Annotated in this window: 52 protein-coding genes (1 of these 52 running past the window's edge); 27 read left to right on the forward strand and 25 right to left on the reverse strand. The window is 63.1% G+C overall.

Annotated features, from left to right (window positions below; all coding sequences use genetic code 11):
* The 3 genes from zapE to J7573_RS02430 all read right to left on the reverse strand — a co-directional run.
* A protein-coding gene (gene zapE, locus J7573_RS02420) for a cell division protein ZapE (RefSeq protein WP_103449208.1) crosses the window boundary here: on the reverse strand, window positions 1-660 show its 5' portion. Its footprint begins 435 nt before the window's first position; only the first 660 of its 1,095 coding nucleotides appear in the window; its start codon is at window positions 658-660; its stop codon lies beyond the left edge, outside the window.
* 85 nt (window positions 661-745) lie between these two features.
* Complete coding sequence (locus J7573_RS02425) at window positions 746-2,095, reverse strand: tryptophan--tRNA ligase (RefSeq protein ID WP_294325159.1); 1,350 nt, start codon at window positions 2,093-2,095, stop codon at window positions 746-748.
* A 25-nt stretch (window positions 2,096-2,120) separates the two neighbouring features.
* Window positions 2,121-2,756: an alpha/beta fold hydrolase gene (locus J7573_RS02430; RefSeq protein ID WP_294325161.1), complete on the reverse strand. Its 636-nt coding sequence runs from the start codon at window positions 2,754-2,756 to the stop codon at window positions 2,121-2,123.
* A 135-nt stretch (window positions 2,757-2,891) separates the two neighbouring features.
* On the opposite strand from J7573_RS02430, the gene J7573_RS02435 reads away from it, so the two are divergent.
* Window positions 2,892-3,329, forward strand: a complete 438-nt coding sequence (locus J7573_RS02435; RefSeq protein ID WP_027918018.1) for a DUF1043 family protein — start codon at window positions 2,892-2,894, stop codon at window positions 3,327-3,329.
* Between the two features lie 161 nt (window positions 3,330-3,490).
* On the opposite strand, the gene J7573_RS02440 is transcribed toward J7573_RS02435, so the two are convergent.
* The gene (locus J7573_RS02440; protein ID WP_294325165.1) at window positions 3,491-4,687 is read right to left on the reverse strand and encodes a methionine gamma-lyase; all 1,197 of its coding nucleotides are present in this window, start codon (window positions 4,685-4,687) and stop codon (window positions 3,491-3,493) included.
* A 127-nt stretch (window positions 4,688-4,814) separates the two neighbouring features.
* Here J7573_RS02440 and J7573_RS02445 point away from each other — a divergent pair, with 127 nt between their 5' ends.
* The 4 genes from J7573_RS02445 (at window position 4,815) to J7573_RS02460 (ending at window position 7,351) form a co-directional block, all read left to right on the forward strand.
* A complete protein-coding gene (locus tag J7573_RS02445; protein WP_054884646.1) occupies window positions 4,815-5,294 on the forward strand; it encodes an Lrp/AsnC family transcriptional regulator in 480 nt (159 codons plus the stop codon).
* Window positions 5,295-6,510: 1,216 nt separating this feature from the next.
* The gene (locus tag J7573_RS02450; RefSeq protein ID WP_363262949.1) at window positions 6,511-6,912 is read left to right on the forward strand and encodes an S-type pyocin; all 402 of its coding nucleotides are present in this window, start codon (window positions 6,511-6,513) and stop codon (window positions 6,910-6,912) included.
* Window positions 6,906-7,172, forward strand: a complete 267-nt coding sequence (locus J7573_RS02455) for a bacteriocin immunity protein (RefSeq protein WP_294325171.1) — start codon at window positions 6,906-6,908, stop codon at window positions 7,170-7,172. Before J7573_RS02450 ends, J7573_RS02455 begins: the two co-directional genes overlap by 7 nt.
* Window positions 7,169-7,351, forward strand: a complete 183-nt coding sequence (locus J7573_RS02460; RefSeq protein ID WP_294325174.1) for a hypothetical protein — start codon at window positions 7,169-7,171, stop codon at window positions 7,349-7,351. The genes J7573_RS02455 and J7573_RS02460 overlap by 4 nt, the downstream gene beginning before the upstream one ends.
* A gap of 115 nt (window positions 7,352-7,466) precedes the next feature.
* On the opposite strand, the gene cysN is transcribed toward J7573_RS02460, so the two are convergent.
* From cysN to J7573_RS02475, 3 genes are all read right to left on the reverse strand, one after another.
* Window positions 7,467-9,368 (reverse strand): sulfate adenylyltransferase subunit CysN, encoded by a 1,902-nt coding sequence (gene cysN, locus J7573_RS02465; protein WP_294325176.1) that lies wholly within the window; start codon window positions 9,366-9,368, stop codon window positions 7,467-7,469.
* A gap of 15 nt (window positions 9,369-9,383) precedes the next feature.
* On the reverse strand, window positions 9,384-10,301 hold the full coding sequence (gene cysD / locus J7573_RS02470; RefSeq protein ID WP_003251799.1) for a sulfate adenylyltransferase subunit CysD: 918 nt from the start codon (window positions 10,299-10,301) through the stop codon (window positions 9,384-9,386).
* 240 nt (window positions 10,302-10,541) lie between these two features.
* Entirely contained in the window at window positions 10,542-11,300 is a 759-nt protein-coding gene (locus J7573_RS02475; RefSeq protein WP_152954828.1) for a Nif3-like dinuclear metal center hexameric protein, read from the reverse strand.
* 168 nt (window positions 11,301-11,468) lie between these two features.
* Here J7573_RS02475 and algW point away from each other — a divergent pair, with 168 nt between their 5' ends.
* On the forward strand, window positions 11,469-12,629 hold the full coding sequence (gene algW, locus J7573_RS02480; RefSeq protein ID WP_294325209.1) for a Do family serine endopeptidase AlgW: 1,161 nt from the start codon (window positions 11,469-11,471) through the stop codon (window positions 12,627-12,629).
* A gap of 36 nt (window positions 12,630-12,665) precedes the next feature.
* Here the strand turns inward: algW and J7573_RS02485 are convergent, their stop codons facing one another.
* The 4 genes from J7573_RS02485 to J7573_RS02500 form a co-directional block, all read right to left on the reverse strand.
* On the reverse strand, window positions 12,666-13,430 hold the full coding sequence (locus tag J7573_RS02485; RefSeq protein WP_027918029.1) for an amino acid ABC transporter ATP-binding protein: 765 nt from the start codon (window positions 13,428-13,430) through the stop codon (window positions 12,666-12,668).
* A gap of 10 nt (window positions 13,431-13,440) precedes the next feature.
* A complete protein-coding gene (locus J7573_RS02490) occupies window positions 13,441-14,538 on the reverse strand; it encodes an amino acid ABC transporter permease (RefSeq protein ID WP_294325211.1) in 1,098 nt (365 codons plus the stop codon).
* Between the two features lie 10 nt (window positions 14,539-14,548).
* Entirely contained in the window at window positions 14,549-15,727 is a 1,179-nt protein-coding gene (locus J7573_RS02495) for an amino acid ABC transporter permease (RefSeq protein ID WP_294325213.1), read from the reverse strand.
* Window positions 15,728-15,794: 67 nt separating this feature from the next.
* Window positions 15,795-16,823, reverse strand: coding sequence for an amino acid ABC transporter substrate-binding protein (locus J7573_RS02500; RefSeq protein WP_294325215.1), 1,029 nt, complete (start codon window positions 16,821-16,823; stop codon window positions 15,795-15,797).
* 331 nt (window positions 16,824-17,154) lie between these two features.
* On the opposite strand from J7573_RS02500, the gene J7573_RS02505 reads away from it, so the two are divergent.
* Together J7573_RS02505 and rhlB are read left to right on the forward strand one after the other, a co-directional pair.
* Window positions 17,155-17,811 carry an alpha/beta fold hydrolase gene (locus J7573_RS02505; protein WP_294325217.1) on the forward strand — a complete coding sequence of 219 codons (657 nt, stop codon included), beginning with the start codon at window positions 17,155-17,157 and terminating at the stop codon, window positions 17,809-17,811.
* 101 nt (window positions 17,812-17,912) lie between these two features.
* Complete coding sequence (gene rhlB / locus J7573_RS02510; protein ID WP_294325218.1) at window positions 17,913-19,376, forward strand: ATP-dependent RNA helicase RhlB; 1,464 nt, start codon at window positions 17,913-17,915, stop codon at window positions 19,374-19,376.
* Window positions 19,377-19,506: 130 nt separating this feature from the next.
* On the opposite strand, the gene moaE is transcribed toward rhlB, so the two are convergent.
* The 5 genes from moaE to J7573_RS02535 form a co-directional block, all read right to left on the reverse strand.
* A complete protein-coding gene (moaE, locus tag J7573_RS02515) occupies window positions 19,507-19,953 on the reverse strand; it encodes a molybdopterin synthase catalytic subunit MoaE (protein ID WP_099815832.1) in 447 nt (148 codons plus the stop codon).
* Window positions 19,954-19,955: 2 nt separating this feature from the next.
* Window positions 19,956-20,201: a molybdopterin converting factor subunit 1 gene (moaD, locus tag J7573_RS02520; protein WP_294325223.1), complete on the reverse strand. Its 246-nt coding sequence runs from the start codon at window positions 20,199-20,201 to the stop codon at window positions 19,956-19,958.
* Window positions 20,201-20,671 carry a cyclic pyranopterin monophosphate synthase MoaC gene (moaC, locus tag J7573_RS02525; protein ID WP_110635704.1) on the reverse strand — a complete coding sequence of 157 codons (471 nt, stop codon included), beginning with the start codon at window positions 20,669-20,671 and terminating at the stop codon, window positions 20,201-20,203. Before moaC ends, moaD begins: the two co-directional genes overlap by 1 nt.
* Window positions 20,672-20,869: 198 nt before the next feature.
* Window positions 20,870-22,264, reverse strand: a complete 1,395-nt coding sequence (locus J7573_RS02530) for a PhoH family protein (protein WP_294325226.1) — start codon at window positions 22,262-22,264, stop codon at window positions 20,870-20,872.
* A 282-nt stretch (window positions 22,265-22,546) separates the two neighbouring features.
* Entirely contained in the window at window positions 22,547-23,674 is a 1,128-nt protein-coding gene (locus J7573_RS02535) for a polysaccharide deacetylase family protein (RefSeq protein ID WP_294325228.1), read from the reverse strand.
* A gap of 137 nt (window positions 23,675-23,811) precedes the next feature.
* Between J7573_RS02535 and yaaA the strand changes: the two genes are divergently transcribed.
* The 15 genes from yaaA to J7573_RS02610 all read left to right on the forward strand — a co-directional run bounded on the left by yaaA (window position 23,812) and on the right by J7573_RS02610 (window position 43,009).
* Window positions 23,812-24,591 (forward strand): peroxide stress protein YaaA, encoded by a 780-nt coding sequence (gene yaaA, locus J7573_RS02540; RefSeq protein ID WP_294325230.1) that lies wholly within the window; start codon window positions 23,812-23,814, stop codon window positions 24,589-24,591.
* Window positions 24,592-25,396: 805 nt separating this feature from the next.
* Window positions 25,397-26,713: a UDP-glucose/GDP-mannose dehydrogenase family protein gene (locus J7573_RS02545; RefSeq protein WP_079226607.1), complete on the forward strand. Its 1,317-nt coding sequence runs from the start codon at window positions 25,397-25,399 to the stop codon at window positions 26,711-26,713.
* A 74-nt stretch (window positions 26,714-26,787) separates the two neighbouring features.
* Window positions 26,788-28,269 carry a glycosyltransferase family 2 protein gene (locus J7573_RS02550; protein ID WP_294325233.1) on the forward strand — a complete coding sequence of 494 codons (1,482 nt, stop codon included), beginning with the start codon at window positions 26,788-26,790 and terminating at the stop codon, window positions 28,267-28,269.
* Between the two features lie 37 nt (window positions 28,270-28,306).
* On the forward strand, window positions 28,307-29,473 hold the full coding sequence (locus J7573_RS02555) for an alginate biosynthesis protein Alg44 (protein WP_294325236.1): 1,167 nt from the start codon (window positions 28,307-28,309) through the stop codon (window positions 29,471-29,473).
* 12 nt (window positions 29,474-29,485) lie between these two features.
* Entirely contained in the window at window positions 29,486-30,928 is a 1,443-nt protein-coding gene (algK, locus tag J7573_RS02560) for an alginate biosynthesis TPR repeat lipoprotein AlgK (protein ID WP_294325237.1), read from the forward strand.
* Window positions 30,925-32,403, forward strand: coding sequence for an alginate export family protein (locus J7573_RS02565; RefSeq protein WP_294325239.1), 1,479 nt, complete (start codon window positions 30,925-30,927; stop codon window positions 32,401-32,403). Before algK ends, J7573_RS02565 begins: the two co-directional genes overlap by 4 nt.
* Window positions 32,404-32,419: 16 nt before the next feature.
* Window positions 32,420-33,979 carry a mannuronan 5-epimerase AlgG gene (algG, locus tag J7573_RS02570; RefSeq protein WP_294325241.1) on the forward strand — a complete coding sequence of 520 codons (1,560 nt, stop codon included), beginning with the start codon at window positions 32,420-32,422 and terminating at the stop codon, window positions 33,977-33,979.
* A 13-nt stretch (window positions 33,980-33,992) separates the two neighbouring features.
* Complete coding sequence (locus J7573_RS02575; protein ID WP_294325243.1) at window positions 33,993-35,435, forward strand: alginate O-acetyltransferase; 1,443 nt, start codon at window positions 33,993-33,995, stop codon at window positions 35,433-35,435.
* Window positions 35,436-35,442: 7 nt separating this feature from the next.
* Window positions 35,443-36,546, forward strand: coding sequence for a mannuronate-specific alginate lyase (locus tag J7573_RS02580; RefSeq protein ID WP_294325245.1), 1,104 nt, complete (start codon window positions 35,443-35,445; stop codon window positions 36,544-36,546).
* Window positions 36,547-36,685: 139 nt separating this feature from the next.
* Window positions 36,686-38,143 carry an MBOAT family protein gene (locus J7573_RS02585; protein ID WP_294325247.1) on the forward strand — a complete coding sequence of 486 codons (1,458 nt, stop codon included), beginning with the start codon at window positions 36,686-36,688 and terminating at the stop codon, window positions 38,141-38,143.
* Between the two features lie 10 nt (window positions 38,144-38,153).
* On the forward strand, window positions 38,154-39,311 hold the full coding sequence (locus J7573_RS02590; protein WP_294325248.1) for an alginate O-acetyltransferase: 1,158 nt from the start codon (window positions 38,154-38,156) through the stop codon (window positions 39,309-39,311).
* 20 nt (window positions 39,312-39,331) lie between these two features.
* Entirely contained in the window at window positions 39,332-39,979 is a 648-nt protein-coding gene (locus J7573_RS02595; RefSeq protein WP_103449137.1) for an alginate O-acetyltransferase AlgF, read from the forward strand.
* Between the two features lie 35 nt (window positions 39,980-40,014).
* On the forward strand, window positions 40,015-41,469 hold the full coding sequence (locus J7573_RS02600; RefSeq protein WP_294325542.1) for a mannose-1-phosphate guanylyltransferase/mannose-6-phosphate isomerase: 1,455 nt from the start codon (window positions 40,015-40,017) through the stop codon (window positions 41,467-41,469).
* A 100-nt stretch (window positions 41,470-41,569) separates the two neighbouring features.
* Complete coding sequence (locus tag J7573_RS02605; protein ID WP_294325252.1) at window positions 41,570-42,034, forward strand: multidrug transporter; 465 nt, start codon at window positions 41,570-41,572, stop codon at window positions 42,032-42,034.
* A 150-nt stretch (window positions 42,035-42,184) separates the two neighbouring features.
* Window positions 42,185-43,009: an SDR family oxidoreductase gene (locus tag J7573_RS02610; RefSeq protein WP_294325253.1), complete on the forward strand. Its 825-nt coding sequence runs from the start codon at window positions 42,185-42,187 to the stop codon at window positions 43,007-43,009.
* A 130-nt stretch (window positions 43,010-43,139) separates the two neighbouring features.
* On the opposite strand, the gene J7573_RS02615 is transcribed toward J7573_RS02610, so the two are convergent.
* The 5 genes from J7573_RS02615 to J7573_RS02635 form a co-directional block, all read right to left on the reverse strand.
* Window positions 43,140-43,934 (reverse strand): SDR family oxidoreductase, encoded by a 795-nt coding sequence (locus J7573_RS02615; protein WP_294325255.1) that lies wholly within the window; start codon window positions 43,932-43,934, stop codon window positions 43,140-43,142.
* A 13-nt stretch (window positions 43,935-43,947) separates the two neighbouring features.
* Window positions 43,948-45,402 (reverse strand): efflux transporter outer membrane subunit, encoded by a 1,455-nt coding sequence (locus J7573_RS02620; protein ID WP_294325257.1) that lies wholly within the window; start codon window positions 45,400-45,402, stop codon window positions 43,948-43,950.
* Entirely contained in the window at window positions 45,399-46,460 is a 1,062-nt protein-coding gene (locus tag J7573_RS02625; protein ID WP_294325259.1) for an HlyD family secretion protein, read from the reverse strand. Before J7573_RS02625 ends, J7573_RS02620 begins: the two co-directional genes overlap by 4 nt.
* Before the next feature lie 27 nt (window positions 46,461-46,487).
* Window positions 46,488-48,029 carry an MFS transporter gene (locus tag J7573_RS02630; protein ID WP_294325261.1) on the reverse strand — a complete coding sequence of 514 codons (1,542 nt, stop codon included), beginning with the start codon at window positions 48,027-48,029 and terminating at the stop codon, window positions 46,488-46,490.
* Window positions 48,030-48,256: 227 nt separating this feature from the next.
* Entirely contained in the window at window positions 48,257-49,165 is a 909-nt protein-coding gene (locus J7573_RS02635) for a LysR family transcriptional regulator (protein WP_110635641.1), read from the reverse strand.
* A 271-nt stretch (window positions 49,166-49,436) separates the two neighbouring features.
* On the opposite strand from J7573_RS02635, the gene J7573_RS02640 reads away from it, so the two are divergent.
* The 3 genes from J7573_RS02640 to J7573_RS02650 all read left to right on the forward strand — a co-directional run bounded on the left by J7573_RS02640 (window position 49,437) and on the right by J7573_RS02650 (window position 50,783).
* Window positions 49,437-49,883 (forward strand): universal stress protein, encoded by a 447-nt coding sequence (locus J7573_RS02640; protein WP_294325263.1) that lies wholly within the window; start codon window positions 49,437-49,439, stop codon window positions 49,881-49,883.
* Window positions 49,884-49,977: 94 nt separating this feature from the next.
* The gene (locus tag J7573_RS02645) at window positions 49,978-50,304 is read left to right on the forward strand and encodes a type II toxin-antitoxin system PrlF family antitoxin (RefSeq protein WP_110635635.1); all 327 of its coding nucleotides are present in this window, start codon (window positions 49,978-49,980) and stop codon (window positions 50,302-50,304) included.
* Complete coding sequence (locus J7573_RS02650) at window positions 50,301-50,783, forward strand: type II toxin-antitoxin system YhaV family toxin (protein ID WP_294325267.1); 483 nt, start codon at window positions 50,301-50,303, stop codon at window positions 50,781-50,783. Before J7573_RS02645 ends, J7573_RS02650 begins: the two co-directional genes overlap by 4 nt.
* Window positions 50,784-50,789: 6 nt before the next feature.
* Here J7573_RS02650 and J7573_RS02655 read toward each other — a convergent pair whose 3' ends face one another.
* The 4 genes from J7573_RS02655 to J7573_RS02670 are packed head-to-tail and all read right to left on the reverse strand — an operon-like array spanning window position 50,790 to window position 55,569.
* A complete protein-coding gene (locus J7573_RS02655; protein WP_294325269.1) occupies window positions 50,790-51,650 on the reverse strand; it encodes an HlyD family secretion protein in 861 nt (286 codons plus the stop codon).
* A gap of 10 nt (window positions 51,651-51,660) precedes the next feature.
* The gene (locus tag J7573_RS02660; protein WP_008097766.1) at window positions 51,661-51,861 is read right to left on the reverse strand and encodes a DUF1656 domain-containing protein; all 201 of its coding nucleotides are present in this window, start codon (window positions 51,859-51,861) and stop codon (window positions 51,661-51,663) included.
* A gap of 4 nt (window positions 51,862-51,865) precedes the next feature.
* Window positions 51,866-54,043 carry an FUSC family protein gene (locus J7573_RS02665; RefSeq protein ID WP_294325271.1) on the reverse strand — a complete coding sequence of 726 codons (2,178 nt, stop codon included), beginning with the start codon at window positions 54,041-54,043 and terminating at the stop codon, window positions 51,866-51,868.
* On the reverse strand, window positions 54,040-55,569 hold the full coding sequence (locus J7573_RS02670) for an efflux transporter outer membrane subunit (protein ID WP_294325273.1): 1,530 nt from the start codon (window positions 55,567-55,569) through the stop codon (window positions 54,040-54,042). Before J7573_RS02670 ends, J7573_RS02665 begins: the two co-directional genes overlap by 4 nt.
* Before the next feature lie 180 nt (window positions 55,570-55,749).
* On the opposite strand from J7573_RS02670, the gene J7573_RS02675 reads away from it, so the two are divergent.
* A complete protein-coding gene (locus tag J7573_RS02675; protein WP_294325275.1) occupies window positions 55,750-56,697 on the forward strand; it encodes a LysR family transcriptional regulator in 948 nt (315 codons plus the stop codon).

Raw genomic sequence — 56,697 nt, forward strand, 5'->3', positions numbered from 1 at the left:
CGCCGCGTCGTTGAGCGGGAAGTGGAACAGTTCGGCCTGTTCCAGGTGACGCAGGCGGTAGTCGACGCCGCTGTCGACGTTCACCACGTCGGTGTACTGCTTGATCATGGCGATGGCCGGCAGGAAGCGCGCGCGCTGCAGGCCGTCCTTGTACAAGCCGTCAGGGACGATGTTGGAGGTCGCCACCAGCGAGACGCCGTTCTTGAACAGCTCTTCCATCAAGGTACCGAGAATCATGGCATCGGTAATGTCGGAAACGAAGAATTCGTCGAAGCAGATCACCTTGGCTTCTTCGCTGAAGCGCTTGGCGATGAGGGTCAGCGGGTTCTTCTCGCCCTTGAGGGTTTTCATTTCCTCGTGGACGCGCTTCATGAAGCGGTGGAAGTGCGTGCGCATCTTCTGCTTGAACGGCAGCGCTTCATAGAAAGTGTCGACCAGATAGGTCTTGCCGCGCCCTACCCCACCCCAGAAGTACAGGCCTTTGACTGGCGTCTGCTCCTTCTTGCCGAACAGCTTGCCGAACACGCCCGGCTTGTTGTTCTGCGCGTGCACCAGGTCGTCGTACAGGCGCTGCAGGTGACGTACCGCAGTTTCCTGCGCCGCGTCATGGAAGAAGTCGGGACGTTTCAGATCTGCTTGATATCGTTCTAGGGGCGTCATGATTTCGTTAGCGAGGCAACAAAAAACGGGCCGTCACTGTAGCGACAGGCCCGCTTAATGGCAATCAGACTTGCGTCAATATGCCTCAGTCTTGTTGCGGCTGAAGCGCTACACGCAGGCTTTCGATGGCCGAATCACGGGCTTCGGCGCTATCGAACTGCGGCCCGTCGGCAACCTGCTCGTCGTTCAGCCACAGGCTGAAGCCCAGGCCGTCAACGCGCACGTCAGCGTCACCACCTTGCTGCAGCTGCTTGCTCACCGCACCGGCGCTCTTGCCGTCGGCGAAGCTGCGCGACAGCAGCAGTTGCTCGCCATCGGCGGCCAGCAGGCGGAAGCGGAAGCTGCCGTCTTCGTCACGGAAGCTGACGAAGCGCGCGCTCTTGGCGGCTTTCTTCTTCACCTCGGTGCTGGCCTGCACGCTGCTGCGGAACGAGCGCAGGCCAACGGCCTCACGCAGCTGCTCGAGGAACGGCGTGGCGGTCTTGCGGGCCTTGGCGGCGCCGGCGAGGAGGATGTCCTCCAGGTCTGCCGGACGCGAGATCAGCTGGTGGTAGTGCTCGCGCTTCTCGGCCAGCTGGCCGTCGAGCAGCTGGAACAGGCGCTGCTTGGCTTCGCCCCAGCCCAGGCCCTGCAGCAGCTCTTCGCGGAATTCGGCGCACTGCGACGGCGTCGAGAATGCCTGGAACAGGGTGAACAGGTGAGAATTGTCCGGATCCTTGGCTTCGCCTGGCGCACGCGAGTCGGTGACGATGCGCGAAATGGCGTCTTTCATGTCCTTGGCGCTGGTGAACAGCGGGATGGTGTTGTCGTAGCTCTTGGACATCTTGCGACCGTCCAGGCCAGGCAGGGTCGCCACGCTTTCCTCGATCACCGCTTCCGGCAGGGCGAAGAAGTCACTGCCCTGGCCAAACAGGTGATTGAAGCGCTGGCCGATGTCGCGGGCCATTTCCACGTGCTGGATCTGGTCACGGCCGACCGGCACCTTGTTGGCGTTGAACATCAGGATGTCCGCGGCCATCAGCACCGGGTAGCTGTACAGGCCCATGGTCACGCCAGCGTCCGGGTCTTCGCCGGTTTCCAGGTTCTTGTCCACCGAGGCCTTGTAGGCGTGGGCGCGGTTGAGCAGGCCCTTGGCGGCGACGCAGGTCAGCAGCCAGGTCAGCTCGGGGATCTCGGGGATATCGGACTGACGATAGAAGGTCACCTTCGCCGGGTCCAGGCCACCGGCCAGCCAGGTGGCGGCGATTTCCAGGCGCGAGCGCTGGATGCGCAGCGGGTCGTCGCACTTGATCAGGGCGTGGTAGTCGGCCAGGAAGTAGAACGAGTCGACACCCGGCTGCTGGCTGGCGACGATCGCCGGGCGAATGGCGCCGGCGTAGTTGCCCAGGTGCGGGGTGCCGGTGGTGGTGATACCGGTGAGGATGCGCGTGGTCATGGGTGTTCGCTTATTCAGGCTTGGCTCAGTTCGAAAGGCGCGGCAGCAGCAGATCCTTCAGATCGGTCAGCTTGCCATGGAAGAAGTGTCCGCATTCTGCCACTTTCAGCAGCTCATGGGGGCGCCCCAGTGCGTCGGACCATTCGTATACCAGCTGCGGATCGACGACTTCGTCGGCGTCCGGCTGCACCACGGTGATCGGGCAGCGCTGCGGCAGCGGGAAGTCGGCGGTCAGGCGCATCACTGCAGGCGCGATCATGAACAGCTGCTGCAGCGCCACGCCTTGCGCTTCCAGGCGCCCGGCCAGGCTGGTGGCGACGAAGCCGCCGAACGAGAAGCCCATCAGCACCAGCGGCAGCTCAGGGTGCTTCGCACGCAGCCACACGGCGGCGGCCTCGGCATCGGCCACTTCGCCAGCGCCCATGTCATGGCTGCCGGCGCTCTGGCCGACACCGCGGTAGTTGAAGCGCAAGGTCACGTAGCCGGCGTCGCGGGCGGTGCGCTGCAGGGTCGAGACCACCTTGTTGAGCATGGTGCCGCCCTGGACCGGGTTGGGGTGGCAGATCAGCACCGCACCGCGGGCATCGGCCACGTCCAGGTACAAGGCTTCCAGCTGGCCGATCGGGCCGTCGATGAACAAGGGGGTTTCGCGGACAAGCAAGGCACTACTCCGTGACCTCGAAGGGGGTCGTTTCGTCTAGGTGAGGAATTCTGTTCTGATTTGCGATCGCTCGCGGTATACAGCGCAGGTCTGAGCCGTTAACGTAAAGCAAAGCCGTTTATAGAGGAAGGACTCGTGGAACTCTCGCTCCTTGTTTGGTTGTTGCCAACCCTGGCCCTGGTCATCGGTGTGGCGGTCGGTTTCATCGTGGCCCGCCTGCTGCCCAACGCGGCGCCCAGCAGCACCCAGCGTCAGCTGGATGATATCCAGCAGCGCTTCGACAGCTACCAGAACCAGGTGGTTACCCACTTCAACAGCACTGCGGTACTGGTCAAGAAGCTGACCCAGAGCTACCAGGACGTGCAGGATCACCTGGCTGATGGCGCCAACCACCTGGCGCTCGACGAGCTGACCCGCCAGCGTCTGCTGGCCGCACTGCACTCCGAGGGCACCCAGGGTCCGCGTGACCGCCTGACCCCGCCGAAGGACACCGCCGAAGTGCCACGTGACTATGCACCGAAGTCGCCGAACTCGCCGGGCATGCTCGACGAGAGCTACGGGCTCAAGCGCTGAACCGCTGAAATGAACAAGGCCTCGCGAGAGGCCTTTTTTTTATGCGCCGGATTCACTGGCCTCTTCGCGGGTAAACCCGCTCCCACAGGGACGGCGCAGGTTTTGAGGCTGTGCGATCTCTGTGGGAGCGGGCGTGCCCGCGAAGAGGCCCGAGAGACAATCTAGCTACAAGCCTTCAAAGCCTGCTCGACATCCGCCAGTAAATCCTCCACATCCTCCAGCCCCACCGACAACCGCACCAACCCCTCGGAAATGCCGTGATGCGCCCGCTCTTCGGGCGTATAGCTGGAATGGGTCATGCTCGCCGGATGCTGCGCCAGCGATTCGGCATCGCCCAGGCTCACCGCCCGGGCAAACAGTTGCAGCGCATTCATGAAGCGCCGCCCGGCCTCGATCCCGCCCTTGAGCTCGAAAGCAATCATCCCGCCCGGCAGGCGCATCTGCCGCTGCGCCAGTTCGTATTGGGCAAACGATGGCAACCCCGGATACTGAATCAGTTCCACCTGAGGCTGGCGTGCAAGAAAATCGGCAACCTGCTGGGCGTTCGCGCAGTGACGGTCCATGCGCAACGCGAGTGTCTTGATGCCACGCATCAACAGTGACGCATCGTGCGGTGACAGCACTGCGCCCGTCATGTCCTTGAGGCCCTCAAGGCGAATCCGGTCCACCAGCGCCTTGCGCCCGATCACCAGCCCGGCCGTGATATCACCGTGGCCACTGAGGTACTTGGTCGCCGAGTGCACCACCAGATCGGCCCCCAGCTCCAGTGGCCGCTGCAGGTAGGGCGTGCAATAAGTGTTGTCGACCACGATATGCAGGTCATGCCCCCGCGCTGCTTCGGCCACTGCCGCGATATCGACCAGCTGCATGTTCGGGTTGGCCGGGGTTTCGAAGTAGATCATGCGAGTTTTAGCGTTGATCGCAGCCTTCAAAGCCTTGGTGTCATTGAGATCGACATGGCGCACCTTCACCCCGAACTCGCCGATGCCATGGTGCATGTAGGCGAAGGTGCAGCCATACACCGTGCGCCCGACAATCAGCTCGTCGCCGGGGCGCAGCAGCGTCCATAGCGTCGAGGTGATGGCCCCCATGCCAGACGCCAGCGCCAGGCCTGCCTCGCCCCCTTCGAGGGACGCCATGCGCTGCTCCAGCAACTCCAGGGTCGGGTTGGAGATACGGCTGTAGAAGTGCCCGCCCTCCTCCCCGGCAAAGCACGCTGCGCCGTATTCAACGCTGGGGAAGGCATAGGTTGCGGTCTGGTAAACCGGTGGCACCAGGGCGCCGCCGTGGGAAAGCGGGTCGTAGCCATGATGGATGGCGCGGGTGGAAAAACCGGTGTTGTTATGGGAGTCGCGCATGGCAACAGCCTCTGGTGGTTTGTTATAAGCTTATGCCACCGAGCTGTCTGAATTTTTCCAAAATGACCCACGCATTCGCGCCTGTTTTGGAAAGAAAACAACAAATACAACACCAGGAGGGCAAATCATGCCTTCAAGCCTCGACCGTACCGACCGCGCCCTGCTCGCGGCCTTGCAGGACAATGCCCGCCTTACCATCTCCGAACTCGCCGATCAGGTTGCGCTGACCACCTCGCCCTGCTGGCGACGGGTCAAGCTGCTGGAGGACAACGGTTATATCACTGGTTACCAGGCCATCTTGTCGCCCAAGTCGCTGGGGTTTGGGGTGACGGCGTTTGTCAGCATCATGATGGATTCGCATACCAAGGATATGGCTTTGGCGTTCGAGCAAAGGCTGATGGAGATTCCCGAGATTGTCGCTTGCCACAACATTTCTGGACGGTATGACTTTCTGCTGGAGATTCTGGCGAGGGACTTGGAGTCGTTTGGGGAATTTACTCGGGAAGTGCTGCAGCGGTTGCCGGGGGTGAAGGAGATTTATTCTAGTTTTTCCTATAAGGCGGTCAAGGAAAAACGAGTCATTCCGGTATCAGAAATACACATCTGAAAAGCCACACCATAAATAACGATCTCCGAACCACTAAAATCAGAGCAAAGCATGCAGTTTGGAGATCGGCAAGACCTAATTCACCGCTATAACTTTATGGGTAATCATGAGGGATTTCAATGAGCGGATCAGGAATGGGAGGGTAAACATGAGGATATATTTTAGGTTTGCGAGGCAGTCGTCCTGGCGCATAACCATGTCGCGCCCATCGAACCTCCCCATTGCGGCCATCAAAAATTAGAATATTTCCGGTATCGGTAACCTTCAGGTAATTATTTTCCCAATATGACCTATCCAGCGTCTCCGTGCTCTGAGCGGACCATATCCTATCTCGTGATGGATCATACAAAAACCCTGAATTACTCACGACAAACTGAAGTGGTTCACGAGAGCGATTACGGAACGTAGAACTGTATGGCTGCGTATGGTCAGCGACCCAAACTACCGAACCAGCATCCTCCAAAACCAGATTACCATCGCTTCTAAGACGAAGTACGAACCTTCCGTTATCAGATTTTATGAAATGCCCCGCCCGCATGGCTTGGTTGGGAGGAAGCAATACCCCTCCAGACCCTTGAAAAGGCTGATATTGAATCTGTTTATACTTGCTTTTTCCCATGACAAAAGTCCTATTCAGATAGATGGCAGCTACCACTCAATTAGTGGTACGCACTCATCATCTACAAATGCAATCCATAGTAGCACCCAGAAAAAATTCCCACTTCAATCATGAGAAAAAATTCTTACAACAAAAATAGAATACACCCACGCACAACTATCACATTTCGCATTGCAAAATTAGCCATAATTCCCAAGACATTACAAGAGTCTAACCGACAGGCATAACAACATCAAACACACCAAACAACGCCCCAAAAATGACGTTGCCACACATAAACTCGAGCACTGTATGAAACAGCTACTAGCAGCCGTTACACTCATATTATCCGGATGCACAGGCGAGATGCCTCTACTACTTCCCAACAGGCAAGAAATGAAATTTCAGTGCGACATGGACCCTTACAAACAGGGCTGCGAACGCCAGATGGATTATCAAGAGCACCGTCGCTGGATCAAGAAACCAACGACCTGAAGCTATGGCACACATGTAAACCGAAGAGCAAATCAGCATGCTCCCAGATCCAATTGAGCAGGGTCATGCTACAGCAAATAATTAACCCAACATGGATTATCCTAAACGTAAGTAGAAGCCGCCTTGCGGTTTAAGCACCTCGAATACCCCCCACTCAACCACCGAAATGATGAGCTCACCATCAAACAAGAGATAAACACTGACATGGCATTCCCGCTACCCAACCACATCGCAAAGAACCTGGAAAATCAAACTTACCGTAACTTCGACGATTTCTCCCAAGCCTTCTGGCTGGCCATAGCCGAGGATCCGGTCTACTCCCAACAATTCGTTACCTCGCAACTCAACCGCATCAAGCAAGGCTGGCCACCCCGCGCGCCCTTCAGTGAAACCGCCAAAGGCGTGCGCAACTATCAGATCTGCCACCTCGACCCACCCACCCTGGGCGGTGCGATGTACGACGCTGAAAACCTGAGAATCATGAGTGCCCTGCAGTACGCGCTGTCTTCGGAGGCGGAATGGTGATCAGTCAAAAGCACAGCCTCGCCGACTACACCTGCGCAGAATTTCGGGGCGTGGTCGAGGAACTGCTCCAGGCAACTGGAACTTCAGCCTGGCAGGACCAATTATTGGAGCACTTTATCGACATGGCCGAACACCCGGACGGCTCCGACCTCCTCTATTACCCGGCAAACGAAATGGAGGGCTGTGCAGTGGGCGTGATCGCACGCATCATCGCCTGGCGAAAATCAAAGGGACTTCCCCTGTTCAAGGACGTGCAATGAACAAGTCTGTATGGGTATTGATGCTGCTTCTATCCGGTTGCGCCGACGGCAGGATCCTCATTCTGCCTAATCTGCAGGAGCAGAAATTCGCCTGCGACATGGATCCTTACAAACAAGGATGCGAACGCCATAGTGATTATGACCGGCACTACAAGTCCATCGAGGACAAGAAGGGTTAGATAGCTCAGAACACTGTTTAGTAATGCTTGATATCGGCGCATGCCAATGGGTTTGCAAAATTAAATCCAAAACAAAAAACCCCGCCGAAGCGGGGTTTTTCACAAGCATCAATACTTAGATCGCGCCACGCTGACGCAGCACATCCAGCACCTGCTTCACGCCTTCATCAACGCTGGTGTTCTGGGTATCGATCACCAGGTCGGCATCCAGCGGCACATCGAACGGGAAGCTTTCACCCGGGATGTTGTCGCCACCAGCTGCATACAGGCCCTGCGGGTCACGCTCGCGGCACGCCAGCGGCGAGGCCTGAACGTAAACGGTCACCAGGCGCTCCTTGCCGATCAGTGCCTTGGCCTGTTCGCGGCCTTCGGCATCCGGGGCGACGAACGCAGCCAGGGTCAGCAGGCCGGCTTCGTTGAACTGGCGCGCCACATGGGCGGCGCGACGCCAGTTCTCGGTACGGCCGGCGCGGTCCTGTGGCAGGCCCTTGTTCAGGTCGTGGCGCAGGTTCTGGCCATCGAGCACGTACACCGCACGGCCCATGTCGAACAGCTTGCGCTCGACGGCGTAGGCCAGGGTGCTCTTGCCAGCGCCGGACAGGCCGCTGAACAGCACGGTTGCAGGCTGCTGGCCGAAGCGCAGGGCGCGCTCTTCGGTGGCCACGTGCGCCTGCTTGCCATGCTGGCCGGTGCTGCCGTGCGGCAGGACTGGCGGCGCGATGATCATGCCGGCGCCGACGGTGCCGTTGGTCAGGCGGTCGATGACGATGAACGCGCCGGTGGTGCGGTTGCTGTCGTAACCGTCCAGGGCGATCGAGGCGTCCAGGGCAACCTTGACGCGGCCAATCTCGTTCAGTTGCAGCGCGCTGGCAGCGCCCTGCTCCAGGGTGTTCACATCGACCTTGTGGGTGATGCTGGCAATCGAGCCCGGCACATAGCTGGTGGCGCGCTTGATGTCGTATTTCTTGCCCGGGAGCATCGGCTCCTCGGCCATCCACACCAGCATCGCGTCGAACTGGTCAGTGACTGGCGGCACGTTATCGGCGTGCACCAGCAGGTCGCCACGGGAGATGTCGATCTCGTCTTCCATGGTCAGGGTCACGGCCTGGCCTGGGCCGGCGTTCTCCAGCTCACCTTCGAAGGTGACGATGGACTTGACCCGGCTGCTCTTGCCCGACGGCAGCACCACCACTTCGTCACCCTTGTGCACCACGCCGCTGGCGAGGGTGCCGGCGAAGCCGCGGAAGTTCAGGTTCGGACGGTTGACGTACTGCACCGGGAAGCGCAGGTCGGTGAAGTTGCGGTCAGCCGCAACCTCGACGGTTTCAAGGATTTCCATCAACGTCGGGCCGGCGTACCACGGCGACTGCTCGCTGTGGTTGACCACGTTGTCGCCCTTGAGCGCCGACATCGGCACGAAGTGCAGGCTGCTCGGCTTCAGGTTGATGGCATCGGCGAACTTCAGGTAGTCGGCCTTGATCGACTCGAACACGCCTTCATCGAAGCCTTTGAGGTCCATCTTGTTGACCGCGACCACGATGTGCTTGATGCCCAGCAAGGATGCGATGTAGCTGTGGCGACGGGTCTGGGTCTGCACACCGTAGCGGGCATCGACCAGGATGATCGCCAGGTCGCAGGTGGACGCGCCGGTGGCCATGTTGCGGGTGTACTGCTCGTGGCCCGGGGTGTCGGCGATGATGAACTTGCGCTTGGCGGTGGAGAAGTAGCGGTAGGCGACATCGATGGTGATGCCCTGCTCGCGCTCGGCCTGCAGGCCGTCGACCAGCAGCGCCAGGTCGACTTCTTCGCCGGTGGTGCCGACTTTCTTCGAATCACGGGTGATGGCCTCGAGGTGGTCCTCGTAGATCATCTTCGAGTCGTGCAGCAGGCGCCCGATCAGGGTGCTCTTGCCATCGTCGACGTTGCCGCAGGTCAGGAAGCGCAGCAGTTCCTTGCGCTCGTGCTGGGCCAGGTAGGCGAGGATGTCCTCGCTGATCAGATCAGATTGGTGCGACATGGAGTAACCCTGAAATTAGAAGTAGCCTTGGCGTTTCTTGTCTTCCATGGAACCGGCGCCATCGTGATCGATGACACGGCCCTGGCGTTCGGACGTACGGGTCAGGAGCATTTCCTGAATGATGTCCGTCAGGGTCTCGGCTTCCGACTCGACAGCGCCCGTCAGCGGGTAGCAGCCGAGGGTACGGAAACGCACCTTCTTCTTGACGATGCGCGCCTTCTCTTCCTCGGACAGGTGCTCGAGGATGCGCTCGTCGTCGATCATGATCAGGGTGCCGTTCTTCTCGATCACTTCACGCTCGGCGGCGAAGTACAGCGGCACGATCGGGATGCCTTCGAGGTAGATGTACTGCCAGATGTCCAGCTCGGTCCAGTTCGACAGCGGGAACACGCGGATCGACTCGCCCTTGTTGACCTTGCCGTTGTACACGTTCCACAGCTCCGGGCGCTGGTTCTTCGGGTCCCAGCGGTGCTTGCTGTCACGGAACGAGTACACGCGCTCCTTGGCCCGCGACTTCTCTTCGTCGCGGCGCGCGCCACCGAAGGCGGCGTCGAAACCATGCTTGTCCAGCGCCTGCTTGAGGCCCTGGGTCTTCATGATGTCGGTGTGCTTGGAGCTGCCATGGGTGAACGGGTTGATACCCTGCGCCACACCCTCGGGGTTGACATGGGTGATCAGCTCCAGGCCCATTTCCTCGACCATCTTGTCGCGGAAGCTGTACATCTCCTGGAATTTCCACTGGGTGTCGACGTGCATCACCGGGAACGGCAGCTTGCCCGGGAAGAAAGCCTTGCGCGCCAGGTGCAGCATCACGGCGGAATCCTTGCCGATCGAGTACAGCATCACCGGGTTATCGAACTCGGCGGCCACCTCGCGGATGATGTGGATGCTCTCCGCCTCCAGCTGTTTCAAGTGCGTCAGTTTGTCGACCATGGCTACTCACGAAAAAACACGAAAAACGATCTTATGGACGGCCTGCGGGCCGTGTTCGAGCGAGCCACTTTATCACAGCGGCTGCTTCTATTTAGGAGGCGGGCTAGATCGAAAAAGTCTAACGATATGACTGGGGGTTTGGGCTGGCAGGCCCGGCCCTTTCGCGGGTAAACCCGCTCCCACAGGCTCGGTGCGATCCCTGTGGGAGCGGGTTTACCCGCGAAGCAGGCGACACCGATGTCAGATGGGATTCGGGCAATCGATGAACAGGTGCTCCAGGGCGAAGCGCCGCGCCAGGTAATCGCCCAGCGCCTGCACCCCATACCGCTCGGTGGCATGGTGCCCCGCGGCAACGAAGCTGACCCCGTTCTCCCGGGCACTGTGATAGGTCTGTTCGGACGCCTCGCCAGTGAGGTACAAGTCCACCCCCGCCGCAATCGCCGTATCGATGTAGCCCTGCCCGCCCCCGGTGCACCAGCCGACCCGGCGGATCATCTGGTCGCCCTCGACCAGCAACGGCTCACGCCCGAGCACTTCCTGCACCCGCCGGGCGAAGTCACGTGCAGTCACAGGCTCGGCCAGCGAGCCGACCAGCCCGACCACCTTGGGGTTTTCCGGGTCCAGTGGCCCTTCGACGGTGATATCCAGCTGCCGCGCCAGCTGCACGTTGTTGCCAACTTCAGGGTGAACATCCAGCGGCAGATGAAACGCCAGCAGGCTGATGTCGTGCTTGAGCAAGGTCTTCAGGCGGCGCTGACGGATCCCGGTAACGCACGGGTTCTCGCCTTTCCAGAAGTAACCATGGTGCACCAGGATCAGGTCGGCCTCGGCCTCGACTGCGGCATCCAGCAAGGCCTGGCTGGCGGTGACGCCGCTGACGATGCGGCTGACCTGCGGCCGGCCCTCGACCTGCAGGCCATTGGGGCAGTAATCCTGGATCTTCGCGCTGCCCAGGTAGCGTTCGGCTTCCTCGACCAGGGTGTTGAGTGCGACGGCCATGAAAATCTCCTCGAAATCTGCGTTCTTCTCGGGCGCAACGCCTGCAGAACGCCCGTATAATGCCGGCCATTATGGGCCGTCGCCGGCATCGGGGGAACCGGTGTATGATCGCGCGCGCTCATGCCCCACTGCGCGGCCACCGGCCCCCGCTCTTTCCAGGACTCGTTCATGTTCAAGGCTTTGCGTTACTTTGGCTGGCCCCTGCTCACCGGTATTCTGATCGCCGTACTGATCATCCAGCGCTACCCGGAATGGGTCGGTCTGCCCAGCCAGGACGTCAACCTGCAGCAAGCCCCGCAAACCACGCGGATCATGCAGGGCCCGGTGTCCTACGCCGACGCCGTGACCCTCGCCGCCCCGGCCGTGGTCAACCTGTACACCACCAAAGTGGTGAACAAGACCGCGCACCCGCTCTTCGAAGACCCGCAGTTCCGCCGCTTCTTCGGTGACAACCTGCCCAAGCAGCGCCGTTGGGAGTCGAGCTTGGGCTCGGCGGTGATCATGAGCCCCGAGGGCTATCTGCTGACCAACAACCACGTCACCAGCGGCGCCGACCAGATCGTCGTGGCCCTGAAGGACGGCCGGGAAACCCTGGCGCGGGTGATCGGCAGCGACCCGGAAACCGACCTGGCGGTGTTGAAGATCGACCTGAAGAACCTGCCAGCCATCACCATCGGCCGCTCCGACAACATCCACATCGGCGATGTGGTGCTGGCCATCGGCAACCCGTTCGGCGTTGGCCAGACCGTGACCATGGGCATCATCAGTGCCACCGGCCGCAACCAGCTGGGCCTGAACAACTACGAAGATTTCATCCAGACCGACGCGGCGATCAACCCGGGCAACTCCGGTGGTGCGCTGGTCGACGCCAATGGCAACCTGGTCGGCATCAACACCGCGATCTTCTCCAAGTCCGGTGGTTCCCAGGGCATCGGCTTCGCCATTCCGATCAAGCTGGCGCTGGAAGTGATGAAATCGATCGTCGAACACGGCCAGGTGATTCGCGGCTGGCTGGGCATCGAGGTGCAACCGTTGAGCCAGGAACTGGCTGAATCGTTCGGCATGCAGGGCCGCCCAGGCATCGTGGTAGCCGGCATCTTCCGCGACGGCCCGGCGCAGAAGGCCGGGTTGCAGCTGGGTGACGTGATCCTGAGCATCAACGGCGAACCGGCAGGTGACGGGCGCAAGTCGATGAACCAGGTGGCGCGGATAAAGCCGACCGACAAGATCACCATCGAGGTGATGCGCAATGGTCAGCAGCTGAAGCTGATTGCCGAGGTGGGGCTGCGCCCACCACCGGCGCCTGCTGCCAACCCGGAAGATAATTAAGGTTTAAATTGGGGCTGCTTTGCAGCCCCAATAGCATCAGTGCAGGATCTGGCTAAGGAACAGCTTGGTCCGGTCACTGCGCGGGCGATCGAAGAAGTCATCCGGCGCCGCCTGCTCGACGATCTCCCCCTTGTCCATGAAGATCACCCGGTTCGCCACGGTGCGGGCAAAGCCCATTTCGTGGGTCACGCAAAGCATGGTCATGCCGTCCTCGGCCAGGCCGACCATGGTGTCGAGCACTTCCTTGACCATTTCCGGGTCCAGCGCCGAGGTCGGTTCGTCGAACAGCATGATCTTCGGCTTCATGCACAGCGCCCGGGCAATCGCCACGCGCTGCTGCTGGCCACCCGACAGCTGCCCCGGGAACTTGTGGGCCTGCTCCGGAATACGCACCCGCTCCAGGTAGTGCATGGCGATTTCCTCGGCCTTGCGCCGGGGCATCTTGCGCACCCACATCGGTGCCAGGGTGCAGTTTTCCAGAATGCTCAGGTGCGGGAACAGGTTGAAGTGCTGGAACACCATGCCCACCTCGCGGCGGATCGCCTCGATCTGCTTGAGGTCGTTGGTCAGTTCCACGCCATCGACCACGATGCGGCCCTGCTGGTGCTCTTCCAGGCGGTTGAGGCAGCGGATGGTGGTCGACTTGCCGGAACCGGACGGGCCACACAGGACGATGCGCTCGCCCTGGCGCACGTTCAGGTTGATGTCCTTGAGCACATGGAACTGGCCGTACCACTTGTTCACGCCCTGCATCTGGATGATGCCTTCGGGGCCGGCAGGCTGCTTGATCGCTTCACTCATTTCGAAACTCCTAACGCTTGTGGCCAGTGTCCAGCTTGCGCTCCAGGTGCATGGAGTAGCGGGACATACCGAAACAGAAAATCCAGAACACCAGGGCGGCGAACACATAGCCCTCGGTGGCCATGCCCAGCCAGGCCGGGTCGGCAGCGGCTTGCTTGACGCTGTTGAGCAGGTCGAACAGGCCGATGATGATCACCAGGCTGGTGTCCTTGAACAGGGCGATGAAGGTATTGACGATGCCGGGGATCACCAGCTTGAGCGCCTGCGGCAGGATCACCAGGCCCATCGCGCGCCAGTAGCCCAGGCCCATGGCCGCGGCGGCTTCGTACTGGCCCTTGGGGATGGCCTGCAGACCGCCGCGGACCACCTCGGCGACGTACGCCGACTGGAACAGGATCACCCCGATCATCGCCCGCAGCAGCTTGTCGAAGCTCATGCCTTCCGGCAGGAACAACGGCAGCATCACCGACGACATGAACAGCACGGTGATCAGCGGCACGCCACGCCAGAACTCGATGAAGGTCACGCAGACCACCTTCACCGCCGGCATCTTCGAGCGCCGCCCAAGGGCCAGCAGAATACCCAGCGGCAAGGCGCCGACGATCCCCACGGTGGCGATCACCAGGGTCAGCATCAGGCCGCCCCACTGGCTGGTGGCGACGTTGCTCAGGCCCAGTACGCCGCCGTGCAGCAAGGTGTAGGCGAGGACCGGGTACAGCACCAGGAAGCCCAGGCCGTAGAAGGCCTTGCGCGGGAAGCGCTTGATGAACAGCGGCGCCGCGCCAAGCACAGCCAGCCACACGGTGAGGTCCACGCGCCAGCGCAGCTCGACCGGGTAGTAGCCGTACATGAACTGGCCGAAGCGCTGCTGCACGAACACCCAGCAGGCGCCCTCTTTGGTGCAGTCGGCACGGGTGGTGCCGACCCAGTTGGCGTCGATGAACGCCCACTGCACCAGCGGTGGCACGATCAGCCACACCAGGTACACGGCGAACAGGGTCAGCAAGGTGTTGAGCCAGCTGGAGAACAGGTTTGCACGCATCCATGCGAGCACGCCGACGGTTTTCACCGGTGGCGGCATGTCGGGTTTGAAAACATGGGCATTCACGGGCGTATCCTCACCGCTCGATCAGCGCGATGCGCTTGTTGTACCAGTTCATCAGCAGCGAAATGCTGATGCTGATGGCGAGATAGACACTCATGGTGATGGCGATCACCTCGATGGCCTGGCCGGTCTGGTTGAGCACGGTACCGGCGAACAGCGAGACCATCTCCGGGTAGCCGATACCGGCCGCCAGCGACGAGTTCTTCGCCAGGTTCAGGTATTGGCTGGTCAGCGGCGGAATGATCACCCGCAGTGCCTGGGGGATGATCACCTTGCGCAGCGTCGGGCCATCGCGCAGGCCGAGCGAGTGGGCCGCCTCGGTCTGGCCGTGGCTCACCGAACGAATGCCCGAACGCACGATCTCGGCAATGAAGGCCGCCGTGTAGATGGTCAATGCCAGGGTCAGCGCCAGCAGCTCAGGGATCAACACCCAGCCGCCGACGAAGTTGAAGCCCTTGAGCTGCGGCACTTCCCAGTGCACCGGGCTGCCGAACAGCAGCGCGCAGGCGCCTGGAATGGCGATGAGCAGCGCCAGCCCCACCCAGAACTTGTGGAACGGCTCGCCGGTTTCGTCGAAACGCTTGTTGGCGTAGCGCACCATCGCCACGATCGCCACCAGTGCCAGCACCACGGCGAGCACGAACGGCCAGAAGCCATCGGCCATCGAGGCGCCGGGCATGTTCAGGCCACGGTTGCTGATGAAGAAGGTGTCATTGATGTTGATGCTGCCCCTTGGCCCCGGCAGGGTCAGGAACACCGCGAAGTACCAGAACAGGATCTGCAGCAGCGGCGGGATGTTGCGGAAGGTTTCCACGTACACAGTCGCCAGCTTGCTGATCATCCAGTTTGGCGACAGCCGCGCCACGCCGATGATGAAGCCGAGGACCGTCGCCAGGATCACGCCAATGAACGTCACCAGCAGGGTATTGAGCAGGCCGATGACGAACACCCGCGCATAGCTGTCGGACTCCACGTAGGGAATCAGGTGCTGGGCGATGCCGAAACCGGCGCTACGCTCGAGAAAGTCGAAACCCGAGGTAATGCCCCGGTGTTGCAGGTTGGTCTGGGTGTTGTGGAACAGATACCAGCCCAGGCCCACCACGAAGACTATCGTGAGAATCTGGAACAGCCAGGCGCGCACACGCGGGTCGTTCAGGGACAGCCCCTTGGGTGCGCCAATTTGATTTTGCATGAAGTGCCCCGAAAAATAGGGATTCGAACAACCTGCGGCGGCGGGATGCCGCCGCAGGGTGCAGCCATCAGCGCACAGGTGGCGCGTACTGGATGCCGCCGTTGTTCCACAGGGCGTTCATGCCACGGTCGATCTTCAGGTCGGTGCTCTGGCCCAGGTTCTTCTCGAACACTTCGCCGTAGTTGCCGACTTGCTTGACGATCTGCACTACCCAGTCTTTGGGCAGCTTGAGGTCCTTGCCATATTCACCGTCCGCGCCCAGCAGGCGGGCGACGTCCGGGTTCTTGGTGGACTTGGCCTCGGCCTCGACGTTCTTCGAGGTGATGCCGGCCTCTTCGGCGTTGAGCATGGCGAACAGGGTCCACTTGACGATGCTGAACCAGTCTTCGTCGCCTTTACGCACCACTGGGCCCAGCGGTTCCTTGGAGATGGTTTCCGGCAGTACCACGTAGTCGGTCGGCGCGGCCAGCTTGGAGCGCTGGGCGAATAGCTGAGACTTGTCCGAGGTCAGCACGTCGCAACGGCCGGACTCCAGCGACTTGGCGCTTTCGTCGGAGGTGTCGAAGGTGATCGGGGTGTACTTCAGGCCATTGGCACGGAAGAAGTCCGACACGTTCAGTTCGGTGGTGGTACCGGCCTGGATGCAGATGGTCGCGCCGTCCAGTTCCTTCGCGCTGGAAACACCGAGCTTCTTGTTGACCAGGAAGCCAACGCCGTCGTAGTAAGTGACACCGGCGAACACCAGGCCCATGCCGGCATCGCGCGAGCTGGTCCAGGTGGTGTTGCGCGACAGCACGTCGACCTCGCCCGACTGCAGGGCGGTGAAGCGTTCCTTGGCGTTGAGCTGGCTGAACTTGACCTTGCTTGCGTCGCCGAACACAGCGGCGGCCACGGCGCGGCAGACGTCGGCGTCGATACCGACGATCTTGCCCTGCGCATCAGGGACCGAGAAGCCTGGAAGACCGTCGCTCACGCCACACTGGACGAAGCCCTTCTTCTTTACCGCATCGAGGGTGGCGCCGGCCTGGGCGGTGCTCACGGCGCCCAGTGCAGCGGCAGCGGTCAGGACTGCCAGGGTGGTTTTCAACATCTTCATTCACAACCTCCAAATCGCTCTTGTTGTATGAGCCGGAATTGCACCGCACCCTTATGAGGCGTATCCGACCCGTGTTGGCTTGTTCTTGGGTCAATTGGCGCAATGGGCTGTTCTGTGACAGCCTTCGCGTGCAAAGGGTGTTACCGTCACGACCTGCCCTTTGCATCGAATGAAGAATTGCAAAGCGCGTACCAGATTTGTTGGCTGTAGCGTTTAAGCGATCGTCAAGTAGGGAAAGTTGTATCGTTGCGACATTCTTTTTCTGACAATCAATTGCAGCGCCTTCTTTTCACGCACGCCATAACAAGACCCGCACTCTTTCGGAGCAGTCATGACCAACCCGCTGATTCTCGAACCCCAGAAAACCGCTGACGCCTGTGTGATCTGGTTGCACGGTTTGGGTGCCGACCGTTACGACTTCCTACCTGTGGCCGAATTCATGCAGGAACGCCTGCTCAGCACCCGCTTCGTCATGCCCCAGGCGCCGACCCGCCCGGTGACCATCAACGGCGGCTACGCCATGCCCAGCTGGTATGACATCAAGGCCATGACCCCGGCCCGCGCCATCGACGAAGCGCAGCTGGAAGAATCGGCCGAGCAGATCATCGGCCTGATCAAGGCCGAGCAGGCCAAGGGCATCAACCTGTCGCGGATCTTCCTCGCCGGCTTCTCCCAGGGCGGCGCGGTAGTCCTGCACACTGCCTATATAAAGTGGCAGGAAGCGCTGGGCGGCGTGATCGCCCTGTCCACCTACGCCCCAACCTTCACCGACAGCCACCAGCTGAGCGCCTGCCAGCAACGCACCCCGGCCCTGTGCCTGCACGGTGTGCACGACCCGGTGGTGATTCCGTCCATGGGCCGTACCGCATTCGAATACCTCAACACCTGGGGTGTCGCCGCACGCTGGCACGAATACCCGATGGAGCACGAAGTGGTGGTCGAGGAACTGAGCGATATCCACGACTGGCTGAGCAAGCAATTGCAATAAGCCAACCCCATCTGTAGTTGTGGGAGTTTTCCGCTACGCCGCGCCCAGATCTTGCATTACACTGCCCGGCGTACATTCCTTAACCAGTTGATGAGACGACCGTGCTCAAGGCACTCAAGAAAATATTCGGCAAAGGAGACGCCGCGCCACAGGCCGTCGCTCCTGCTGCCAGCGTGACGCCAGCGGCGCCCGCCCCCACTGCAGAGGCCCGGCCCGAACCGAAACCGGCCGCGCCCCGCGCCAAGCCCGCCGCTAAGGCAGAAGCACCCGCCGACGCCCCAGCGCCTGCCGACAAGCCGGCCAAGGACAAACCACGTCGCGAACGCAAGCCCAAGCCCCAGGCGAGCCTGTGGAAGCCGGAAGACTTCGTGGTCGAGCCGCAGGAAGGCAAGACCCGTTTCCACGACTTCAAGCTCTCCAACGAGCTGATGCACGCCATCCACGACCTCGGTTTCCCTTACTGCACCCCGATCCAGGCGCAGGTGCTGGGTTACACCCTGGCTGGCCAGGACGCCATCGGCCGCGCCCAGACCGGTACTGGCAAGACGGCGGCGTTCCTGATTTCGATCATTTCCCAGCTGCAGCAGACGCCGCCGCCGAAAGAGCGCTACATGGGCGAGCCGCGCGCGCTGATCATCGCGCCAACCCGCGAGCTGGTGGTGCAGATCGCCAAGGACGCCGTCGCCCTGACCAAGTACACCGGCCTGAACGTGATGAGCTTCGTCGGTGGCATGGACTTCGACAAGCAGCTCAAGGCCCTGGAAGCCCGCCACTGCGACATCCTGGTGGCCACTCCCGGCCGTCTGCTGGACTTCAACCAGCGCGGCGAAGTGCACCTGGACATGGTCGAGGTGATGGTGCTGGACGAAGCCGACCGCATGCTCGACATGGGTTTCATCCCCCAGGTCCGGCAGATCATTCGCCAGACCCCACCGAAGAGCGAACGCCAGACCCTGCTGTTCTCCGCCACCTTCACCGACGACGTGATGAACCTGGCCAAGCAGTGGACCACCAACCCGGCGATCGTCGAGATCGAGCCGGAGAACGTCGCCAGCGAAACGGTCGAGCAACACGTGTATGCGGTGGCCGGCAGCGACAAGTACAAGCTTCTGTACAACCTGGTGACCCAGAACAAATGGGAACGGGTGATGGTGTTCGCCAACCGCAAGGACGAGGTGCGGCGCATCGAGGAAAAACTCGTGCGCGACGGCATCAATGCCGCGCAGTTGTCGGGTGACGTGCCGCAGCACAAGCGTATTCGCACCCTGGAAAACTTCCGTGAAGGGCGCATCACCGTGCTGGTGGCGACCGACGTGGCCGGGCGCGGGATTCACATCGATGGCATCAGCCATGTGATCAACTTCACCCTGCCGGAAGACCCGGACGACTACGTGCACCGCATCGGCCGTACGGGCCGTGCCGGTACCAGCGGTGTGTCGATCAGCTTTGCCGGTGAGGATGACTCCTACCAGTTGCCGGCGATCGAAGAGCTGCTGGGGCGCAAGATCAAGTGCGAGATGCCGCCGGATGAGCTGCTGAAGCCGGTGCCGCGCAAACACCACTGACCGGTGCCGGCCTCTTCGCGGAACAAGCCCGCTCCCACAGGTAATGTGCTGGACCTGAGGGCAGCGGGGTACCTGTGGGAGCGGGCTTGCCCGCGAACCGGGGCAAAGCCCCGGCCATCAAACAGAAGTTCTACCAGCGCCCTGCAGCATCCTGGTCACTCTGCTTGCCTTCCACCCAGCGCGGCCCGTCCTGGGTATTTTCCTTCTTCCAGAACGGCGCCCGGGTCTTCAGGTAGTCCATGATGAAGTTGCAGGCATCGAACGCCGCCTGCCGATGGGCACTGGCCACACCGACAAAAACGATCGGCTCACCCGGCTCCAGCGCACCGATGCGGTGCAGCACCTCGACCTTGAGCAACGGCCAGCGCTGCTCGGCCTCGACCACGATCTTGGCCAGGGCCTTCTCGGTCATGCCCGGGTAATGCTCGAGGAACATCCCCGCCACATCCCGACCATCGTTGAAATCGCGCACATAGCCAACGAAACCGACCACGGCACCGACGCCGACGTTGGCCGCATGCATGGCATTGACCTCGGCCCCCGGGTCGAACGCCCCGTGTTGCACTCGCACTGCCATGTTCAGCCTCCGGTTACCGGCGGGAAGAATGCCACTTCATCACCCTCTTCCAGCGGCTCGTCGAGCTTGCACAGCTCTTCATTGCGCGCACTCATCAGGTTCTGTTCGGCCAGTACTGCGTACTGCCCGCCCTTGGCCACCAGGGCCTGGCGCACATCGTCGACCACCTTGAACTCGCCTTCCAGGCGCTCGGCATCGATGCCCAGCAGCTCGCGGTAACGGGCGAAGTACATCACCTTGACCTTCATCACGCCTCCACCTTGTAGTGCCCGCTCTTGCCGCCGACTTTTTCCAGCAGGCGCACCTGCTCGATGACCATGCCCTTGTCCACCGCCTTGCACATGTCGTAGATCGTCAGCGCAGCGACGCTGGCGGCGGTCAGTGCTTCCATCTCGACGCCGGTCTGCCCGGCCAGCTTGCAGCGGGCGACGATATGCACCGCATCTGCGCCGTCGGCGCTCAGTTCGACCTTGACGCTGGTCAGCATCAGCGGGTGGCACAACGGGATCAGGTCACTGGTCTTCTTCGCCGCCTGGATACCGGCAATACGCGCCACAGCGAATACATCGCCCTTGGGATGCTCGCCGTCGACGATCATCTGCAAGGTCTGCGGCAACATGCGCACCCGCGCTTCGGCCACGGCCTCGCGCTCGGTCACGGCCTTTTCAGTGACGTCGACCATGTTGGCGCGCCCCTGGGAATCAAGATGAGTCAGCACTGCTCTGCTCCTGTGAAGGGAACAGAGAGTGTAAACCCGTGGGTCAGGTTTGAGCAGTGGAATGTGTCGGCAGGTCAGGCCTCTTCGCGGGCACGCCCGCTCCCACAGGATCTCCACTGCCTCGAATCAAGTGGAAGTCCTGTGGGAGCGGGCGTGCCCGCGAAAAGGCCGGGCAGCGATCTGCCCGGCTGAACAGCTTTACAGGTGAGACTCGGCGTACTCGGCCAGCACCGAACGTGGCACACCCTGCAGGGTGATGTGCACGCCATGGGGGAAGTCCTTGAAGCGCTCGGTCAGGTAGGTCAGGCCCGAGCTGGTCGCGGACAGGTAAGGCGTGTCGATCTGTGCCAGGTTGCCCAGGCACACCACCTTCGAACCAGAGCCGGCCCGGGTGATGATGGTTTTCATCTGGTGCGGCGTGAGGTTCTGGCATTCATCGATCAGGATCAGGCTCTGCTGGAAGCTGCGCCCACGGATGTAGTTCAGCGACTTGAACTGCAGCGGCACGCGCTCGAGGATGTACTCGACGCTGCCGTGGGTGCTTTCATCGTCCATGTGCAAGGCTTCGAGGTTATCGGTGATGGCGCCCAGCCAAGGCTCCATCTTTTCCGCCTCGGTGCCCGGCAGGAAGCCGATCTCCTGGTCCAGCCCCTGTACGCTGCGGGTGGCGATGATGCGCCGGTAGCGCTTGCTGACCATGGTCTGCTCGATGGCTGCGGCCAGGGCCAGGATGGTCTTGCCGGAGCCGGCAGCGCCGGTCAGGTTGACCAGGTGGATATCCGGGTCGAGCAAGGCGAACAGCGCCAGGCTCTGATGAATGTCCCTTGGCTTCAGGCCCCAGGCCTCCTGATGCAGCAATGGCTCCTGGTGCAGGTCGAGCAACAGCAGTTCATCGTTACGAATACCTTTTACCCAGCCGACAAAACCTTGCTCGTCGATGATGAACTCATTGATGTGCACGGCGGGCAGGTTGTCGATCATCTGCACCCGATGCCAGGTGCGACCACGCTCCTGGCGGGTATCGACCTTGCTGACCCGGTCCCAGAACGAGCCGGTGACCGAGTGATAGCCCTTGGAAAGCAAGGAAACGTCGTCGACCAGCTGGTCGGTGCTGTAGTCCTCGGCCGCGATCCCGCAGGCGCGCGCTTTCAGGCGCATGTTGATGTCTTTGGTGACCAGCACCACGTCCAGGTCGGTGCGCCGGGTCCGTACGTCGAGCAGGGTGTTGATGATGATGTTGTCGTTGAGGTTTTCCGGCAGCAACTTGCTGGGCTCGTTGCGCGGGCTCATCAGGATCGACAGGAACCCCTTGGGCCCGCTCTTGCCGCGCTGGATCGGCACGCCCTGCTCGACATCGCTGGGCGAAGCGTCACCGAGGGTCTGGTCGATCAGGCGGATGGCCTGGCGACATTCGGCGGCGATGGTCTGTTTACCGGTCTTGAGCTTGTCGAGTTCCTCCAGCACCGTCATCGGAATGGCGACGTGATGCTCCTCGAAGTTGAGTAATGCGTTGGGGTCGTGAATCAGGACGTTGGTATCGAGCACATAGAGGATTGGCTTGCTGGAGGAAGGGTTGCGTCCTTGGTCATCCATACTCGGTCACCTTATGTCGAAGCCACACGGCACGCTCTGTAGTGCGCCGCAGAGTGACCGCCGTTCTCCCCGTATCCGCGTTGCTACGGGCGGGAAGCGTACCTGGCAAGGTGGGGTGGATGACGCCACCTGTGCTGCAGGAATCGGCTGTCTGGTTTCTTCATACCGCAAAAACGATGACCGAAAAAAGCATTTTTACGAGATTTTGAAGTTTATTTTTCCGATTGACGAAGAGCGCTTGGCGGCAACGCCAGACGAGACTACAGTCAAAAGTCATACCCTCTATTCGCGATAAGCGTAATCACGGCAGCCTTCCCAGCCGATCCCGCTCTGCACCGTGTTGCGCAGCACCCACTCGACCGCCGGCTGCGCCTTGGGCAGGCTGTCGTGGAACTGGATCACCCCCTTTCGCCATAGCAGCATCAAGGTCACCACCCGCTGGGCCGAAGCGTCGGCAGTCAGCGGGCCATCATCCTGAGCGTCGATATCCCATAGCGAAACCCGCAGCTGCTGGCTGGCCATGAACGCTTCACCGTCAGTTCGGCGCTGGCCATAGGGCGGGCGGAACAGCGGCACGTATTGTTCCGGCAGGTCGGCCTGGACCCGCGCCTGGGCACGCCTGATCGAATCCTGCCAGCCCTGCCACTGGGCGTGGGAGCGATATTCCCAACCCTGAATGCCCACGCATTGGCCGGCGTAGAGCTGCGCCAGCGCATTGGCCGCGCCGGTATCACGCCGCTGCTGCAGGCGATTGCCCAAGACAAAGAAGGTGCCCTGCAGCTTCTGCTTGCGCAGGTACTCGGTGAGCGCATCGGTGCTGCCACCATCGGGCCCCGGGCCACCGACGAAGGTCAGCAGGAACATGCGGTCGTTCAGTTCATCGCCATTGCGCTCGCGACTGGACAGCCGTTCGACCTCGCTGCTGGTCTGCGGCAACAACGCGGCCTTGCGCAGTTGCTCATCCAGATAACGCATATGGAACTGATGGCTGGGCTCGATCCAACCGGTATAGAACGTGCCGACATCGGTGGCGAATGTCGCTGCCTTGGTGCGCAAGTCGGCCATGGACTCGAGCAGGTAGCAGAATGAGGCATCCTGCTCGCAGCTGCGCTGCGCCTGCTGGTAGCCCTGCCACAACCGCTGCCACATCTGCGCGCGCACGGCGCGGATCTTCTGCAGGTTGATCTGCCGCAGGCCCAATCGCGCTGCCAGCGCGCCATCATCGAGCAGCTCGCTTTCATGCAGCACCCGGGCAAACGACAGGATCTCGGCCAGCGAGGCGACGTCGAACAGCACCGGGCTGTCCAGCTGCTCGGGCCACTGGCTGCGGTCCAGGCTGGCCGGGGGCATGGGGGCAGCCTGGGCGGCCAGGCTCAACAAGGTGGCCAGCAAGGCCCCGGCAATGCGCACGATCGCTCTCTCCGTGACAGCCAAAACGCGCACTATAACGCCTGCTTCGGCGATGGTCTGTGACTATTGTCGCCATAGTTTGGCGTTACCGGCCGCGATCCGTAGAATTCCCCGCAACGATTTCAGGAGCCGACCCGATGCTGACGGTGATTTCCCCCGCCAAGACCCTCGACTACGACACCGCGCCGGTGACCGAGCGCTTCACCCTGCCGCAATACCTGGACGATTCCCAGGAACTGATCCTGCAGCTGCGCGACCTGTCGCCGGCGCAGATCAGCGAGCTGATGCACCTGTCCGACAAGCTCGCCGGCCTCAATGCTGCGCGCTTCGGCAGCTGGACCCCGGATTTCACCCCGGCCAACGCCAAGCAGGCGCTGCTGGCGTTCAAAGGTGACGTGTACACCGGCCTGGATGCCGAAACCCTCGGCGAGGACGACTTCAGCTACGCCCAGGAGCACTTGCGCATGCTCTCCGGCCTGTACGGCCTGCTGCGCCCGCTCGACCTGATGCAGCCCTACCGCCTGGAAATGGGCACCAAGCTGGCCAATGCCCGCGGCAAGGACCTGTATGCCTTCTGGGGCACGCGCATCAGCGAATGGCTGAACCAGGCGCTGGCCGACCAGGGCGACGACCTGCTGCTGAACCTGGCCAGCAACGAGTACTTCAGCGCGGTGAAACGCAGCGCGCTCAAGGGCCGGGTGATCAACGTCGACTTCAAGGACCTGAAAAACGGCCAGTACAAGATCATCAGCTTCTACGCCAAGAAGGCTCGCGGCATGATGAGCCGCTTCGTGATCCAGGAACGGGTCAACGACCCGGAGCAGCTCAAGCAGTTCGACGTGCAGGGCTACTACTACAGTGCCGAGCAGTCCAAGCCGGATCACCTCGTTTTCCTGCGCGATCATCCTGCCGAGTAAACCTGTAACGGCCTCTTCGCGGGTTTACCCGCGAAGAGGCCAGCAGCCGTAATCAATCCCTCCCGCCCTGCAATGGGGCAAGCTTCAAAGCGCCACTACGTCATTATCCCAACGCCAAAAAACCAACACCCATCGCTTTATCGCCAAACGCCATAAGACCGTTCGTACTTTTTTGACGAATTTTGAAAAATATTTTTTCATGGTGGCATAACAACACTTCGCTTCAGTCTCGTCCTTTATAACCGGGGGTGAAACTCTGCCGTGCTATCAATTTGAAAGTATTTACCACTGAAAAATTATTTAGAAATCTTTCATCGAAGCGGAACCCGCTCAGGAACTTCTGCTGCGACCCATCGCTCATAGTGCCGTAACGAATTTCCTGCCCATGGGGTGTGAGAGATGACTTACAGATGACAACCGGCAGGTGACTAACACCCGCCCCATAAAGTTAGACCGGTGCAACGGGTTCCCCCGAAGGCCCCGTCCATGGAGGACAGACGCGCCCCTTACAATACGTCCTAGTGGTTGATTTCAAAGGATTTTTCCACTTGAAAGAACAAGCACAGCAGTGCGCCAAGTAGCGCTTTGCAATAAAGACGGCTGCATTACAGGGCACGCCTTTTAAATACTGGCTAATTACTGCCAACTTTTAGTGCACAACTTTGTGCGCGACGGATTTATTCATGCCTGCGCTCGGCGAAGTGAGCAATTCGCCATGGGTCCGTGCGCCCGAAAACTGTTGTTAATCAACCCAGTCCGGCTCTTCCCGGAAGAGCTGGCGTGATAAACACATGAGGTGATAGCGATGCGTATCAGCATCTTTGGTTTGGGTTATGTGGGTGCGGTCTGTGCAGGCTGCCTGACGGCGCGAGGCCATGACGTGATTGGTGTGGACGTGTCCAAGACCAAGATCGACCTGATCAATCAGGGCAAGTCGCCCATCGTCGAACCTGGCCTGGAAGCACTGCTGCAACAAGGCATCGCCAACGGCCGCCTGCGTGGCACCACCGACTTCGCCGAGGCCATCCGTGCCAGCGACGTGTCGATGATCTGCGTCGGCACCCCGAGCAAGAAGAACGGCGACCTGGGCCTGGAATACATCGAGTCGGTGTGCCGCGAAATCGGCTACGTGCTGCGCGACAGCGAGCGCCGCCACACCATCGTGGTCCGCAGCACCGTGCTGCCGGGCACCGTGAAGAACGTGGTGATCCCGATTCTCGAAGACTGCTCGGGCAAAAAGGCCGGCGTCGACTTCGGCGTAGCCGTGAACCCGGAGTTCCTGCGTGAAAGCACCGCGATCAAGGACTACGACCAGCCGCCGATGACCGTCATCGGTGAACTGGACAAGGCCAGCGGCGACGTGCTGCAAGCCCTGTACGAAGAACTCGACGCACCGGTCATCCGCAAGCCGATCGAAGTGGCCGAGATGATCAAGTACACCTGCAACGTGTGGCACGCCACCAAGGTCACCTTCGCCAACGAGATCGGCAACATTGCCAAGGCTGTCGGCGTGGATGGCCGTGACGTGATGGACGTGGTCTGCCAGGACAAGGTGCTGAACCTGTCGCAGTACTACATGCGCCCTGGCTTCGCCTTTGGTGGCTCGTGCCTGCCGAAAGACGTACGCGCCCTCACCTACCGCGCCGCTTCCCTCGATGTACGCGCACCGCTGCTCGACTCGCTGATGCGCAGCAATGAATCGCAGGTGCAGAACGCCTTCGAACTGATCGAAGCCCACGACAAGCGCAAGGTCGCCCTGCTCGGCCTGAGCTTCAAGGCCGGCACCGACGACCTGCGTGAGAGCCCACTGGTGGAACTGGCCGAGCGCCTGATCGGCAAGGGCTACCAACTGGATATCTACGACGAGAACGTCGAGTACGCCCGCGTCCACGGGGCGAACAAAGAGTACATCGAGTCGAAGATTCCGCACGTCTCGTCGCTGCTCAACGCCGACTTCCAGAAGGTCATTGCCAACGCCGACATCATCGTCCTGGGCAACCGTGACGAGCAGTTCCGCGCCCTTGCCGAGCAAGCGCCGGCCGGCAAGCAGGTGATTGACCTGGTCGGCTTCATGAGCAAGCCGACCTGCACCACCAGCCGCACCGAAGGCATCTGCTGGTAAGTGCCAGGCCGGGCAGCGGAAGCCTCCCCACTTCCGCTGCCCACCCTTTCCCGAATTCTCGACGGATGCTGAACATGCAAAGGCTCCAGACAGTGCTGTTGCAGTGCGCCGGGTGGCTGCTCTACATGAGCCTGCTCATGCTGATCGCCCTGGCCCTGCCAGCCGATATCTTCGACTCGCAGTCGAAGCACTTCATCTTCCTGGTCGGCGCAGTCGGCATCTGGCGCTATTCCATGGGCGCCACCCATTTCATCCGCGGCATGATCTTCCTCTACGGCGTCTACCCGTACCTGCGCCGCAAGGTCCAGAAGATGGGCGATGCCGCCGCGCCGTCGCACGTGTACCTGATGGTCACCAGCTTCCGTATCGAAGCGCTGACCACCGCCCAGGTGTACAGCTCGGTGATCCGCGAGGCGATCGAATGCGGCTACCCCACCACCGTGGTCTGCTCGCTGGTGGAGATGTCCGATGAACTGCTGGTGAAGAGCCTGTGGGCCCGCTACAACCCGCCCGCACACGTCAAACTGGATATCGTGCGCATTGCCGGCACCGGCAAGCGCGACGGCCTGGCCTATGGCTTCCGCGCCATCTCGCGGATGCTGCCGGACGAAAACGCCGTGGTCGCGGTGATCGACGGCGACACCGTGCTCGGCGAAGGCGTGGTGCGCAAGACCGTGCCGTGGTTCAAGCTGTTCCCCAACGTCGGCGGCCTGACCACCAACGAGTTTTGCGAAGTGCGCGGCGGCTACATCATGAGCGAGTGGCACAAGCTGCGCTTCGCCCAGCGCCACATCAACATGTGCTCGATGGCCCTGTCCAAGCGCGTGCTGACCATGACCGGGCGCATGTCGATGTTCCGCGCCAGCGTAGTGACCAACCCCGAGTTCATCGCCGACGTCGAAAGCGACTCGCTGATGCACTGGCGCCTGGGCCGCTTCAAGTTCCTCACCGGTGACGACAAGTCCAGCTGGTTCAGCCTGATGCGCCTGGGCTACGACACCTTCTACGTGCCGGATGCCGCGATCAACACGGTCGAACACCCGCCGGAGAAGAGCTTCCTCAAGGCCAGCCGCAAGCTGATGTACCGCTGGTACGGCAACAACCTGCGGCAGAACTCCCGCGCCCTGGGCCTCGGCCTGCAGCGCCTGGGCCTGTTCACCAGCATCGTGCTGTTCGACCAGCGCGTGTCGATGTGGACCAGCCTGCTCGGCCTGACCGTGGCGGTGATTGCCAGCCTCAAGTTCGGCATGGCGTTCCTGCTGGTGTACCTGCTGTGGATCGGCATTACCCGCCTGATCCTCACCATCATGCTGCTGTGCTCCGGCCACAACGTCGGCCCCGCCTACCCGCTGATTCTCTATTACAACCAGATCGTCGGCGCGCTGATGAAGATCTACGTGTTCTTCCGCCTCGACAAGCAGTCCTGGACCCGCCAACCGACTGCCCTCAAGCGTGACCTCGCCAGTTTTCAACAATGGTTCAACACCTGGTCCTCGCGGACCATGACCTTCTCGGCTGCCAGCATCTTCGTCGCTGTGCTGTTCATGGTCGTGTGAGCCCAACCCGGATCGGAACTAACAGGAACAAACCCAGATGAATACCGCCGTGAACGTCAACGTCGTGCATGAGTCCGAAGCCCAGCGCCAACACGCCCGGGTGCGCATCCCGGCCAAGCTGCGCTTCCTCGACAAAGAGCGCCAGGCCCACGATGTGAAGGTCGACGACCTCTCCGCCGGTGGCCTGAGCTTCCACACCAAACAGCCACTGTCGGTTGGTGAAGTGCTGCGTGGTCGCCTGCAGTTCACGGTCGACAACCTCGGCCTGTCGATGGACATCGAGTTCCAGGTGCGCGGTTACAACAGCGGCAGCGGCCGTACCGGCGCGCAGTTCCAGAACCTCGAACCCCGCGACATCGCCACCCTGCGCCACATCATCACCACCCACCTGTCGGGTGAACTGATCACCGTCGGCGACGTGCTCAGCACCCTGCAGCGCGACAACTTCACCAAGGCCCGCAAGCAGAAGGACGGTGGCTCCGGCCTGTCCGCCTTCGGCCGCCTGAAGGCGGTGACCGTGACCCTCGGCGTGTTCGTGGTCGGCGTGGCCGCCTTCGGCTTCGTCGCCAAGTCGCTGTACGGCATGTACTTCGTCAGCCATGCCGAAGCCGGCGTGGTCGCCGTGCCGACCACCACCGTCACCATGCCGCGCGACGGCACCGTCAACAGCCTGGCCGAAACCGGTGGGCAGATCGTCAAGGGCGCGCCGCTGGCCAGCTTCACCACCAGCATGCTGGACATGCTCAAGGGCAACCTGGACGACTCGCAGCTGGAGCCGGCGAAGATCGAGGAACTGTTCGGCAAGCAGCTCTCCGGCACCCTCACCAGCCCTTGCGATTGCGTGGTTGCCCGCCAGCTGGTGGATGACGGCCAGTACGCCGCCAAAGGCCAGCCGATCTTCCAGCTGGTGCCGCGCACCACTACTCCGATGGTCGAGGCACGCTTCAGCTACCGCCAGTTCGACGAGGTCAAGCCCGGCACCCGGGTCAACTTCCAGGTGGCCGGCGAAGACGAAGTGCGTACCGGCCAGATCGTCAGCAGCGCCAGCCTCAACAGCGATGACCTGGCCTCCGACATCCGCGTGCAGATCAAGCCCGACAGCGCCATGCCGGCCGAACTGGCCGGCCGCCCGGCCGCGGTCAACAGCGACCGTGGCCCTTCGTTGAACTGGCTGATCGATAAAGCCGTGGCCCGCGGTCTGTAAGAGGATCCCGTGATGATTCCCCATAAGAAAAGCGCAAGCCTGGGCCTCTGCGCCCTGGCTGCGGCGGTCGCCCTGGCCGGCTGTGCGGGCCTGCCCGACCAGCGCCTGGCCAACGAAGCCCTCAAGCGCGGTGACACCGCGCTGGCCGAGCGCAACTACAAGGCCCTGGCCGACCTGGGTTACAGCGATGCACAAGTGGGCTTGGCCGACATCAAGGTCTCTACCCGTGACCCGGCGAAAATCAAGGAGGCCGAGGCCACCTACCGCGCTGCGGCTTCCACTTCGCCGCGTGCCCAGGCGCGCCTCGGCCGCCTGCTGGTGGCCAAGCCGGACAGCACCCAGGCCGAGCGTGAAGAAGCCGAAACCCTGCTCAAGCTCGCCGCCCAACAAGGTGAAGGCAACACCCTGATCCCGCTGGCGATGCTCTACCTGACCTACCCGCAGAGCTTCCCCAAGGTCAACGCGCAGCAGCAGATCGACCAGTGGCGCGCCGCCGGCAACCCGGAAGCGGGCCTGGCCCAGGTGCTGCTGTACCGCACCCAGGGCACCTACGACCAGCACCTGGGCGACGTCGAGAAAATCTGCAAGGCCGCGCTGAACACCACCGACATCTGCTACGTCGAGCTGGCCACCGTGTACCTGAAGCGCGGCCAGGCCGATCAGCAGGCCGCCCTGCTCGGCCAGCTCAAGTCCGCCTATGCCCGTGGCGCGGTGCCGGCCACCCGGGTCGACAGCGTCGCCCGCGTGCTGGCTGACCGCAGCCTCGGCCAGACCGACGAGAAAACCGCCAAGGACCTGCTCGAACAGGTCGCCCCGGCCAACCCGGCGTCCTGGGTCAGCCTGGCGCAGTTGCTGTACGACTTCCCCGAGCTGGGCGACACCGACCAGCTGATGGCCTACATCGACAAGGGCCGCGAGGCCGAACAGCCACGCGCCGAACTGCTGCTGGGCCGCCTGTACTACGAAGGCAAGACCTTGCCCGCCGATGCGCTGAAGGCCGAGCAACACCTGCAGGCTGCCGCCGATGCCGGCGAAGTCAGCGCCCATTACTACCTCGGCCAGCTGTACCGCCGCGGCTACCTGGGCAAGGTCGAGCCGCAGAAGGCTGTGGACAACCTGCTGACCGCCGCCCGTGGCGGCCAGAACAGCGCCGACTACGCCCTTGCCCAGCTGTTCAGCGAAGGCCATGGCATCCGCCCGCAACCGGGCAACGCCTGGGTGTTCGCCCAGCTGGCCCAGGTCAACCCGACGCCACAGTCCAGCGAACTGCTGCAGCAGCTCGACCAGCAACTCACGCCTGACCAGCGCAGCCAGGCGCAGAGCCTGCTGGCGCAGGAAAAGCAGGCCCGCGGCAGCATGGCGCCGATCAACATGGCACAGCGCGCCAACAGCACCCTGGCCCTCGAAGCCCTGCAAGACGACGAAAAAGAAGTAGACGGTGAGGACTCGCTATGACGCTCAATCCCTTCGTGAAAGCCGGCATCGGCCTGAGCTTCGCCCTGCTGTGGTCCTGCCCGACCCTGGCGGACATGACCGCCCAGAAGAACTTCGGCCTGGATGTGAAAATCACCGGCCAGTCGGAAGACGACCGTGACCTCGGCACCCGCCCTGGCGGCGACGTCAACGGCCTGGGCCTCGACCTGCGCCCGTGGGTCTACGGCGAGCGCGGCAACTGGAGCGCTTATGCCATGGGCCAGGCGGTCACCGCCACCGACACCATCGAAACCGACACCCTGCGCCAGAACGACGACGGCACCAGCACCGACACCGCCGCCGATGGCCGCAAGCAGGACAAGAGCTACCTGGCCATGCGCGAGTTCTGGGTCGGCTACAGCGGCCTCACCGCCTACCCGGGCGAGCAACTGCGCCTCGGCCGCCAGCGCCTGCGCAGCGACGACGGCATGTGGCGCGACACCAACATCGAAGCGCTGAACTGGACCTTCGACACCACCCTGCTCAAGGCCGACCTGGGCGTGGCCCAGCGCTTCAGCGAGTACCGCACCGACCTCACCGAGCTGGCCCCGGAAGACAAGGACCGCACCCACATCTACGGCAACGTCGCCACGCAGTGGACCCCTGGCCATTGGGTGGGTGTACGCGCCCATCACACCCATGACAGCGGCAGCCTGAAAAACCCAGGCGAGACCGTCGACGCGCTGGACAAGACCCGCACCGGCGACCTCACCTGGCTGGGCCTGGAAGCCAACAGCGACGCCTACAACTGGCGCAACGACCACACCGTCAACTACTGGGGCAGCGTCACCTGGCTGACCGGTGACCGCGACACCCTCAGCAGCCAGACCGTCGGCGACCAGACCGTGGCCACCGGCAAGCAGAGCGGCAACGTCAACGCCTGGGCCACCGACCTCGGCATCCGCCTGCGCCTGGACCCGCAATGGCAGGTCGGTGCGGCCTACGCCCGCGGCAGCGGCGGCGGTGGCGACGACGGTTCGAACAACTTCGAGCAGACCGGCCTTGAGAGCAACCGCTCCAACTTCACCGGCACCCGCTCGCGCGTACACCGCTTCGGCGAAGCCTTCCGCGGCGAGCTTGGCAACCTGCAGGCGGCCACCCTGTTCGCCTCCTGGCAGCTGCGCGACGACTACGACGCCAGCCTCATCTACCACAAGTTCTGGCGCGTCGACGGCAACCAGAACATCGGTTCCAGCGGCATCAACGCGGTGGTCGACGACAACGGCGTGAACCGCCAGCTGATCGATGGCGAAAAAGACCTCGGCCAGGAAATGGACGTGGTCGTCACCAAGTACTTCAAGCAAGGCCTGCTGCCGGCTTCGATGAGCCAGGCGATCGACGAGCCTTCCGCCCTGGTGCGCCTGCGTGCCGGTGTGTTCAAGCCGGGCGATGCCTACGGCAAGGAAGCGGACTCGTACATGCACCGCGCCTTCGTCGACGTGATCTGGCGCTTCTGAGGCCGGGAGACCCCTGATGAACCTTCATCCGCACATCCGTCACAGCCTCCTGGCCAGCGCTTTGCTGCTGGCCAGCGGCCTGGCTGTCGCCGCAGAGCCCCAGGTGATCGCCAAGGAGCTGCAGCAGGCCAAGACCTACACCGTGGCCAGCGCACCGATCGAGCCGCTGCAGATGGACCCGCCAAAGCTGCCCGACCTGACCGGCTACACCGCCGAAGCGGTGCAGAAGAAGATCGACCGCCGCCTCAAGGGCAAGGTCAGCGTGCGCCGCATGTTCCAGGAGGACACCCTCAAGGAATTCGTCGGCGGCGACAACAAGGCCGCCGAGTGGGTGCAGCGCCAGCACGGCATTCCCCAGGCGATCTTCATCGACGACGGCCATGTCGACCTGGTCGAGCTGAGCAAGAAGGTGCCCAAGCAGTACCTCAGCGAAGTCGAGCCAGGCGTGTACCTGGCGCGCCTGCCGATCGTGGTCGGGCAGAAGGGCATTCTCGAGATCGACGGCAAGGTCAAACAGCTGCGCCTTTCCCAGGAAGGCGGCGCGTTCCTGGTCAACGACGGCAAGCTGTTCGTCACCGACACCCAGGTAACTGGCTGGCGCGAGAAGGACAACGGCCCGGCGACCTTCCGCTCGCCCAAGGAATTCCGCCCGTTCCTGCTGTCGTGGGGCGGTACCGAGACCTATATCGTCAACACGAAGATGGCCAGCTTCGGCTATGCCAAGTCCAAGTCGTACGGCGTGAGCATTTCGCAGTACACACCAAACATGTCCCAGCGCATGGGGCGCCCGGAGCCGACCGGCTGGATCATCGGCTCGACGTTCAGCGACATGTGGTACGGCTTCTACTGCTACGAGACCCAGGACTTCGTGGTCAAGGACAACACCTACCACGACAACATCGTCTACGGCATCGACCCGCACGACCGTTCGCACCGCCTGATCATCGCCGGCAACACCGTGTACGGCACCAAGAAGAAGCACGGCATCATCGTTTCCCGTGAGGTCAACGACAGCTGGATCATCAACAACAAGAGCTACGACAACAAGCTCTCGGGCGTGGTGATCGACCGTAACAGCGTCAACAACCTGGTGGCCTACAACGAGATCTACCGCAACCACACCGACGGCATCACCTTGTATGAGAGCGGTGACAACCTGATCTGGGGCAACAAGCTGATCAACAACCGTCGCCACGGCATCCGCGTGCGCAACAGCGTGAACATCCGCCTGTACGAAAACATCGCCATGGCCAACGGCCTGGTTGGCGTGTACGGGCACATCAAGGACCTGTCCGACACCGACCGCGACATCGCCCTCGACCCGTTCGACACCAAGGTGTCGCTGATCGTGGTCGGCGGCGAGCTGGCGGCCAACGGCTCCGGCCCGCTGTCGATCGACTCGCCGCTGTCGGTCGAGTTGTACAAGGTGTCCATGCTTGCCCCGCGCAAGGCCAGCGGCATCAGCCTCAACGGCGTGCTCGGCGAGCGCCAGGACGAAATCCTCGACCTGCTGGTGCGCCAGCAGAAGGCCGTGCTGATCGACCCGGTCGAACGCCAGACCGAAATGATCGATTAAGGAAGCCCAGACCATGACTCCACACCTGATGAAACTGCTGGGCCTGTCCGCCGCCCTCCTGGCCATCAGCCAGGGCGTGCACGCCGACGAAGTGAAGGCCCCGACCTTCACCGCCGAGCCTTGCTGCCAGCTGTGCCCCGAAGCGCACGACGCCAGCCGCTACACCACCCGCTACCAGCAGAACTTCACCACGCTGGTGCAGGCCCAGGGCGACTGGCTGTTCCGGACCCGCGAAGACCTGCGCACCGAGTTCAACACCACGCCGGCCGGCTACAAGCGCCTGCAGCAGGTGCACGACGCGTTCAAGAAGCGCGGTGTGGAACTGGTCGTGGTCTACCAGCCAACCCGTGGTCTGGTGAACCGCAACATGCTCAAGCCCGAAGAGAAAGCCGCCTTCGACTACCAGAAGGCGCTGGGCAACTATCAGGCCATGCTCAAGCGCTTCGCCAGCATGGGCTACAACGTGCCCGACCTGTCGCCGCTGACCAACGAGCAACTGGCCGCCGCCGACCAGGGCAAGGATTTCTACTTCCGCGGTGACCAGCACTGGACGCCGTACGGCGCCGAGCGCGCGGCGAAGATCGTGGCCGACACGGTGCACAAGATGCCGGCCTTCGAAGGCATCCCGCGCAAGGAATTCGAAACCCACAAGTCCGGGCGCATGGGCAAGACCGGCACCCTGCACAACGTCGCCGGCCAGCTCTGCGGCACCAGCTACGCGGTGCAGTACATGGACCAGTTCGCCACCGAACCGAAAGGCTCGACCGGCGGCGGCGACGACCTGTTCGGTGACAGCGGCAACGCCCAGATCACCCTGGTCGGCACCAGCCACAGTGGCAAGAACTACAACTTCAGCGGCTTCCTCGAACAGTACATCGGCGCCGACGTGCTCAACGTCGCCTTCCCCGGTGGCGGCCTGGAAGGCTCGATGATCCAGTACCTGGGCAGCGAAGAATTCCAGAAGAACCCGCCGAAGATTCTGGTGTGGGAATTCTCGCCGCTGTACCGCCTGGACCAGGAAACCATCTGGCGGCAGATCCTCGGCCTGCTCGACGACGGCTGTGATGCGCGCCCGGCACTCATGAGCGCCAGCACCACGCTCAAGCCTGGCAAGAACGAGCTGATGGTCAACGGCAAGGGCGGCGTGATCAAGGACCTGGTCAACCGCAACCTGCAGATGGACATCAAGTTCGAAGACCCTTCGGTGAAGGTGCTGCAGGCGACTCTTTGGTACCTCAACGGCCGCCACGAGGACATCAAGCTGGAAAAACCGGAAACCTCCGACACCGACGGCCGCTTCGTCTTCCAGATGCGCGAAGACGAGGACTGGGCCAGCCAGAACCTGCTGGCCTTCGAAGTCCAGGGGCCGGAGAGCGGCACCCAGAAAGTCGAGGCCAAGCTCTGCAAACGCAACAACTTCGCCGTGCCCGCGCAGACTGCGCAGGCCGGACAGTGAGGCGATCATGACCCTATTCAAGCGAATCTTCAGCCCCACCCTGCTCACCCTCGCCATGTTCGGCGGTGCCGCCCATGCCGCGCTGGTGCCCCCGCAGGGTTACTACGAGGGCATCGAGAAGCTGAAGACCGGGGACGGCAACTTCCGCTGCGAACCGGCACCCAAGCCATACACCGGCGCGCTGCAGTTCCGCAGCAAGTACGAAGGCTCGGACAAGGCCCGGGCGACGCTCAACGTCGCCTCGGAAAAAGCCTTCCGCAAGTCCACCGAAGACATCACCACGCTCGAGAAGGGCGTGAGCAAGATGGTCGGCCAGTACATGCGTGACGGCCGCCCGGCGCAACTCGACTGCACCCTGGCCTGGCTCGGTAGCTGGGCACGTGCGGGTGCGCTGCTGTCCACCGACTACAACCACACCGGCAAGTCCATGCGCAAATGGGCGCTGGGCAGCATGAGTGGTTCGTGGCTGCGCCTGAAGTTCTCCAACTCGCAGCCGCTGGCCGCGCACCAGGCCGAGGCCGAGCTGATCGAAAAGTGGTTCGCCCGCCTCGCCGAACAGACCGTGCGCGACTGGAGCGACCTGCCGCTGGAGAAGATCAACAACCACAGCTACTGGGCCGCCTGGTCGGTGATGGCCACCGCCGTGGCCACCGACCGCCGCGACCTGTTCGACTGGGCCGTGAAGGAATACAAGATCGGCGCCAACCAGGTCGATGACCAGGGCTTCCTGCCCAACGAGGTCAAGCGCAAGCAACGTGCCCTGGCCTACCACAACTACGCCTTGCCGCCGCTGGCGATGATCGCCAGCTTCGCCCAGGTCAACGGCGTGGACCTGCGCGCCGAGAACAACTTCGCCCTGCAACGCCTGGGCGAAGGCGTGCTGGCCGGTGCCCGCGATCCCATCCACTTCAAGGAACGGGCTGGCGAAAAGCAGGACCTGACCGACCTCAAAGAGAACAGCAAGTACTCCTGGCTCGAGCCCTGGTGCGCGCTCTATCACTGCGTCGGCGACACCCTGCAGCGCAAGCAGCACATGCAGCCGTTCAACAGCTTCAGGCTGGGTGGTGACATGACACGGGTCTACGACCCGAGCGCAGAAATCAAGAAATGAATTGAACCCCATCTGGGGTCGGAACCTGTGGGAGCGGGCATGCCCGCTCCCACAGGTTCCTAGGTTGCCTTCCGGTTTTGCACTGGGGGGTTTGGGGGGCGCTGTGCCCCGGATGCTGTGAACAACAAGGAGAACCGGGATGGTCTTCTCGTCCAACGTGTTCCTGTTCCTGTTCTTGCCGGTCTTCCTCGGCCTGTACTACTTGAGCGGGCAACGCTATCGCAACCTGCTGCTGCTGGTCGCCAGCTACATCTTCTATGCCTGGTGGCGGGTCGACTTCCTCGCCCTGTTCGCCGGCGTGACCCTGTGGAACTACTGGATCGGCCTGAAAGTCGGTGCCGCCGGCGTGCGCACCAAGCCGGCCCAGCGCTGGCTGCTGCTCGGCGTCGGCGTGGACCTGGCGATCCTCGGCTACTTCAAGTACGCCAACTTCGGCGTCGACAGCCTCAACGCGATCATCACCTCGTTCGGCCTCGAACCGTTCATCCTCACCCACGTGCTGCTGCCGATCGGTATCTCGTTCTACATCTTCGAGTCGATCAGCTACATCATCGACGTGTACCGCGGCGACACCCCGGCCACCCGCAACCTGATCGACTTCGCGGCGTTCGTGGCGATCTTCCCGCACCTGATCGCCGGCCCCGTGCTGCGCTTCAAGGACCTGGTCGACCAGTTCAACAACCGCACCCACACCCTGGACAAGTTCTCCGAAGGCTGCACCCGCTTCATGCAGGGCTTCATCAAGAAAGTGTTCATCGCCGACACCCTGGCGGTGGTCGCCGACCATTGCTTCGCCCTGCAGAACCCGACCACCGGCGACGCCTGGCTCGGTGCCTTGGCCTACACCGCGCAGCTGTACTTCGACTTCAGCGGCTACAGCGACATGGCCATCGGCCTGGGGTTGATGATGGGCTTCCGCTTCATGGAGAACTTCAAGCAGCCGTACATCAGCCAGTCGATCACCGAGTTCTGGCGGCGCTGGCACATCAGCCTGTCGACCTGGCTGCGCGACTACCTGTACATCACCCTGGGCGGCAACCGCAAAGGCACCTTCAACACCTACCGCAACCTGTTCCTGACCATGCTGCTGGGCGGCCTGTGGCACGGTGCCAACTTCACCTACATCATCTGGGGCGCCTGGCACGGCATGTGGCTGGCGATCGAGCGAGCGCTGGGCATCGACACCAACCCGCAGCGCTTCAACCCGGTCAAATGGGCCTTCACCTTCCTGCTGGTGGTGGTCGGCTGGGTGATCTTCCGCGCCGAGAACCTGCACGTCGCCGCCCGCATGTACGGGGCCATGTTCAGCTTCGGCGAGTGGCAGCTGTCGGAACTCAACCGCGCCCAGCTCACCGGCCTGCAGGTGGCGACCCTGGTGATCGCCTACCTCACCCTGGCGTTCTTCGGCCTGCGCGACTTCTACCGCAACGCGAAACCGACGGCGAACGCCACCCCGGTGCAGGTCAACGCCGACGGCTCGATCGGCCTGGACTGGACCCGGGTGATGACCCGCGCCCTGATCCTGCTGCTGTTCGTGGCCTCGATCCTCAAGCTTTCGGCGCAGAGCTACTCGCCGTTCCTGTACTTCCAGTTCTGAGGTGGATGACATGACCCGGACATTACGCGTCACTTATTCCCTGTCGTTCCTCGGCCTGCTGGTGGGCATGGGTGCCTGGTCCACCAGTGGCTTCGACAGCTTCCACCGTACCGAGCAGATGACCCTGCTCAACGGCAAGCTGGCCAAGGCCGCCGAAACCCACTACGACGACCAGTTCCCGATCAAGCGCCTGGGCACCAACCTCTGGGCCGCGCTGGACTTCAAGCTGTTCAACGAAGGCCGCCCGGGCGTGGTGCTGGGCCGCGACCAGTGGCTGTTCAGCGATGAAGAGTTCAAGCCCACCGCTGGCGCCGAGCAGCTGATGCAGGACAACCTGGCACTGATCCGTGGCGTGCGCGACACCTTGCAGAAGCACGGCAGCCAGTTGGTGCTGGCGATCATCCCGGCCAAGGCGCGGGTGTATTCCGAGTACATCGGCAAGGAGCAACCGGCCAGCCTGCATGACGACCTGTACAACCGGTTCCATGCCCAGGCGCGCCAGGCCAACGTGTTCGCCCCCGACCTGATGGCAGCACTGGAACAGGCCAAGGCCCGCGGCCAGGTATTCCTGCGCACCGACACCCACTGGACGCCGATGGGCGCCGAAGTGGTGGCGCAGGCACTGGCCGAAGCGGTCAGCCGCCAGAGCCTGCTCAACGGCGACCCACAGACCTTCATCACCGAAGCTGGCAGCACCGCCCCGTACAAGGGCGACCTGACCAACTTCCTGCCGCTGGACCCGCTGTTCAGCAACCTGCTGCCGACGCCGGACAACCTGCAGCAACGCACCACTCGGCCAGCCGAGGCTGAAGGCGACGGCGGCGACGCCCTGTTCGCCGACAACCAGATCCCGGTCGCCCTGGTGGGCACCAGCTACAGCGCCAACCCGCACTGGAACTTCCTCGGTGCGCTGCAGCAGGCACTGCACAGCGACGTCGCCAACTACGCCGAAGACGGCCACGGCCCGCTGCTGCCGATGCTCAAGTACCTGCAGAGCGATGCCTTCAAGAACGCCGCGCCACAAGTGGTGGTGTGGGAATTCCCCGAACGTTACCTGCCCATGAGCAACGACCTCAGCAGCTTCGACCCGCAGTGGATCGCGCAGCTGAAGAACGCCCGTAAATCCGAAGAAAACCTGGCCTTGTCGTCCACCCGGACGAATCACTGATCGATAGAGAGGAAATGCACATGACTACCAAGACTTCCATTGCCAAAGCCCTCACCCTCGCGGCCGGCCTTTCCCTTGCTTCCATGCAGGCCTTCGCCGGTGCCGACGCCGCACTGTACGGCCCGAGCGCGCCGAAAGGCTCGACCTTCGTGCGCCTGTACAACGCCGCCAGCGCCCCGGCTGCGGCCAGCGTCGGCAACACCCAGATCAAGCAGGTTGGCGCCCAGGCCAGCAGCGACTTCAGCTTCCTGCCGGGCGGTGACTACACCGCCCAGGTTGGCGGCAAGAGCGTGCCGGTGAAGCTGGCCGCGGACAAGTACTACACCCTGGTCAACAGCACCAGCGGCAGCCCGCAGCTGATCGAAGAACCACCGTTCAAGAACAAGCAGAAAGCCCTGGTGCGCGTGCAGAACCTCAGCGACCAGGCGGTGACTCTGAAGACTGCCGACGGCAAGACCGAAGTGGTGCCGTCGGTGGCCACCAAGGGCCGTGGCGAGCGTGAGATCAATCCGGTCAAGGTCAACCTGGCCTTGTTCGAAGGCAACAAGAAAGTCAGCGACCTGAAACCGGTCGCCCTGGAGCGTGGCGAAGCGGCCGTGCTGTACGTAACGGGTTCCGGCAGCAACTTGTCGCCGGTGTGGGTAACTCGCCCCGTGGCTAGCAACTGATCCCCCTGCCTCATAACGACTATTGGAGAAACATGATGATCCCGGTAATTCTTTCTGGTGGTAGCGGTTCCCGTCTGTGGCCTCTGTCGCGCAAGCAGTTCCCCAAGCAGTTCCTGGCGCTGACCGGTGAACACACGCTGTTCCAGCAGACCATCGAGCGCTTGCGCTTCGAGGGCATGGACACCCCGATCGTGGTCTGCAACAAAGACCACAAGTTCATCGTCCAGGAGCAGCTCGCGGCCCTGAAACTGGAAACCCAGGGCATCCTGATGGAGCCGTTCGGCCGCAATACCGCGCCGGCGGTGGCCATGGCGGCCATGAAACTGGTCAACGAAGGCCGCGACGAGCTGATGCTGGTGCTGCCTGCCGACCACGTGATCGATGACCAGAAGGCCCTGCAACGCGCCCTGGCCTTGGCCACCGTGGCCGCCGAACGTGGCGAGATGGTGCTGTTCGGTGTGCCGGCCACCAAGCCGGAAACCGGCTACGGCTATATCCGTTCCAGCCAGGACGCGCTGCTGCCCGAAGGCGTGGCCCGGGTCGCCCAGTTCGTCGAGAAGCCCGACGAGAAGCGCGCCGCCGAGTTCGTCGCCGCCGGTGGCTACTTCTGGAACAGCGGCATGTTCCTGTTCCGCGCCAGCCGCTTCCTCGAAGAACTGAAGAAGCACGACGCGGACATCTACGACACCTGCGTGCTGGCCCTGGAGCGCAGCGATGAGGACGGCGATGTGCTGAGTATCGACGAAGCCACCTTCGAATGCTGCCCGGACAACTCCATCGACTACGCGGTGATGGAAAAGACCCAGCGTGCCTGTGTGGTGCCGATGTCGGCCGGCTGGAGCGATGTGGGCTGCTGGTCGTCGCTGTGGGAAGTGCACGACAAGGACGCCGACGGCAACGTCACCAAGGGCGACGTGGTGGTGCAGGACAGCCGCAACTGCATGATCCACGGCAACGGCAAGCTGGTGTCGGTGATCGGCCTGGAGAACATCGTCGTGGTCGAGACCAAGGACGCGATGATGATCGCCCACAAGGACAAGGTCCAGGGCGTCAAGCAGATGGTCAAGACCCTCGACGAGCAGGGCCGCAGCGAAACCCAGAACCACCTGGAAGTGTATCGCCCGTGGGGCTCGTACGACTCGGTGGACATGGGCGGCCGCTTCCAGGTCAAGCACATCACCGTCAAGCCGGGCGCCAGCCTGTCGCTGCAGATGCACCACCACCGCGCCGAGCACTGGATCGTGGTGTCCGGCACCGCCGAGGTGACCTGTGACGAGAACGTGTTCCTGCTCACCGAGAACCAGTCGACCTACATCCCGATTGCCTCGATCCACCGCCTGCGCAACCCGGGCAAGATCCCGCTGGAGATCATCGAGGTGCAGTCCGGCAGCTACCTGGGCGAGGACGACATCGAGCGCTTCGAGGATGTGTATGGGCGGACGTCCACACCGGTCGAGCGTGGGATTTCGGTGAAGACCATCGCGCAGTAAGCAACACCCAAGGGGCCGCCAATGCGGCCCCTTCCTTTTGAGGCCAGCCCGATTTGGCGCTACGATGGTCAGACCTGCGCAACCAAGGTCTGCCTGCCCCATGATCATCGGTGCCTTTCTCATCCTCACCTGGCTGGTGCTACTGTTGCGCTACCCGGCCAAGGCCTTGCCGATCACCCTCGCCGCTGTCTGTGGCCTCGGCCTCGTGGCAATGTTCGTGATCTGGCAGGACAGCCGCGAAGCCTCGCAACTGGCACGCCTGGAACTGCGCCTTACCTATTCTCCCGAACACTGCCCTGCCGACCGTGCGTTGCAAGTGCGCATGAAGAACGGCAACCAGGCGCCACTGACCGAACTGCGCTGGCGCGTGGCGGCGTATGCGCCGGGCGATACCGTGAACCTGGCAGAAAACACCTACAACGCTCCTCGCTATCGTGGGCCGGGTGAATTGCAGCCGGGCGCCGAGTGGAAAGATTGTTTGCCTCTGCCACCACTACGCTCGGGGTACCGCCCACAGACATTGGAATTCCGTGCAGAGCATCTGCAAGGTACATTTGCCAACTGATCCAGCGCCTGTTCCGGCCCTTTCGCGGGCACGCCCGCTCCCACAGTTACAGCGTTGCCCTCAGGCTCGGCGCGGTCCCTGTGGGAGCGGGCGAGCCCGCGAAGAGGCCGGCACAGGTTCATACAAATCCACCTGCTAACAGGCCTCACAATGCCCACCGTCCTGATCACCGGTTGCTCCAGCGGCATCGGCCGCGCCCTGGCCGACGCCTTCCGCGATGCCGGCCATGAAGTCTGGGCCACGGCCCGCAAGCCCGAAGATGTCGAGCAACTGTCCGCCGCCGGCTTCACCGCGCGGCAACTGGACGTCAACGACGGCGAAGCGCTGAAGCGCCTGGCCGATGAGCTGGAAGCACAATGCGGCCGCCTCGACATCCTGATCAACAACGCCGGTTACGGCGCCATGGGCCCGTTGCTCGATGGCGGCGTCGAGGCGCTGCGCCAGCAGTTCGAGACCAACGTCTTCGCCGTGGTCGGGGTTACCCGCGCATTGTTCCCTCTGCTGCGCCGTGCGCGCGGGTTGGTGGTGAACATCGGCAGTGTCTCGGGCGTACTGGTCACGCCGTTCGCCGGGGCCTACTGCGCGTCCAAGGCCGCCGTGCATGCCTTGAGCGATGCCCTGCGCCTGGAGCTGGCGCCGTTCGGTATCCAGGTGATGGAAGTGCAGCCCGGGGCAATTGCCTCGCAGTTCGCCAGCAATGCCCAGCGCCAGGCCGATCAGGTGTTGGCGGCGGACTCGGCGTGGTGGCCGCTGCGCGAGCATGTACAGGCGCGGGCACGGGCGTCACAGGACAAGCCGACGTCGGCAGCGGTGTTTGCCCAAGGGGTGTTGGCGGCAGTGGGCAAGTCGCCGGTGCCGGCGGTGGTGCGGTTGGGCAATGGCAGCACGGCGTTGCCATTGATGGCCCGGTTGCTGCCTACGCGGTTGCTGGATTGGGCGCTGCGCAAGCGCTTCGGGCTCCTGCGCCCACTCTGATTGATGGGTTGCCAACGCCGGCCTCTTCGCGGGTAAACCCGCTCCCACAGGGATAGCATTACTCCGAAGTTAGCTCTGTTCTTGTGGGAGCGGGTTTACCCGCGAAGAGGCCAGCCCAGGCAACGACAAATCAGGCGATGGACCGCAGCACCCCGCCATCCACCCGCAAGGCAGCCCCGGTAGTTGCACTGGCCTGCATGGAGGCCAGATAAACCACCATGTTGGCCACTTCCTCGACCGTCGCCAGCCGCTTGATCAGGGAAGTCGGCCGGTGCTCGGCGAGGAAGTTGGCCTCCAGCTCATCGCTGGAAACCCCCTGCTCCTGCGCCAGCTTGGCAAAGAAGTCGCCCACCCCTTCCGAGCGGGTCGGCCCCGGCAGCACCGCGTTCACGGTCACCCCGGTACCGGCCAAGGTCTCGGCCAAGCCACGGGAAACCGCCAGCAGCGCCGTCTTGGTCATGCCGTAATGAATCATCTCGGTCGGGATCTGCAACGCCGACTCGCTGGACAGGAAGATCACCCGCCCCCACTTGCGCTCGGCCATGCCCTGGGCGTAATGGCGCGACAGGCGCACGGCGCTGAGCACATTGACGTCGAAGAAGCGCTGCCAGTCGGCATCGTCGATCTCGAAGAACGGCTTGGGCTCGAAGATGCCGAGGTTGTTGACCAGGATATCGGTGTGCGGCACCTGGTCGAACAGCTGCTGCGCGCCCTCTGTCGTGCTCAGGTCAGCAGCGATACCGATGATGCGCGCTTGCGGCAGACGCTCACGCACGGCCTTGAGCGCTTCGTCGACACGGGCCTGGGTGCGGCCGTTGAGTACCACTTCGGCGCCCGCCTCGGCCAGGCCGATGGCGATGGCCAGGCCAATGCCGGCGGTGGAACCGCTGACGATGGCACGCTTGCCGTTCAAGGAAATTTGCATCTGTGCTCCCTCTCTAGCTGTGAGAATGCTGCGGCTGCTCATCGAATGCCTGCCAGCCACCGCCCAGGGCCTTGTACAGCCCCACCAGCGCCTGCGACACCGCGGCAGAACTGTCGATCCACTGCTCTTCGCTGGCCAGCAAGGCACCCTGCACGGTCAGCACGTTGAGAAAGTCCACCGCCCCTTCCACATACTGGCGCTGGGCGGTTTCCAGGGCGATGCGGTTCTGTCGCACCGCTTCGGCCAGGTGGTCGCGACGCAACTGGCTGGCGTTGTAAAGGCGTAGCACATCGTCGATTTCGTGCCAGGCGCCGAGCACTACCTTGCGGTAGTTCAACGCGGCCTCCTGCTGCTGCGCCTCGCGCAGTTCCAGGGTGCCCTTGAGCCGGCCCCCCTCGAAGATCGGCAGCGACAGCTGCGGGCCGAAGGCGAATCGGCGCGAATCCCAACCGCCGAAATCGGCCAGTTGCATGGCTTGGAAGCCGACGTTGCCGGACAGACGGATACTTGGATAGAAGTCGGCCTTGGCCACACCAATGCTCGCAGTGGCGGCATGCAAGCGCGCCTCGGCCTGGCGAATGTCCGGGCGCCGCTCGGCCAGCTCGGACGGCAAGCCGATGGCGAACGTCTGCTGCGGTGCCGGCAGCTCACCGCCCTGAAGCAACTCGGCCTGCAGGCTGCGTGGCGGTTCGGCGGCAAGCAGGCTGAGGGCATTGATCAGGTCGTCGCGCCGGGCTTCGAGACTTGGCAAGCGCGCCTCGATGGATGCCACCTGAGCGCTGGCCTGGGCCACGTCGAGACGGGTGGCGACACCTTCGGCCTGACGATCCTGGGAAAGCTTCAGGCTATGTTCGGCGACCTTGAGGTTGTCGCGGGTCACGTCCAGGGTGTGCTGCACGGCACGCAGCTGGATGTAGTTGCCGGCCGTTTCCGAGAGCAGCGCCAGCAGCACGCCACGGCGGTCGTTCTCGGCCACTTCCACGGTGGCATCGGCCGCTTCCACCTGGCGCCGCACGCGGCCCCAGAGGTCCAGCTCCCAACCGGCGACCAGGTCGCCCTGCCAGAGGTTGAAGGCTGATTTGCCGGCATTGCCGGATGGGTCGCTCAGTCCTTCGGCGCTGTTGCGGGCACGGCTGTAACCGATATTGGCATCCACCGATGGCGTTTCATCGGCCGCCACCGTGCTACGCAGTGCGCGGCTTTGCAGCAGTCGGGCGCTGGCCATCTGCAGGTCGAGGTTGTTGTCGGCAACTCGCTGGATCAGCGCGCTCAGGCGGGCATCATGGAAAGTTTCCCACCAGCGCAGTTCCAGCGGTTCGGCTTGTGGCTGGCTGGCAGCGGCCTCGCCTTGCAGTGCCGCCCATTGCTGTGGCGCCTGGCTGTCCGGGCGCTGGAAATCCGGCCCGAGCGTGCAGCCGGCCATCAGCACGGCCAGCAACAGCGGGCTCAAGCGTACGGCAGGTTTCATCGGGCGCTCACCTCTTTGCCGGCCAGCTGGTCGCCGTGGGTGTCGATGGTTGCTTCCACCGACATGCCCACACGCAGGCGCTCGAGCAGCGGCTGGCCGTCATCGAAGACGATCTTCACCGGAATTCGTTGCACCACCTTGGTGAAGTTGCCGGTGGCGTTGTCCGGCTTCACCGCAGCGAAGGTCACGCCGGTGGCCGGGGCGATGCTCTCGACATGGCCCTTGAGGGTTTCACCGGAGAAGGTGTCGACGCTGATGCTGACCGGTTGGCCGGGCTGCACATGGGTCAGCTGGGTTTCCTGGAAGTTGCCGACCACGTAGGCATGCTGCAGCGGCACCACCGACAGCAGGCGCGCGCCCGGGTTGACGAAGGCGCCGACGCGCAGCGCCCGCTCGCCGACCATACCGTCGACCGGCGCGGTGATGCGGGTGTAGGACAGGTCCAGCTGGGCCTTTTCCAGGCCGGCTTCGGCACGCTTCAACTGGCCATCGGCACTGGCCACCTGGGCCGTCAGGATGTCCACCTGCTTGCGTGTCGCCACCAGCGCCGCCTGGGCATTGGCCAGCCGTGCGCGGGCCTGGTCGACCCGGCTGCGCGCCTGCTGGGCGTTCTGCACGGTACCGGCGCCCTGCTCGGCCAGGCGGCTGTAGCGGTTGACCTCATGGTCGGCAAACGCCGCCTCCGCCTGGGCCGCCGTCACCGCCGCCTGGGCCTGGGCAATCAGTGCGGCCTGGCGCTCCAGCGTGGCGCGGGCATCGGCGCTCTGCGCCTTGGCCACCAGCAGTTGTGCCTGGGCGGCATCCAGCGCCGCCTGGTAATCGCGGGCATCGATGGTTGCCAGCAACTGGCCGGCCTGCACCTGCTGGTTGTCTTCGACCAGCACTTCCTTGATGAAGCCGGCGACCTTGGGTGCGACCACGGTGTAGTCGGCGATCACGTAGGCATCGTTGGTACGCTGCCGGTGGTCGCTGCCGAACAGCCAGGGGCCGACGATACCGGCCAGCACGGCCACGGCGAGCACCGAGCCGATGAGAAGGGTCTTGCGGTGGTTGGTCATGTTCAGTGTCTCGAGTTCATCCAGGGTTCAGGCCACCGCGCGCGGCGGATAGACCCGGGTAGGCACGAAAGGAATCAGGCAGATCAACGCCACGGCGATACAGGCCATGACCAGGTACAGGTCGGCCGAAGTCAGCACCAGCGCCTGGTCATGGAGACGCTTGGCAAGGCCCGCGGCGTTGTCGTCGATCAGCGGGGCATTGCCCAGGCTGTCCACCAGGTGGTTGGAATGAAAGTGCCGGCGCAGGGTGCCCAAGGCATCCAGCAGGCCACCGGCAATCACAGCGGCCAGGCCTTTGACGGTGTTGAACCAGCTGGAGGCGAACGGGCCTTCCTGCGGGCTCATGCCATTGGTGGAGAGCATCAGCAGCGGCAGCACGGCCATTGGCTGGCCGAAGACCTGCAGCAGGTAGAACGGGTAGAAATCGCCACGGATCCACTCGCTGGTCAGCAAGCTGCTCCCCACGCACGACACCGCCAGCATGGCCAAGCCGATGGCCAGCACCCAGCGGCAGTCCACCGCACGGATGTTGCACAGCGCTGCGGTCAGTGGCAGGGCGATCAGCTGCGGCATGGCCACCAGCATCATCAGCGGGCTGGTCTGCGCCGGGCGGTAACCCTGGATCTGCGCCAGGTACGCCGATGGAATGCTGCCCACGCCGGACAACACGATCAGCACGCCAGCCAGGGTCACCAGGGCGAAGCTGAGGTTGCGCCGCTGCAGCATGCGCAGCTGGAAGAATGGCAGCGGCTCGGACCATTCGTTGTACATGAACAGCACCAGCAGCAGCACGCCACCGCCCAGCAACCAGCAGATCAGCGGCGAATCGAACCAGCCCCAACGGTCCCCCAGTGACAGGCCGAGGACGATGCCACTGATGGCCGGCAGGCCAAGCAACACGCCGCGCCAGTCGAACTGCTTGAAGCGCTCCAGGCGCAGCGGGTCCTGCGGCAGGCCCCAGCCGACGCAGAACATGGCCAGTGCCGAGGGCAGGATGATCTGCCAGAACGCCCACTGCCAGCCGACGTATTCAGTCCACAGGCCAGCCAGCGGCGTGCCGAGGTTGGGCCCGAAGGTGGCGGTCAGGGCGTAGCAGGCCAGGCCATAGACCTTGATGCCAGGGGGCAGGAAGCGCAGCGCCACGCTCATCAGCATCGGCGGCAAGGCGCCCGAGGCGAAGCCCTGGAGCACGCGCAGCAGCATCAGGCTGTGCAGGTTGGGAGCGAACGGTTGCAGCAGCCCGAGCACGGCAAACAGGCCGACCGCGCTCATGGTGAAGCGGCGCAGGGAAAAGGTGGTGGCCAGCCATGGGGCAAAGGCCATGGCCGACACCGACGCGGCGCTGTAAACGGCCAGCAGCCAGGCGCCCTCGTCGGCACCGATGCCCATGGCGCCGCGGATGTCGGCGAGGGAAATCTTGGTGACCGACTCGTTGAGGCCGGCACACAGCACGGCCAGCAATACGCCGAACAGCCCGACCACCACCCGCAGGCCGAACGCCGTCTGCGCAGGCGCGGCCGGCGCGGGGGCGGCGGCTATCGCGGCAGAAGGGGCGGACAGGGAACTCATGGGCAGACATCTCCAGCAACAAATTTGCGACTGGAGCCAGTCTAAGAAGGTCGAATGCTGACGAAAACTGACTTCTCGGCAGGTTTATGTTGCGCCAGGCGCAATCCGCTCCTGAACCGAGTCGCCTGCTTCGCGGGCGCGCCCGCTCCCACAGCGATATTCACAGTCCTTGAGGGTTGCGGTGTACCTGTGGGAGCGGGCATGCCCGCGAAGAATCCAACCTGGTCTCACGGGTCGACGCTGCAGCAGGCCTTCAAGGTCTGCCGCAGCCAGCGATGCGCCGGGTCGTTGTGAAAGCGCGGGTGCCACGCCTGCAGCACGGTCACCCGCTCCAGCGGCACCGGGATCTCGAACGAACGCAACGGCAGCCCGAGCTTGTGCACGCTGTTGAGGATATTGGCCGGCATGGGCAGGATCAGGTCCGAATCCGGTAGCGAGAACAGTGCCGAATGGAAACTCGGGGTAATCAGCGCCACCCGCCGCTGGACCTTGAAGTTGGCCAGTTCGACATCGATTGGCCCGTTGGCCCGGCCACGGCGGGACACGCTGATCTGTGGATAACTGGCGAAGCTGGTAGGCGTGATCGGTTGGTCGAAGATCGGATGGTCGCGTCGGGCCAGGCCTACATAGTAAGTCTGGAACAGGCTCTGCACCTTGATCTCCGGGCCCAGGTCCACGGTCGAGCTGATGATCAGGTCGGTGCGCCCATCGCGCAGCACACTGTCGTCATCGCCACCGGGGCTTTCCGGCACGAAACGCAGCACCGTGCGTGGCGCCTGCTCATGCATGCGCCGCAACAGCTGGGCGCCATACAAGGCGATGAACAGGTCATTGGTGCGAATGTTGAAAGCGCGATCGAGCCTCGGCAGGTCGACTTCATCGGCACTGCGAAACACCTCGCCGGCCTGCTCCACCAGCGCCGCCACCTGCTCGCGCAGGGCCAGTGCCCGCGGGGTCGGCACCAGGCCACGGCCGGCACGCACCAGGATCGGGTCGCCCAGGGCATCGCGGATACGCCCCAACGTGCGGCTCATCGCCGCCGGGCTCAGGTTCATGCGCTGCGCGGCGCCGACCACGCTGCCTTCATCGAGCAGGGCATCGAGGGCGACGAGCAGGTTCATGTCCGGGAGTTGCATGGCCGTTTTCCGTTACAGCTGTGGGGAAAGGCGATGGTAGCAGGTTGCTGGATTGCACCAGACGCAATGCGCTCGTGCGTGGTGGGGCATTTATTCACTGGCCGTGTTCGGCCATAAATGAGGTATTGGCAGGCCCGGCCCTTTCGCGGGGAAACCCGCTCCCACAGGTTCACCACTGGATTCAAATCCTGTGCAGTCCCTGTGGGAGCGGGTTTACCCGCGAAGAGGCCGGACCTGCTGAACATCTTGCCAGCTCCAAGAAGGATCCCGCATGCCCAGCCCCGTCCTGATCGCCATCGATGCCTCACCCGCCTCCACTGCCCTGCTCACCCTCGCCCGCCGCTACTGCCGCCCCGGCGAGCACGAACTGCATGTGCTGCTGGCCATCGACTCCACCTTCGCCGTGCACGACAAACCCGCACCCTATACCGCCGAGGAACTGGAGGAATACCCCGCCGCCTGCGAGGAGCAACGCCTGGGCGACCGCGCCATGGCCGAGGCCGTGGAGCTGCTGCAACAAGCCGGCTTCAGCAGCCAGGGCTGCATGGTTGCCGGGCAGCCGGTCGAGGCGATTGTCACCAAGGCAAAGGAACTGAATTGCGAGCTGATCATCATGGGCCACCGCCACCTGTCTCGGCTGGGGCGATTGCTAGACCCGTCGATCAGCACGAAGGTGATTGACCGGGTTGAGGTGCCGGTATTGGTGGGGGCCGCTTGAACCGCTGATCAGTCAGGTAATGCGATTGCATTGACCAGGCAATGCAATCGCATTACCTTGATGGACATCGTTGTAACTCTATGGACAACCGCCCATGGCTACCACCTTTGAAGTCGAGTCCACGCTGACCGAACGTTACCAGACCACCGTTCCTGAAACAGTGCGCCGTGCTTTGGGCTTGAAAAAGCGCGACAAGATCCATTACTCGATTCGCCCTGACGGTGATGTGATACTCACCCGCGCAGAGGCAACCGAGGACGATCCCGTGCTAGGCCAGTTCCTGAAATTTCTGGCTCACGACATCGCCACCAATCCTCAACGGCTGCAGGTTGTCGATGCTGACCTCATCGCTCGCCTCGACAAGCTCGTGGGTGATGCAGAGGTCGACCTGGATCAACCTCTGTCGGCGGAAGATGAATGAATGATGCGAACAGGAAGCCGCTTGTAATTCATGGATGGACTGTCTTTGCCCACCCGCTGTTCCTGGCCAAGCTGGAAGCGCTGAGCACACAAGTTCAGGCTCAGATGCAGAAAGACCCGGCGGGTTACACGAAGAAGAATGCTTTCAAACGGCTGGCGGCCATCAGACGCTTGGCATTTGATGTGATCCCCCAGGACCCAACCAAGGCGGAGTACCGGCAGGGCGCAACGCTGGGTAGTGACCACAAGCACTGGTTCAGAGCGAAGTTCTTCCAGCAATACCGATTGTTCTTTCGCTACCACGCTGCCAGCCGGATCATCGTGCTGGCATGGGTCAATGACGAATCTTGTAAGCGGGCCTACGACAGCAGCGACGACGCTTACAGGGTCTTTCAAAAGATGCTGCTAACCGGCCACCCTCCGGACGATTGGGATCAATTGCTGCGGGAATCCGGGCCTGCAGATGTCAGGCCCGAATAGCAACATTCACTCCTCGCTCGGCTTCACTACCACCGTACAGGTCGTCCCCGCCGCCAGCAGGAACCCGTCCGGCACTTCATCGATGTGAATGCGCACCGGCACCCGCTGTGCCAGGCGCACCCAGTTGAAAGTCGGGTTCACATCGGCGATCAGCTCGCGGCTCTGTGGGTTGTCACGGTCGTAGATGCCGCGGGCGATGCTCTCCACATGCCCCTTGATACGCTCACCGCTCATCATTTGCAGCTCGGCCTGGTCGCCGACCTTCACATGCGGCAACTTGGTCTCCTCGAAGAAGCCGTAGACCCAGAACGAGTTCTCGTCGACCACCGCCATCACCGCTTCGCCGGTACGCGCATAGTCACCCTTGTGGATGTTCAGGTTGGTCACGTAACCGTCCACCGTGGCGACGATATGGGTGCGCTTGAGGTTCAGCTCGGCCGCCGCCAGTTCAGCCTGGGCCTGCTGGTAGTCAGCCAGGGCGGAGTTGGCGATGTTGCTGGCGTCGTCGCGGTTTTCCTTGGAAATCACCAGGTTGTCCATGTCGGCGCGGCGCTTGGCGTTGACCTTGCGCATTTCCCAGGTGGCCTTGCGCGAGGCGACCAGGGCCTTGGCCTGGTCGACCGCCAGCTGGTAGTGCTCGGGGTCGATCTGGATCAGCAGGTCGCCCTTCTTCACCCGCTGGTTGTCCTTGACCGGCACATCCACCACATAGCCCGGCACATCGGCGGCGACGTTGATGATGTCGGCACGCACGCGGCCGTCGCGGGTCCACGGCGTGGTCATGTAGTGCAACCACAACTGGCGACCGATCACCACGGCAGCGGTCAGCACCAGCAGGGTGGCGATCAGGCTGAAGAACTTTTTCATCGAAGGATTCTCACCAGTAGAGCGACAGCGCCAGGGCGCCGAACAGGCAGACGAACAGGCTCAGGCGCAGCAGCGCCGGGTGCCAGAAGAAGCGGTAGCCATCATGGCTGGCGATGAACCGGTCCAGGCCCCAGGCCAGGCCCAGGGCGAACAGGAACATCAAGGTCATGGTGGGCATGTACACGCCATGGAAGGCGATCTCGCGGGGCATGATTTCACGAAGCACGGTGCAATCCTTTCGCCGGTGCCAGCGGCGACTGTGGGTCCAGCAGGGATGAACGGATGAAGTGCAGGTAGCTCTGCGCACGGCGCAGCACCGAGGTGTCGAAGTGCCGGGCGAACGGTTCGTCGGTGGCCTGCACGCGAGCGATGGCGTGGTCCACCGCGACCAGGGCGCGTTCGTGGTTGCTGGCGCTGGGCTGCAGGAACAGGCGGGCCAGGGCGCGGCCCATGACTCGAATGGCCTGGCGCCACGGCTGCGACTCGGCGTAGGCCGGGTGGATCGGCGCGCGGGCCTGCTCCTTGCGCAGTTCGATGATCGCGTGGCCGATCTCCAGCACGGTGAACATCCAGCCCATCAGCTGGCTCTGCACCTGCGGCTTGCCGGCAGCCAGGCCATAGGCCTGGTGCAACAGGTCGCGGGTGCGGCTTTCGAAGGCCGAGCCGAGGCCACGCAGGCGCCCGCTGATGGCAAACAGCACCTGCCCGCGCAGCTCCTGTTCGAGGCGGCTCCACAGCCAGCGGCTGTTCGGCGGCAGGATGATCGCGCCGGCCGCGGCGCAGACGAACATGCCGATGACCATGCCGATGTAGTCGTTGATGAAGCTGTACGGGTCGTAGACGGTCAGGTTGTTCGGCACCGAGCCGATGGCGAAGAACACCAGCAGGCCGATGCCGTAACCGGCGTACGCCGGCCGCGACGACAGGAACGCACCGAGCACGAACACCGGCGCCAGGACCATGCACAGCAGCGGGAAGCCGTCGATCCACGGGAACACGAAGAAGGTTTCGAAGAAGCCGATGAAAGCCCCGATCGCCGTGCCACAGGCCATCTGGAACGACATTCGCTTGGGGTTCGGCGAAGCGGCCGAGAGGCCCACGGTGACGGTGGCGATCAGGGTCATCATGGCCCCACTGGGCCAGTCGCTCATCAACCAGTAGCTGCCCAGCAGCAACAGCACCGCCGAAGCCCGCACACCGGCGGCCAGCGACACCAGCCAGCTGGTCTGCGCCACGTAGGGCTCGTCCCACTGCTCGCGCTCGTGCTTGTGCGCGGCCAGCGAGGCGTGGGTTTCGGCGTAGCTGTACATCTCGTCGACGAAGCGGTAGAGCAGCTCGAACGCGGTGTGGAAATCGAGCAGGTCGGATTCGCTGGGCTGGGTTGCCACATAGTCGGCGCGCAGGCCACGCACCTGTGCCTGCAGGCCTTCCTTGTAGGCCGCCAGCTCCAGCGTCAGGCGCAGCGCATCGGCGTCGGTCAGGGCCCGGCCAACATAGGGCTGCAGCAGCTCCACCAAGGTGTTCAGGCCCGGCTCGATGGCGCCGACGATCTGCAGCGGGCCGCGGGCGCGCAGGCGCTCCAGCAGGCGGTGCAGGGCGTTGAAGCGCGTGGTGATGGCCATGAACTCGCTGTTCATGCGCACCAGGCGGCCAGAGCGGCGACGCATGTGCGGGTCTTCGAAGGCGGTGACGTTGCGCAGGCTTTCCAGCCCCACCGCCTCGGCGACGAAGCGCACGTTGCTGGTCTCGAAGCGGTCGCGCTGGCTATCGCCGCGCAAGGCTTCCACCACCACCCCGGCGAATACGCCAAAGCGCTGGTACAGGGCGTTGCGCATGGCGGCACTGGCCGACTGTGGCAGGATCGCGGCGCTGACGAAAGTCGACACCAGGATGCCCAAAGCAATTTCCAGCACCCGCCACACGGCCGCCATGAACGCCTGGTCCGGGTGCTGCAGCACGGGCAGGCCGATCATCGCCGCGGTGTAGCCGGCGAGGACGAAGCCATAGGCGCGGAAGGTGCGGTAGCGCATGGCGCCGGCCGAGCACAGGCCAACCCACACTGCCAGGCTGGGCAGGAACAGTTCAGTGTTCTGCGGGAAGATGGCAATCAGCGCGACCATCATTGCCGAGCCGGCCAGGGTGCCGAGCACCCGGTAGAAGCTCTTGGCGAACACATGGCCGCTCTGCGGCTGCATGACGATGAACACGGTGATCATCGCCGTGCGCGGTTGCGGCAGCTCCAGGCGCATGGCCAGCCACAGGGTGATGAACGCGGCCGCCAGCACCTTGAAGATGTACACCCAGGTCACCCCGTCGGTGCGTGCCCAGGCAAAGAAGCCCCGGCGCCATTCGAGGCTCTGCAGCCAGCGCACGGGCAAACTGGAAGTGCTCATTCGGCGTTATCCGGCTTCTTGTCGAAAATGGCCAGGGTGGCCGGGGTTTTCGGCGCTGCCTGGCGTTCTTCCTTCGGCACGTCCTGGCCAGCCTGCAGGCCGCCACCCAGGGCGGTGACCAGCTCGGCATGGGCGATCAGGCGTGCGGCCTGCACCTGCTGCTGCACCTGCTGCTGGCGGAACAGCAGGGTCTGCGCATTGAGCACGTTGAGGTAGTCGGTCAGGCCGCGCTGGAAGGCCACCGTGGCGATGTCGTAGGTCTTCTGCGCAGCGGCCACCGACTCGGCGGCGAAGTGCGACTGCTCCTTCATCGATTCACGGCGGATCAGCTGGTCGGAAATGTTCTTCAGCGCACCGACTACGGTCTGGTTGTAGCGCGCCACGGCCACGTCATAACCCGCCGAGGCAACGCCCAGCTGCGAGCGCAGGCGGCCGCCATCGAAGATCGGCAGGCTGATCGCCGGGCCGACGTTGTAGTTGAACTTGCGCCCGGTCAGGAACTCCAGCGGGCCGCCGCCGGTGGCCATGAAGCCGAGGCTGCCGACCAGGTCGACGTTGGGGAAGAAACCGGCGTGGGCGACATCGATGCCACGGGCCTGGGCGGCGACCTGCCAGCGGCTGGCGACCACGTCCGGGCGCTGGCCGACCAGTTCGGCAGGCAGGTTCGAAGGCAGTTTCAGAGGGGCCGCGAGGGCCAGGGTCGGCCGTTGCAACTGCGCGCCCTCCCCTGGGCCTTTGCCCGCCAGCGCCGCCAGCTGGTTGCGGGTCAGGGCGATTTCCTCGTCGAGGCTGTCGAGCTGGCGATGGGTCTCAGGCAGCGGTGCCTCGGCCTGGCTGACCTCGAAATGGGTGCCGATGCCGCCGTCCAGGCGGCGCTTGGCCAGGGCCAGGATCTGTTCCTGCTGCTCGAGCTCGGCCTTGACGATATCGCGCTGGGCGAAATGCAGGCTCAGCTGAATGTAGGCTCGCACCACGTTGTTCTGCAGTTCCAGCTGCGCCTGGCGGGCCTCGGCCACGCTCATGTGCGCCTGGTCCACGGCCTGCTCGCTGGCGTTGCGTTCGCGGCCCCACAGGTCCAGCGCGTAGCTGAAGCCGAAGGCGGCGTTGTTGTCCCAGGTGTTGGCGCCCGACAGCGCGCCAGGGCCGTAGAACTGATCCTCGGGCCAGTTGTGTCGCTTGAGCGTGGCGTCACCGTTGACCTGGAGCTTTTCCGCCGACTCGACCACACCGGCCATTGCCTTGGCTTCACGCACGCGCGCCGCGGCCATGGCCAGGCTCGGGCTACCGGCCACGGCCAGGTCGATCCAGCGGTCGAGTTGTGGGTCGCCATAGGCCTGCCACCAGCGCTGGTCAGGCCAGTGCGCGTCGCTGGCCGCTTCGCGAATGGCCGCGTCGGTGGTCAAGGTATTGGCTTGCAGGGTCTTGCTTTGCGGGGCGATACCCCAGGTTCCGATACAGCCGCTCAAGGTGAGACTAAGGGCACAGGCACTGAACACTTGAAGCGTTCTGATGATGCGACGCGGCACAGCTGCGATTTCCCGAGGAAGAGGTGGAGGGGCCGGGCAATTCTAGGGGGCCGCCGCACTGGCGATAAGCGCATATTCCTGCGAATCTTTGTTACCGAAACAGCGATAATCCGGCTTTGGTCGAACGCACATTCGCGTTACTTCGTGACACAATTTTGTCCTCTACCTTGAGAGTGACCCATGGACACCCTGCAAAACATGCGTGCTTTCAGTTGCGTAGCCCAGCTAGGCAGCTTTACCGCTGCCGCGGCGCAACTGGATACGACCACCGCGAACGTGTCGCGGGCGGTCTCCAACCTGGAAGCCCATCTGCAAACCCGGCTGCTCAACCGCACCACCCGGCGCATCGCTCTGACCGAGGCTGGCAAACGTTACCTGATGCGCTGTGAACAGATCCTCACCTACGTCGAAGAAGCCGAAGCCGAAGCCAGCGATGCCCATGCCCGGCCCGCCGGCCAGCTGAAGGTGCATTCGATGACCGGGGTCGGTCAGCACTTCGTGGTCGATGCCATCGCCCGCTACCGCGAGTCGCACCCGGACGTGACCTTCGACCTGACCATGGCCAACCGCGTGCCCGACCTGCTCGACGAGGGTTACGACGTGTCCATCGTGCTGGCCACCGAGCTGCCGGACTCCGGTTTCGTCTCGCAGCGCCTGGGCATCACCTACAGCATTGTCTGCGCCTCGCCCGAGTACGTAGCCAAGCACGGCTTTGCGCAAAAGCCGGTCGACCTGCTCAAGCATTCTTGCCTGCGCATGGTCAGCCCGGTGATCCCACTGGAAAAATGGCTGTTCGACGGCCCGGAAGGCCAGGAACTGGTGAACATCACCAGCTCGCCGTTCCAGGTCAACTCGGCGGATGCGATGAAAACCGCAATCCGCAGCGGCATGGGCATGGGTGTGTTGCCGATCTACTCGGTCATCGATGGCTTGCGTGATGGCAGCCTGGTGCGGGTGATGCCGGAGTACCGGCTGCAGGAGCTGAACCTGTATGCCATCTACCCTTCGCGCCAATACCTGGATGCCAAGATCAAGACCTGGGTCGAGTACCTGCGCAATTCGCTGCCGGAAATTCTGGCGGCCCATGAGGCCGACCTGAAAACCCATGAGTTGCTGATCGCCAACTGA

Source organism: Pseudomonas sp., from assembly GCF_017744435.1.
Taxonomy (GTDB): Bacteria; Pseudomonadota; Gammaproteobacteria; order Pseudomonadales; family Pseudomonadaceae; genus Aquipseudomonas.

What these genes read in the sequence shown, in the direction of transcription:
- J7573_RS02425 (WP_294325159.1), bottom strand. Translation starts at nt 2,095, where the DNA reads ATGACCACGCGCATCCTCACCGGTATCACCACCACCGGCACCCCGCAC.
- J7573_RS02440 (WP_294325165.1), bottom strand. Translation starts at nt 4,687, where the DNA reads ATGCGCGACTCCCATAACAACACCGGTTTTTCCACCCGCGCCATCCAT.
- J7573_RS02445 (WP_054884646.1), top strand. Translation starts at nt 4,815, where the DNA reads ATGCCTTCAAGCCTCGACCGTACCGACCGCGCCCTGCTCGCGGCCTTG.
- J7573_RS02455 (WP_294325171.1), top strand. Translation starts at nt 6,906, where the DNA reads ATGGTGATCAGTCAAAAGCACAGCCTCGCCGACTACACCTGCGCAGAA.
- J7573_RS02460 (WP_294325174.1), top strand. Translation starts at nt 7,169, where the DNA reads ATGAACAAGTCTGTATGGGTATTGATGCTGCTTCTATCCGGTTGCGCC.
- cysN (WP_294325176.1), bottom strand. Translation starts at nt 9,368, where the DNA reads ATGTCGCACCAATCTGATCTGATCAGCGAGGACATCCTCGCCTACCTG.
- cysD (WP_003251799.1), bottom strand. Translation starts at nt 10,301, where the DNA reads ATGGTCGACAAACTGACGCACTTGAAACAGCTGGAGGCGGAGAGCATC.
- J7573_RS02475 (WP_152954828.1), bottom strand. Translation starts at nt 11,300, where the DNA reads ATGGCCGTCGCACTCAACACCCTGGTCGAGGAAGCCGAACGCTACCTG.
- algW (WP_294325209.1), top strand. Translation starts at nt 11,469, where the DNA reads ATGTTCAAGGCTTTGCGTTACTTTGGCTGGCCCCTGCTCACCGGTATT.
- J7573_RS02485 (WP_027918029.1), bottom strand. Translation starts at nt 13,430, where the DNA reads ATGAGTGAAGCGATCAAGCAGCCTGCCGGCCCCGAAGGCATCATCCAG.
- J7573_RS02495 (WP_294325213.1), bottom strand. Translation starts at nt 15,727, where the DNA reads ATGCAAAATCAAATTGGCGCACCCAAGGGGCTGTCCCTGAACGACCCG.
- J7573_RS02500 (WP_294325215.1), bottom strand. Translation starts at nt 16,823, where the DNA reads ATGAAGATGTTGAAAACCACCCTGGCAGTCCTGACCGCTGCCGCTGCA.
- J7573_RS02505 (WP_294325217.1), top strand. Translation starts at nt 17,155, where the DNA reads ATGACCAACCCGCTGATTCTCGAACCCCAGAAAACCGCTGACGCCTGT.
- moaE (WP_099815832.1), bottom strand. Translation starts at nt 19,953, where the DNA reads ATGGCAGTGCGAGTGCAACACGGGGCGTTCGACCCGGGGGCCGAGGTC.
- moaD (WP_294325223.1), bottom strand. Translation starts at nt 20,201, where the DNA reads ATGAAGGTCAAGGTGATGTACTTCGCCCGTTACCGCGAGCTGCTGGGC.
- J7573_RS02530 (WP_294325226.1), bottom strand. Translation starts at nt 22,264, where the DNA reads ATGGATGACCAAGGACGCAACCCTTCCTCCAGCAAGCCAATCCTCTAT.
- yaaA (WP_294325230.1), top strand. Translation starts at nt 23,812, where the DNA reads ATGCTGACGGTGATTTCCCCCGCCAAGACCCTCGACTACGACACCGCG.
- J7573_RS02545 (WP_079226607.1), top strand. Translation starts at nt 25,397, where the DNA reads ATGCGTATCAGCATCTTTGGTTTGGGTTATGTGGGTGCGGTCTGTGCA.
- J7573_RS02550 (WP_294325233.1), top strand. Translation starts at nt 26,788, where the DNA reads ATGCAAAGGCTCCAGACAGTGCTGTTGCAGTGCGCCGGGTGGCTGCTC.
- J7573_RS02555 (WP_294325236.1), top strand. Translation starts at nt 28,307, where the DNA reads ATGAATACCGCCGTGAACGTCAACGTCGTGCATGAGTCCGAAGCCCAG.
- algK (WP_294325237.1), top strand. Translation starts at nt 29,486, where the DNA reads ATGATTCCCCATAAGAAAAGCGCAAGCCTGGGCCTCTGCGCCCTGGCT.
- J7573_RS02565 (WP_294325239.1), top strand. Translation starts at nt 30,925, where the DNA reads ATGACGCTCAATCCCTTCGTGAAAGCCGGCATCGGCCTGAGCTTCGCC.
- algG (WP_294325241.1), top strand. Translation starts at nt 32,420, where the DNA reads ATGAACCTTCATCCGCACATCCGTCACAGCCTCCTGGCCAGCGCTTTG.
- J7573_RS02575 (WP_294325243.1), top strand. Translation starts at nt 33,993, where the DNA reads ATGACTCCACACCTGATGAAACTGCTGGGCCTGTCCGCCGCCCTCCTG.
- J7573_RS02580 (WP_294325245.1), top strand. Translation starts at nt 35,443, where the DNA reads ATGACCCTATTCAAGCGAATCTTCAGCCCCACCCTGCTCACCCTCGCC.
- J7573_RS02585 (WP_294325247.1), top strand. Translation starts at nt 36,686, where the DNA reads ATGGTCTTCTCGTCCAACGTGTTCCTGTTCCTGTTCTTGCCGGTCTTC.
- J7573_RS02590 (WP_294325248.1), top strand. Translation starts at nt 38,154, where the DNA reads ATGACCCGGACATTACGCGTCACTTATTCCCTGTCGTTCCTCGGCCTG.
- J7573_RS02595 (WP_103449137.1), top strand. Translation starts at nt 39,332, where the DNA reads ATGACTACCAAGACTTCCATTGCCAAAGCCCTCACCCTCGCGGCCGGC.
- J7573_RS02600 (WP_294325542.1), top strand. Translation starts at nt 40,015, where the DNA reads ATGATCCCGGTAATTCTTTCTGGTGGTAGCGGTTCCCGTCTGTGGCCT.
- J7573_RS02605 (WP_294325252.1), top strand. Translation starts at nt 41,570, where the DNA reads ATGATCATCGGTGCCTTTCTCATCCTCACCTGGCTGGTGCTACTGTTG.
- J7573_RS02610 (WP_294325253.1), top strand. Translation starts at nt 42,185, where the DNA reads ATGCCCACCGTCCTGATCACCGGTTGCTCCAGCGGCATCGGCCGCGCC.
- J7573_RS02615 (WP_294325255.1), bottom strand. Translation starts at nt 43,934, where the DNA reads ATGCAAATTTCCTTGAACGGCAAGCGTGCCATCGTCAGCGGTTCCACC.
- J7573_RS02620 (WP_294325257.1), bottom strand. Translation starts at nt 45,402, where the DNA reads ATGAAACCTGCCGTACGCTTGAGCCCGCTGTTGCTGGCCGTGCTGATG.
- J7573_RS02625 (WP_294325259.1), bottom strand. Translation starts at nt 46,460, where the DNA reads ATGACCAACCACCGCAAGACCCTTCTCATCGGCTCGGTGCTCGCCGTG.
- J7573_RS02630 (WP_294325261.1), bottom strand. Translation starts at nt 48,029, where the DNA reads ATGAGTTCCCTGTCCGCCCCTTCTGCCGCGATAGCCGCCGCCCCCGCG.
- J7573_RS02635 (WP_110635641.1), bottom strand. Translation starts at nt 49,165, where the DNA reads ATGCAACTCCCGGACATGAACCTGCTCGTCGCCCTCGATGCCCTGCTC.
- J7573_RS02640 (WP_294325263.1), top strand. Translation starts at nt 49,437, where the DNA reads ATGCCCAGCCCCGTCCTGATCGCCATCGATGCCTCACCCGCCTCCACT.
- J7573_RS02645 (WP_110635635.1), top strand. Translation starts at nt 49,978, where the DNA reads ATGGCTACCACCTTTGAAGTCGAGTCCACGCTGACCGAACGTTACCAG.
- J7573_RS02650 (WP_294325267.1), top strand. Translation starts at nt 50,301, where the DNA reads ATGAATGATGCGAACAGGAAGCCGCTTGTAATTCATGGATGGACTGTC.
- J7573_RS02655 (WP_294325269.1), bottom strand. Translation starts at nt 51,650, where the DNA reads ATGAAAAAGTTCTTCAGCCTGATCGCCACCCTGCTGGTGCTGACCGCT.
- J7573_RS02660 (WP_008097766.1), bottom strand. Translation starts at nt 51,861, where the DNA reads ATGCCCCGCGAGATCGCCTTCCATGGCGTGTACATGCCCACCATGACC.
- J7573_RS02665 (WP_294325271.1), bottom strand. Translation starts at nt 54,043, where the DNA reads ATGAGCACTTCCAGTTTGCCCGTGCGCTGGCTGCAGAGCCTCGAATGG.
- J7573_RS02675 (WP_294325275.1), top strand. Translation starts at nt 55,750, where the DNA reads ATGGACACCCTGCAAAACATGCGTGCTTTCAGTTGCGTAGCCCAGCTA.